Raw genomic sequence first — 57,671 nt, forward strand, 5'->3', positions numbered from 1 at the left:
GCCGAGACCAGTGCGGAGGTGAAGCGCAAGGACAAGCCCTGGTGGAAGGGCGACTTCTACCTCGACGGCATCAAATGGGTCGATTACGGCTCCGACCCCAACGCCATGCTGTCGGCGTTCGAATCCGGCGAAATCGACACCGACCACGAGACCGCGTCCGACGCCGTGTCGCAGACCGAGCAGATGGGCTTGTTGAATTCCGAGATCGCCACCGGCTCGACCATCGTTGCCCGCTTCAATGTCGGCAACGCGCCTTATGACGACGTCAAGGTGCGCCGCGCCGCCCAGCTTGCGGTCGACAATTCGGCCGTGCTGGCGCTCGGCCTCGGCGGCCGCGGGAAGCCTGCCGACAATCACCATGTCGGCCCGATGCACCCGGAATTTGCCGATATCGGCCCGGCCAAGCGCGACACGGAACAGGCCAAGAAACTACTCGCCGAGGCCGGCAAGACGGACCACGAATTCGAGCTGATCTCGGTCGACGTCGAATGGCAAAAGAGCACCGGCGATGCGATCGCCGCGCAGATGCGCGAGGCCGGCCTGAAGATCAAGCGAACCGTGCTGCCCGCCGCGACCTTCTGGAACGACTGGAGCAAATACCCCTTCTCCACCACCGAATGGCTGGGACGCCCGCTCGGCGTCCAGGTGCTGGCGCTGGCCTATAAATCGGGCGCCGCCTGGAACGAAAGCGCCTATGCCGACAAGGAATTCGACACGCTTCTCGACAAGGCGCTGGCAACGCCGGACGCCGCCCAGCGCAAGGAGATCATGGCCAGGATCGAGCAGAATCTGCGCGATGCCGGCATCATCATCCAGCCCTACTGGCGCTCGGTCTACCGCACCTATCGCAAGGGCGTGCAAGGCTGCGAACAGCACCAGTCGCTGGAGCAGCACTTCGAGAAGGTGTGGCTGGAGGGCTGATCCACGATGTGCTGCGCTGTCGTCATGTATATTTTGAATACGAGGCGATTGCGCAGCACCACCCCACGTCACTCATTTGGTACTTTGACCATATTCCGACTCTGGAACTCGCCTAACTAAATAGCTCAAGTGGAGATGTAGATATCCCGCGAGCGACCACCATACCCAACGACTTTCGAGCTAGGACACCTGCTTTCGCAGACGGTCTATCCGGATATTTCTTAATAGCCCTGCTAGCGATCGTGGGTCGCTCTACCCAGGCGCCATTTGCCAGTTCATCGATAAACCTCACGCGATGGGTAACGGAATTCACCTTCGCATCCAGCGACTGAGTGTTCGAAGTCCCTCTAATTATCTTGCCGACATCGCAGGCCAATATATCAGCCGCTATTCCAATGACGATGCCGCTACGGATACTCGATTGGAGAGTGCCAGTCGGTATATTCCCAGCTGGGTCATGGGCGCTGGAGTGACGCGCTTGGGCTAATGCCTTATAGTCGTTTTCAAGACTGAGACTTGCCGCTCCTATTTGACGAGCTATCGCATCTAATTTTCCCCAAGCGTTGTTAACGCTGAATGACGCAAACCCTTGCTTGATGTCCTCGTGTCCAACATTTGATCCACTCGGGCTAAATCCAAACGACGTATAGACTGGAGGCACTGCACCAAAAGACGCAACTAAAGACAAATTAGTCTCTACGAAACTTAATTTCGCCAAGCTTTCCTTAATGAAGTAGGCCTTATTGCTTAAACCAGAAACCGAGTCTACCGTGAAAAACTTTTTCATTTTTTCAGGAAGCGACTGATACGCTAACGCTGATCTTGCCACCTCCTTTACCAATTCCTCGAATATTGACTTTAGGTATTTCTCAAGAAGAGCAAACGCTGAAACGGCAAGCCCATGTCGAAGGATTCTTGCGCTAACGTTGTGAGGATCGGTGATGGGTAATCGGTCAAGCAGCAGGGCATCATCACTGACCTTCAGCATAACTCCAAGAGCATCAAAAAATTCCCCCCGAAAGACGCTCATCTTAGATTTCTTCCAGAAGCTCCCTCATCTTTCCCACACGATACCTTATCCTCTGTGGGGTATTCGTCCCAGTCCTGACCGCCTTGTCAAATTCTGGCTCTTGAAAAAGCTTTCGCGTTTCCGAAATAACCCTGCCAGTATGAGCGATAGCATTGTTAGCGGTGTTGCCAGTTATTTGAGACGCGGCGATCATTTGCGCATCATACATTCCGGCCAACGTCTGATCTCTCCATCCAGCTCCCTCCGGCCGCCTGAAGGCATTGTCGCCCCAGATTGCATTGCATCGTTCGATAGCATCCTGAAACTTGTGAGCAAGATCGTTGATTTCTCCCGTGTCCGCTCGTTGATTTCTACGCATAAAATCATCCATCTCTTTTACAAGACTCCCGCTAAACTGATCGAATCGATCTTGGAGAGTTAGGAAACGGAGAACGTATTCAGCATCGTCCATTTCCCGATATGCTGCGGACTTTTGATTATCTATCTTCAGCTGCTTTCGTAAGAAATAATCGCCAGATAAGGCATAGATGCGGTCATTTAACTCGCCTCGAAACGCGACATTCCTTATTTCCTGAGCGTTCAAAGCCTCCCCTCCTCGATTCAACCTCAGGAACACCTCGTATTTCAACAATGGGTCCGTTTGCTTTAGAAGTGTCACAACTCTTAGATACGGGCGCAGGCGCAAGGAGTTAGTTATTTCTGTTGGCAAGCCCTCAAACCGCACTCCGTCAGCTTCAACTAATCTTTCAAGATTTCTTAGACTAAATCTCCCAGAAATGTAGTCTGCTATCGCTCTGAGTCGCTGTTTTCCGTCAATTGCTGTGTACGTTCCGTCCAATTCTTCGGCAAGATATACGGGCGGAACTGGAACATTGAGCAAAAAGGACTCAATCAGGGCAGACTGCTTTTCGATCGACCAACGTTCCCTTCGCTGAAAACCGGGCTGAAGATCAATGGCTTGGCTTTCCACCATGTCAGCTAGTGTACCGAGAGGGAGGTCTGCTGTCTGAACCACTAGCTTCGACTGGGCTTCTCGGAAGCTTGCGGTTATGTCGTTGTGCAAAATCACTTATCCACTCCCCAGCTGACTCTCGCGAATACAGCACCATCCACCTTTATACAGCAAGGGCTATAGCGATTCTGTCCGCGAGGATCTTCTCCGACGTTATGCCGCCAGTGGCTATCAAGGCCGTATTGCCCTTAGATGTATGACCATCGGATAGAAAAGCCAAACCCGCCATGTTCTGGAGAACACATGGACCATTTCGACCTCGGCACCTATCGCCGCCCCATCTCCACCGCTTCGGCCGAGACGCAGCGCTGGTTCGATATCGGGCTGAACTGGTGCTACGGCTTCAACCATGAGGAAGGCATAAAATGCTTCGAGAAGGCGCTGGAGACCGACCCTGATTGCGCCTTCGTGCATTGGGGCATCGCCTATGCCGCCGGGCCTTTTTACAACCTCACCTGGAAGGAACATGGCAAGGACGAAGCGAACCGCGCCGCCAAACGCTGCTTCGATCATGTCCAGCTCGCGCGGGCTGTTTCTGCGAGCGCCAGCCCCGTCGAGCAGCGGCTGATCGATGCGCTGGCCGCCCGCTTCCAGCAGCCGCATGGCGTGCCCGCGGAATTCGAACAGTGGGATAACGCCTACGCTGCCGCGATGCGGCAGGTTTATCGCGACTTTCCCGACGACCATGACGTGATGGCGCTTACCGTCGAGGCGCTGATGATGCGCACGGTGCGGCGGCTGTGGGATTTGAAGACCGGCAAGCCGGCGCCGAATTCGGATGTGCTGGAAGCGCTGGGGGTCTGCGAGCGCTCGATCCGGCTGTCGGACGAAGCAGGTACTGCGCCGCATCCGGCGATTCTGCACCTGCACATCCATCTGCTGGAAATGTCGACGCAGCCGGAACGCGGCATACGCTCGGCCGACCTGCTCGGTACCATGTGCCCCGATGCTGGCCACATGAACCACATGCCCGGGCATATCCATGTGCTGTGCGGCGACTACGAGAAGGCGAAGCTTGCCAGCGAAAAGGCGGTGCGGGCCAACGACCTCTATCTCGCCTATGCCGGTGAGACGACCTACTATTTGCTCGGCTGCTGCCACGACCTGCATCTGATGATGTTCACCTGCATGTTCCTTGGCCAGTACCAGCCGGCGCTGTGGGCGGCCGACAAGGTGCGCAGCCTGGTCACGCGCGACGTGGTCGCCATCCAGGACCGGCCGAAGCTCACCCAGACGGTGGAGGGCTATCACGCCATGCGCGCGCACGTGCAGGTGCGCTTCGGCCGCTGGCAGGAGATCATCGACGAGCCAATGGTGGCGGAGCCGGAACTCTACGTGCTGACCGCCGCCATGCAGCACTACGCCAAGGGCGTCGCGCACGCTACGCTCAAGCAGTTTTCGGCCGCCGAGCGCGAGCGCGAAAATTTTCGCCGGCATATCGAAGCCATCCCACCCGAGCGGCGCTTCCTCAGCAATCCGACGCGGGCCTCGCTGGCCGTCGGCGCTGCCCTGCTCGACGGCGAGCTCGCCTATCATCAGGGCCGGCACGATGAGGCCTACGCTCATCTGCGCCACGCGGTCGAGCTCGACGACAATCTGTCCTACACCGAGCCATGGGCCTGGATGCACCCCCCGCGCCATGCGCTGGCGGCTCTGCTGCTCGATCAGGGCCACACTGAAGAGGCCGAGCAGGTCTATCGCGACGATCTCGGCTTGAGCGGCAGGGTGCAACGCTGCGCCCAGCACCCCGACAATGTCTGGGCGCTGCACGGGCTGGTGGAATGCCTGAAACGGCGCGGCGAGAGCGTGGAGATGCCGGGGCTGCAGGCGAAGCTTGCCGGAGCGCTGACCAAGGCGGATGTGACGATCACCTCGTCATGCCTGTGCCGAACGAGCGTGCAATCGGAGCATAGCTACTGCCACTGAATCCGTGCGGCTCGACCGCTGCATGGCCGTCAGGAGAAAATCTCCGCCAGCTCGTCGACGCTGGTGCCTTCCTTGACCTGGCGCAGCTCGATGTAGGTGACGGCGATCGCCACCGAAATTACCGCCGAAACGATTGTCGACAGCAGGCTGCTTCCGATGGCGGCGGCAATGAGTCCGGTCGTGCTGATACCGCCGCTCACAATTGCAGCCTGAAACAGCAAGGTGAAAACCGCTTGTAGCCCTATCGCAACAATGCCGAGGACGAGAAACAGCGCGAATATCCGCCAGCGGCTTCCCTTCGTCAGCGCCCTGCTTCGCGAAATCGAGGCGAAGACGCCAGGCCTTTCCTGAACCGCGACGGGCACGGCCACCGATATGCTGATCAACCACATGGCTATGGGGATAAGCGACAGAAGTGCAATCACGCCGCCGACGATGGGGATGGCCATGGTGATGACCGTTAATATCATCGCCACCAGAAACATTGCCACGATGATCACAAGACCAATTCCGAGCGTGGGGAGGAAGCTGCGCAGGGCTATCTGAATGCAATCGCCAATCGACGGGCGCTTGCCGTTCAAATCTTCGATTGTCGCTCGTACCAGCGCCGCCTGCGCCAGAAAGGCCAAGATCAGGAGCACCAGGCCGGCAATCATCGAAACGGCACCATAGCCCGCCATAGCCGATTGCTCGAAGCTCGCCCCAGGTACTGCTATCTTTGCAATCTGTCTAAAGCTCCAGATGTTGTACAGCAGCGCAGGCAGCGTCGAAAAAAGGCCGACGATGGCGGCAAGTGGGACGAAGCTTCGTCCGATTACCGAAAACGTATTGCTGAAAGCCCTGCCGATGCTGAACCGTTCCGGCCGCTCGCTCGCGATTGACGTCATGTTACATTCCCCCCGACTAATGGATACCCGAAATCAGAAAGTATAAATCACCGATATTGATACTTGCGGTTGCCGCCGCTTGCAATTGCCTTGGCGTATTGTCAGTGTCGGCCCGCGAACCGCAGGTTGCAGGGGGGGCGAAAAGGTGACTGCTGCACAGCCGGACGCTGCGCAAGCCGAATGGCTGGCCAAACTGCACAAGCAGTTGCTGTCGGACGATTCGATCCAGTTCGACCTGCCGGCCTACAGACCACCCGAGACCCCCGAGTGGCTAAGACCGCTGGGCGAGTTCCTGAAATCGCTCGGCCCTTACACGATCTATCTGTTCTGGGGGGCCGTGATCACAGGTGCCGCAATCATTCTGCTGCTGATTTTGCTTGAGGTGAAAGGCGTCGCCTGGCGCCTGCCCTGGTGGCGCAAAAAGAGCGTGACCGAGGCGGAAGCGACATGGCACCCCGACGTTGGCGCCGCGCAGGTCCTGCTGTCGGAAGCCGATGCGCTCGCCGCCCGGGGCAATTACGACGAGGCGGTGCATCTCCTGCTGCGCCGCAGCGTTGCCGACATTGCCGGCCGCCTGCCCGACTTCCTGCGCCCGTCGCTGACCGCGCGCGATATCGCGGGAGCGGCGTCGCTGCCAACACGGGCGCGTGGCGCCTTTACCCATATCGCGCGCATCGTCGAGGCGGCGTTGTTCGCGCGCCGGCCGGTCGGGCCCGAGGGCTGGCAGGAGGCGCGCAGCGCCTATGAGCGATTCGTCTTCAGGGATGCCTGGACGTGAGTGACGCGACAGCCGAGATCGCCCAGCAGGAGCCGTTCAGCCGCAGGACGCTGTTCTGGGGCATTTTCGCCAGCCTGCTCGCGGCCGCGGGCTTCTTCCTGTTGTCCACCTATGCGCCCGACTTTCGCCAGCCGAGCGTCGGTGGCGCAACCCCGCTGTCGAAGAGCGGCATCGGCTATGCCGGCTTGGCGGAATGGCTGGAGCTGACCGGCGAAGCGCCCGACATGGCGCGGTCCGACAGCGATCTTCAGATCGACACGAACCTCCTGATCGTCACCATTTCGCCCGACAGCGACCCGGATGCGCTTGCCAACATCATCAAGCTTCGCAAGGGCCTGGATACGCTGTTCGTGCTGCCCAAATGGGCGACCTTGCCGCTGGCCTTGCACGAAGGCTGGGAGATGAAGATCCAGCGGCTGCCGGATGTGGTGGTCAACGACTGGCTCGGCCGCATCGCCAAGGCCAAGCTCGGCGAAGGTGAGACCACGGTCAAGCAACTCGACGTCTCAGGGCAAATGGTCAGCGTTCCCGGCCAGTTGCAATGGGTGGCCGACGAACACCCGCTGATTGCCGCCGGCAACGGCAAGGCCGTGCTGACCGAGGTCGAAGACGAGCGGTTCTACATTCTGACGGACCCCGATCTCATCAATAACGCTGGCTTGAAAGATCCCGACAAGGCGGCGGCGGCGCTCAAGCTGATCGAGCTCCTCCAGCCCGAAGAGGGTGCCGTCATGTTCGACCTGACGCTGCATGGCGTCGGGCGAAAATACGATCTCGCCAAGCTTCTGGTCGAGCCGCCCTTCCTGGCGCTGACGCTGACCATCCTGGCGGCGGCGGCACTTGCCTTCCTGCATGGCCTTGGCCGGTTCGGGCCGCCACGGGCCGATCAGCGCGCCATCGCCTTCGGCAAGCGCGCGCTGGTCGATACCACGGCGATGCTGTTGCGCCGCGCCGGCCGGCTGGAGGAACTGGGCGACCGCTATGGAGCACTGGCACGCGTGCGCGCCGGCGCGCTGCTCGGCGCGCCGCACGGTTTGCAGGGCGAAGCGCTCGACCGCTGGCTCGATTCCCGCGACAAGGACGAAGCCGGCGGTTTCACGACCCGCCTGCAAGCTGCGAACGCGGCAAAGACCCTGACACAAATGCATGATGCAGCCGAAAAGCTGCACGACTGGACGGCAAGGAGGCTCGGTGAACGTCGATGATGTGAAGGCCCTGGCGACACAGATCAGGGAAGAGGTGGCCAAGGCCATCACCGGGCAACACGATACGGTCGATCTGATGCTCACGGCATTGTTCGCCGGCGGGCATATATTGCTCGAAGGACCGCCGGGCACGGCCAAGACGATGACGGCGCGCTGCTTTGCCCAGGCGCTGGGCGTCGCCTATGGCCGCATCCAGTTCACACCCGACCTGATGCCCGGCGATATCGTCGGTTCCAACATCTACAATTTCCAGACCGGGCAATTCACGCTGACGCGCGGCCCGATCTTCTGCGACCTTTTGCTCGCCGACGAGATCAACCGCACGCCGCCCAAGACCCAGGCTGCCCTTTTGGAGGCGATGCAGGAGCATGCCGTCACCTTCGACGGCACCACTCATGCGCTCGGCCCGAACTTCATGGTGGTGGCGACGCAGAACCCTATCGAACACCAGGGCGTCTATCCCCTGCCCGAAGCCCAGCTCGACCGTTTCCTGTTCAAGCACCGGGTGAGCTACCCCGGCGCGCAAGAGGAAAAGGCGATCATCATCCACCATGGCGGCGGCACCGCCTCGCACGATATCAAGCAATACGGCATCACCGCCCAGGCCGACCGCAAGACGCTGGAAAAGGCGTTGGCGACCGTCGGCGAGGTCACGCTTGTCGACGACGTCGTGGACTATATCGCAAGGCTGGTGCGGGCCACGCGCGAAAGCCCCGACCTCGAGGTCGGCGCCAGCCCGCGCGCGGGCGCCATGCTGGCGAGAGCTGCACGGGCTCGGGCAGCGCTCGACGGGCGTGCCTATGTCATCCCCGACGACGTCAAGGCGCTTGCCGTGCCGGCGCTGCGCCATCGCGTTATCCTGTCGCCGGCGGCGCAGATCGACGGCCGCCTGGTCGAGCAGATCGTCACCGACCTTGTCGACCAGACGGAAGCGCCACGTTGATCTATCCGAGCGGCCGGGCAGTCTGGGGAGGTGCGGCAGGTGCAATACCGGCCTTCCTGATCGCGCTCGCACTGCCGTCGCTGTGGTATCTCGGCCTGTTGTGGATTTGCGTGCTGCTTGCTTTCCTGGCCGTGGACGCCGCCGCCGGACGCGGACGGGCTTCGCTGGATGCCAGCATCCATGCCCCGCCACAGGTCAGCGTCGGCGGCCAGTTCACCGTCCATGTCACCGCCGGGCTCAGCGGACGGCCGCGCGCCGTGCAGGCTCGTCTTGGCCATGACGAGCGGCTGGAACCGGTGGGCGGCACCGGCGGCGCATCGACCGCCGAGGCCGGCAGCGCATCGCTCGATCTCAGATTTCAGGCGCTGCGGCGCGGCATTGCCAGGTTCGATCGCCTGTGGGTGCGCTGGCGCGGGCCGTTCGGGCTGGTCTGGAACCAGGTGGTGCTGCCGATGGACGGCAAGGTGGCGGTGCTGCCCAACGTCAGCAGCGCCCGCGACGAGGCGATCACGCTTCTGCAGCGCCAGGCGCTGCCCGACGGACATGCGCAGCGCCGCGCCGGCCAGGGCCGCGAATTCGAGGCGCTCAAGGACTACCAGCCCGGCATGGGCCGGCGCATGATCGACTGGAAGCGCAGCGCCCGCCACGGCAGGCTTCTGGCGCGCGAATTCCGTATCGAGGAGAACAACAACATCGTGCTGGCCATCGATAGCGGCCGGCTGATGTGCGAGCCCGTCGACGGCGTGCCGAAGGTCGACCGCGCCGTCACCGCAGCCTTGCTGTCGGCGTTCATTGCGCTGAAGGGCGGCGACATGGTCTCCCTGTTCGGCTTCGATGCGCGGCCGCGCGTCTCCAGCGGCGCCGTGCGCGGCTCCGCCAGCTTCGCCATGATCCAGAAGCGGGCGGCGGAGATCGACTATTCCACCGAAGAGACCAATTTCACCCTGGCGCTGACGACCCTTGCAGCAAAGCTCGACCGGCGTTCGCTGGTGATCATCTTCACCGACTTCGTCGATCCGATCAGCGCCGAACTGATGCTGCGCACCGTCGGCCGGCTCACCGAACGGCATCTGGTGCTGTTCATGATGATGAAGGATGTCGAACTGGAGACACTGGCCGACATGCCGCCGGACGCACCGGAGGATGTGGCGCGCTCGGTTGTCGCCGGCGGGCTGCTGCGCGAAAGGCAGGTCGTCATCGGCAGGCTCAGGCTGCTCGGCGCGCATGTCATCGAAGCCGACCATCAGAGGCTCGGGCCGGCACTGGTCGAGCGCTATCTCGAACTCAAGCGAGAGGATCTGTTGTGAACGCGCTGGTCGGCAAGGATGCGGTGCGGCAGTCGCTGGCGAGCTTCCGTTCGGAGCGCGAGGCCGACTGGAAGGCGTTCGAGGCGCTGCTTGCCCGGGTCGAGAAACGTGCGCCACGCACGCTATCGGAAGACGAACTGCTGTCGCTGCCATTGCTCTACCGCTCGGCGCTGTCCTCGCTTTCGGTGGCGCGGGCGACCTCGCTCGACAATGCGCTGGTCAGCTATCTCGAAGCGCTTTGCCTGCGCGGCTACTTCTACCTCTATGGCGCACGTCGCGGCTTGCGGCAGCGCATCGGCGACTTCTTCCTGCATGACTGGCCGCATGCCATTCGCGATTTGTGGCGCGAGACCTTGCTGTCGGTCGTCCTGACCTTTGTCGGCGCCGGCGCCGGCTACTGGCTGGTGGCCAAAGACAAGGGCTGGTTCGACGCCATCATTCCGCCGAGCCTGGCCGGGGGGCGCAACCCGGATGCCTCGGCCGAAGTGCTGCGGCAGGTGCTTTATGACGGCACCGAGAATAATTTCCTGTCGGGCTTCGCCGCCTATCTGTTCACGCACAATGTCCAGGTGGCGATCCTGGCCTTCGCGCTGGGCTTTGCCTTCGCGGTGCCGAGCGTGCTCTTGATCCTGATGAATGGCTGCCTGCTTGGCGCGATGTTCCAGATCTACGTCGCCAAGGGGCTCGGCCTGGAGCTGGGCGGATGGCTGTCCATCCATGGCACCACCGAGATGTTCGCGATCGCCTTGGCGGGCGCCGCCGGCATGCGCATCGGCACACGCATCGCGTTCCCCGGCGAACTGACGCGGATGACGGCCGCTGCCGATGCCGGGCGCGTGGCCGCAACCACGATGGTCGGCGTGACGATCATGCTTTTGTTTGCCGGCCTGCTCGAAGGCATCGGCAGGCAGGTGATCACCAGCGACGTGACACGCTATGCCATTGGCGGCGTCATGCTGACGCTGTGGCTTTGCTATTTCTATGTGTTCAGGGTGGTGCGGCATGGCGACCGCTAGGCGCGCTGCCGTCTCGACGATACGGCCGCTGATCACGCCGGAAGGGGTCGATCTCCGGATCAAGCTCGCCGATGCCGGCACCCGCGCCGCCGCCTTCCTGCTCGACTTTGTCATCATCATCGTCACGGCGATCGTGATCTCAATCATTGCACTGTTCGGGCTGGCCGGCCTCAAAGGCGAAGGCGCGCAGCCGCTGTTCATCGTCTGGATCATCCTGATCTTCTTCCTGCGCAACGCCTATTTCATCGTCTTCGAAGCCGGCCGCCGCGCCGCCACGCCCGGCAAGCGGATGCTCGGCATCCGGGTGGCGTCGCGCAGCGGCGCCGGCCTGTCGATCGATCAGGTCATTGCCCGCAACCTGATGCGCGAGATCGAGATCTTCCTGCCGCTGTCGATCATCCTCGGCCGCAGCGAGATGGGGCTCGCCGACACGCTGACGACGATCTTCGGACTGGTGTGGACGCTGCTGTTTGCGCTCTTCCCGCTGTTCAACCGCGACCGCATGCGCATCGGCGACCTTTTGGCCGGAACGTGGGTTGTCGAGGCGCCGAAACTGGCGCTGGTCGAAGACCTGTCGCAACGCCAGGACACCACCACCCGCGCATTCCGCTTCACCCAGGCGCAGCTCGATGCCTATGGCATCGCCGAACTGCACAAGCTGGAAGAGGTGCTGCGCCGCGACGACTATTTCGCGCTGAAAGCCGTGGCCGAAACGATCGGGCGCAAGATCGGCATGACGATCGAGCCGGTCGATTCCAGGGCCTTCCTCACCGCCTATTATGGCGAGCTGCGGGCACAGCTTGAGCGCAAGCTTTTGCTGGGGACGCGTAAGGCGGATAAGTACCAGCGGTAGATCGGAGTTCGGGATGCCGGCTCAAGTTAGCGAAGCGGAAAAAGCCAGAATAGAACGCGCCATTCAGGCGGCAGTCTCCGGATCCTGGAAGGAATTTGCAGAACTCACCGACGAACCGTTTCCAACGATGCATCGATGAGGGAGCAATTCGGAGATACTTCTTCCCGACTTCAGCAAGCCGACGGAAATTGGGAAATGACCTCAGGCATAGGTATCGTGCCTGACGGCAGCGCGCGCCTGATCACAGTCTTGATCAAGGCGCCGCCCACCGTGGATATTGTCCTGACGCTGCACAGCACGAGCGATCGGGATGACAGCACGATCAGCATCTGGACGTTCTTTCAGCAGGTGAATTGGGGCGATTAGGCATCGCCTACCCCACCCACTTCTCATAGTCGGACACCAAAAGGTGCACCGGCGCGACATCCTCGTCGATGTTGGAGAAGCGGCCGATCGGTTCGCGGAAGACGTTGTCGGTGAGATCGTCATTGACGGTCGATACTTCGCCGATCAGCACATCCTTGCCCTCGGCCCAGAAGGCGTGCCAGACGCCGGGCAGCAACGTGACGCTCTGGCCCGGGTCGAGCTTCAGGAGCCCGCCTGCCGGCAGCCTGTGGATGGTGCCGTCGACCGGCACCGTCACTTCGGCCTTCGGATCGATGCCGCCGTCGCGATCATGCATGAACAGTTCCAGCACGAGCTTGCCGCCGCCGCGGTTGATGATGTCCTCGGCCTTGATGTTGTGGCGGTGCATCGGCGACAGCTGATCCTTGCGCGAGATCATGATCTTCTCGGCATAGAGCATGCCCATGCCCTTCTTCATGTCGGCATAGACGCCATTGCGCACCGTGAACAGGAATAGGCCGAGTTCGTCGAATTTCTCCTGGCCGTAATCGGTGATGTCCCAGCCGAGCCGCGAGGTGAACACGGCCGCGGAGTCGGCCTTGTGCGCCTTCATCTCCTCCGGTGACCAATAGGCGAAAGGCGGCATGATGTAGCCGAACGAGCGGATGAAGGCGTCGGCATCGCGGATGATGTCGTTGACGGTGGAGCGTTTCATGGTCGTGATCCCTTCGCGTCGCATTCCCTGGAATTGCCTAAAGCGCATAGCCGAACAGCGCCGCGGTGTCGACGCAAACTGCATGCTGGCCTCATGACATCCGGCCCGATCGAGGCCATAAGTCCAGGCTAAATTCCCAAGGTAACAATCCCATGCACAGCATAGACGACCTCGATACGCCGGCGATCCTGATCGATGCGGCCCGCGCCGAAGCCAACATCACACGAGCGCAGGCGCATGCCGACCGCCACGGGCTAAAACTCAGGCCGCACATCAAGACGCACAAGCTGCCCTATTGGGCGAAGAAACAGGTGGCGGCAGGTGCGGTCGGCATCAGCTGCCAGAAGATCGGCGAGGCGGAAGTGATGGCCGATGCCGGGCTCTCCGACATCTTCCTGCCCTACAACATCCTTGGCCGCGCCAAGCTGGAGCGCCTCAAGGCGCTGCATGGTCGTGTGACGCTGTCAGTGACGGCCGACAGCCGCGAAACGCTGGAGGGGCTCGCCGCTACTTTCATCGATGCCGGGCGGCCCCTGCCCGTGCTGGTCGAATGCGACACCGGCATGGGCCGCTGCGGTGTGCAGAGCGCCGCCGAGGCGTTGGCCTTGGCGAAAATCATCGACCAGGCCAAGGGGCTCACCTTCGGCGGACTGATGACCTACCCCGCGGCAGGCCGCGCCGCCGAGGCCGAATCCTGGCTGGCCGGCGCCAAGCAGGCCCTTGCGGCGTCGGATCTCGCCTGTGAACGCATCTCCAGCGGCGGCACGCCGGATATGTGGCGCTCCGGCGAGGACAGCGTGGTCACCGAATACCGCCCCGGCACCTACATCTATCTCGACCGCTACCAGGTCGCCAAAGGCGTCGGCACGCTCGACGATTGTGCGCTGACGGTGCTCGCCACCGTGGTCAGCCATCCGACGCCGGCCCGCGCCATCCTGGACAGCGGCAGCAAGGCGCTGTCCAGCGACACGCTGGGGCTCGCCGATTTTGGCGAGCTGCTCGGCATGCCCGGCGCCCGCGTCACCAGCTTGAGCGAGGAACATGGCACGGTCACGCTTGGAAATGGTGCGAAGCTTCGCATTGGCGAGCGCGTGCGCGTGGTGCCTGATCATTGCTGCGTCGTGACCAACCTGTTCGACCAGGTGCATCTGATCGACGGTGACAAGGTGCTGGAAACGCTGAAGGTGGAAGCGCGTGGGCGGATGGGGTGAGGCTTTTCGTTTTGGAGGCTCGCCCTATTTCGACATTGACGAATTGTAATTTATAACTTACTAGTCACCATGGCAATCCTGAAGCAGACAGCCACCTTTCGGAGGTGGCACCAAAAGCTGAAAGACGGAAGAGCCAAGGCGGCAATTGCCGTTCGGCTGCAACGTTTGATTGTAGAAATCCCGGCGACGTGGCCCCAGTGGGTGAAGGCATCAGTGAATTGCGCATTCACTATGGGCCCGGCTATCGCGTTTATTTCACAAGCGCGGTGAAACGGTCATCCTGCTCCTGTGCGGCGGGGATAAAAGTTCACAAGAAACCGACATACGGACAGCAAAGCGCCTGGCCGTAGAATGGAGTGACGACAATAGTTGAAAAAATCTATGATTTCGATCCCGCCGAAATGCTCGATTCCGATACGGCAATCGAGGCGTTTCTGGCAGAGGCAATGGAAACCGGAGACGCCAAATTCGTCGCGTCCGCCCTCGGTGTCGTTGCCCGCGCCAAGGGGATGAGCAACATTGCCAGAAAGACCGGCTTGGCTCGCGAGCATCTTTATACCTCGCTCAGCGAAAACGGTAATCCTACGCTGGAAACCACACTGGCGGTCATGAAAGCATTCGGCTTTCATTTGGCCCCAAAGCACGGTGCAACTCAGGTCTAATCTACGCCAGCGCGCGTCGAGCGCGAGGTTGTTCGGGCCAACTGAAATCAGGACGGATAAACCGGACCCAGCGCCGCCTTCAGCGGATCCAGCGCGTCGCCATACAGCTTCCAGCGCTCGACCGAGGATGAATAGATCGGCTGGCGCACCTGCCAGCGGCTCGGCGTCCGGACCGTGCGCTCGGTTTCGTTGAAACGCAAGCAGGCATCGTCCCACTCGATGCCGAGGAATCCGATCAATCCGCGGGCGCGATTTTCGAAATCGGCGACCGTTTCTTCGTAGGGCATGTCGTGGATATCCAGCGGGATGACCTTGGCCCAATGGCGCATCAGGCGGTCATACTGCCGGTAATACTGCCCAAGCTTGGTCAGATCGGCATTATAGCCGTGCGCCTCGGAAAAATTATGCATGAAACAGGACGCGCAATTGTCCATCGGGTCACGCCGGCAATGGATGATGCGGGCATTCGGCAAGATCAGGCTGATGAAGGCCAGCAGCTCGAAATTATGCGGCATCTTGTCGACGACAAGCCGCACCGTGTTGTTGCGCTTTTTGAGATCGTCGAGATATTTCGATCCAAGCTCCTTGGCCTTGGCCGCAGTGAGCGCCGCCATGGCCTTGGTGAAAATGGCTGGGTCGAGCTTGTCGAACCCAAGTTCGCCGGCAAGTGAACGAATGGTCGACAACTCCCCGGCGCCATGGATATCGCCATGACTGGCGCATATCTGCTCGGTCAGCGTCGTTCCCGACCGTGGCATGCCGACGATGAAGACCGGGCGTCTGGATGGATTTCCCAAATTGGCTCGCGCCTCGAAGAAGCCGGCGTCGAAAGTGTCGATGAAGCTGTCGTAAAGCTGGGTGTGCCGGTCGATGTCGAAATCATTGCCGGAAATCGCCTTGGCCCTCGCGAAATGGCGGATTGCCGAGCGATACTCGCGCTGATCGTTGAGCATCTTGCCGGCGGCATGGTGCAGCACCACCCGCTCGCGATCGGTGGTCGTCGGCAATTCCAGACGAGCCCGTATTAGAGGCAGCGTCGGATCATCCTTGACCGCCCGGCGCGCAAGCGCCATTCCAGCCAGCGCCTCGACATGGCCCGGGTCGATGGCAAGGGCCTTGCTGAAGCATTCGACCGCCTCGGCCGGCCGGCCAATGTCGGTGAGCAAATCGCCCATACCGGCAAGTGCCATCACCGACTGGCCGTCGATAGCCAGCGCCTGGCGATAGAACCCTTCGGCAATGTCGCCCTCGAGCTGGCTGCGGTAGGAGCGGCCGAGATTGCACAGCGCTTCGATGAGCCCTCCGTCGAGCTCGATCGCCTTTCTCAGATGTCTGCGCGCCTTGTCGACGTTGCCGGTGACATTGTAGGCATTGCCGAGATTGTTGCGGAAGATGGCGTTGTCCGGTTCGAGCTTGACCGCCCTTTCCATATAGGCAATGGCGGCGTCATGATGCTCGGCCTCGATGGCGAGCGTGCCCATCAGGTTCAGCGCCATGGCATTTTTGGGCTGCGTGCGAAGCACCGTCTGGTAGCAGAACTCGGCCTCGCGAAAACGCTTGCGCCGTTGCAGGTCGATGCCGCGCTGCAATGTCTTTTCCGCCGGCTCACCGGCGGTCGGCAGCGAGGCTGGGATCATTGCCGGCAGGCCCAGGGGTTGCCGGCGTGGCAAGAGCGGCATCCGTCAAATCCCCGCGGCCTGCGACGAACCAATCAGAACTTCAGGGTTACGCCAAGCTGGAGATTGTGGGAGTACAATTTGGCGTTCTCGTATGTGCCGCCGCCATCATTGTCGTCTAGATCCACGCTTGTCACGGCCTTAAAGCGGTAACCGAAATCGAGGTCGACATTCTGCGTTACCGCGTAGGTAACACCGGCGCCCACTTGGCCGGCGAAACCCCAGCCGCCAGGCCCGTATCCAAAGGCGTGGCCATCAAAGTGAGTATCGGCGGTAACATAGGCCGCGCCGACACCGCCGCCGACATAGAGTTTGGCATCACCAAAATGCGCAACATCGGCCCAGACGTTGGCGAGAAGATAGGTGGCCGACAGATTGCCGGAAGCCGGATAGTTGCCGACGCCCGTGTAGCTGTATTCGCTTGCCTTGTAGCGCGCGTAGGACAGTTCGCCTTCGACACGAAACACATCGTTGATGCGCCGACCGACAGCGCCGCCGATTACGAACCCGGTATCAAGATCGACTGAATAGCCAGTACCATTGTAGTCCGTTTTCACATGGTTCGGGAAACTGGCGCCGCCGAAGAGCGTGACGTACCAGAGATCCTCCGCCCTCGGAACGTCGACAATCGCGTCGGCGGCGTAGGCCGAACTCCAACCAAGCGCCAATGCAAATGTCGAGACGCCAGCCAACAAGCGCAGTTTCATCGCCGATTCCCTCGCTACAACTAGTGACTGGTATCACTCTTGCTTCGCGGCCGAGCTGTCAAGAAAGCAAACGAGATCAAGGAGCCAAGCGAAGTCGGGAACAATCTTTTGAGAATTCTTGTTGCTGCACCGCAACATAGCAGCACATGCTAATGTTTGGCGGCAGGCGTATGGCTTCGATTTTGAAAATCGCGCTAGTCGGCCTGCCGTGCCGCCACCCTGCGCATGGCGATCACCCGCCGGCGGCGGATTTCGGTGCGCATCGCCGTCAAATGCAGCGCGAAGAACAGCACGGTGAAGCCGAGCGCCATCACCAGCAGTGGCCATAGCAGGCTGGGATCGATCGTCGGTCCGCCGAGCCGGAACACCGAGGCCGGCTGGTGCAGCGTGTTCCACCAGTCGACCGAGAATTTGATGATCGGGATGTTGATGAAGCCGACGAGCGTGATGATGGCGGCGGCCCAGGCGGCGCGGCTGGCGTCATCCAGCGCACGCGTCAGCGCGATGATGCCGAGATACATCAGGAACAGGATGAAGACCGAGGTCAGGCGGGCGTCCCAGACCCACCAGGTGCCCCACATCGGCTTGCCCCAGATCGAGCCGGTGACCAGCGCAAGCGCGGTGAAGGTGGCGCCGATCGGGGCTGCCGACTTCAGCGCGACATCGGCCAAGGGATGGCGCCAGACCAGCGTGCCGAGCGCGGCAACGGCCATCACCGTGTAGCACATCATGGCGAGCCAGGCGAAAGGCACGTGTATATACATGATGCGCACCGTGATGCCCTGCTGGAAATCCTCAGGCGCGGCAAAGCTCATATAGAGACCGATGGCGAGCAGGATCGCGGCGATCGACGCCAGCCACGGCACCAGCCTATCGGCCAGCCCGACAAAGCGCGTCGGGTTGGCGAGGTCGGTCCAGCCGGCGAGGCGTGAGGAGGTATCGCTCATAAGGTCTAGATAGACCGGCGGCGCGTTCGGGGCAATCGAGGGAGTGTCGCAGTCTTATTTACCCTCCCCCTCGTGGGGAGGGTCGCTGCGAAGCAGCGGGGTGGGGGTGGTGGGGCACTACCCCCACCCGGACCCTACGGGTCCGACCTCCCCACAAGGGGGAGGTAAAAAAGCTTACGCCGCTTCGATATTCACGGTGCGGCTGAGGCGGCGGACTTCCTCGTCGTTGAGCAGGCCGCCGGCGCGCAGCAGGCTGGCGAAACGGCCATTGCGCAGCGACAGTTCGGCGAAGCCGCCCATCTCGACCACCTTGCCCTTGTCCATGAACACGACCAGGTCGGCGTCGCGGACGGTGGTCAGGCGGTGGGCGATGATGAAGGTGGTCCGGTTGCGCCTCAGTTCGTCGATGGCTTCCTTGACGCGGTCCTCGGTCTCGACATCGAGCGCGCTCGTTGCCTCGTCGAGCACCAGGATCGGTGCGTCCTTGAGCACGGCGCGGGCAATGGCGATGCGCTGACGCTCGCCGCCTGAAAGCTGGCCGCCGCGCTCGCCAACGACGGTGTCATAGCCGGCGCTCTTGGCAAGGATGAAATCCTGCGCGGCAGCCGCATTGGCGGCGGCGTGAACCTCGTCATAAGTCGCCTCGGCACGACCGACGCGGATGTTGTCCTCGATCGAGCGGTTGAGCAGGCCGGCATCCTGGAAGACGGTGGCGATCGAATGACGCAGCGACTTGCGGGTCACCGTGCGGGTGTCGATGCCGTCGATCAGGATACGGCCATGAGACGGCGAGAAGACGCGCTGCAAGAGGTTGATCAGCGTCGTCTTGCCGGCGCCGGTCGGGCCGACGATGGCAACCGTCTGCCCGGCCTGGACTTCGAAGGAGACGTCGTCGACGCCCTGCCTCGAATTGGCAAACTCGAAGCCGACATTCTCGAAGCGGACGTGGCCGGTGACGTTGGTGAGGTCGCGCAAGCCGTCCGGCTCGGCGGAGTCGGCGGCCGAATCCTCGAGGTGATAGAAGTCCTCGAGCTTGGCGCGGGCTTCCGAAATCTGATTGGCGAAAGCCGACATCTGGTCGAGGCGGGCAATCAGCAGCGTGGCAAAGCCGGTGAAAGCGATGACGTCGCCGATCTTGAGCTGGCCATGGGTGACCAGATAGGCGCCGATCAAAAGCACAATCATCATCGATATGGTCGACGACAGGCGGTGCAACGCATTGGCCATCGCCCACCAGTCGAGCACCGGGTTCTGCGCGTCGAGCAGGTTCTTGACATAGCGGCGCAGCGTATCGGCCTCGTGGCCGAGACGGTTGTAGCTCTGCAGCACGGCGACATTGCTGACCGAGTCGGTCACATGCGCGAAGACCTGATGGTAGTGACGCTCGACCGCGGCCTGGCCCGCCTTGGTGCGCTTCATCACAAGCCGGCCGATGCCGACATAGAGAACGCCCAGCGCCATTAGCACCAGCGACATGCGAAGATCCATGCTTATCGCGGTCGGAATCAGCAGAGCCAGCGCAACCGCCGTCGACAGATGCTGGCGCATGAATTCAAGCCACAGACTGAACAGCGTCTCGACGGCGCGCAGCAGCGTGTGCAGCGCGTTGGAGGTGCCGCGCTGGTGGTGCCAGGCGAGCGGCATGGTGATCACGCGCTCGAACGACTGGCACAGCACCTCGCTGCGCCGCTTGTGGGCAAAACGGTCGGCGCCGCGCGCCACCAGCACGAAGGCGACGATGTTAAAGGCGCCGAGACCGGCCCACAGCGCCAGGGTCGAAAACACCGAACCCTTATCGGAGATGGCGTCGATCACCCGGCCGAACATGATCGGCTCGAGGATGGCGATAATGGCGAGCGCGACATTCGCACCGCAGATAAACGCAACGCGCTTCCTGTCGGCTGCGAGATAACCCAGCGCTCTCCAGTAGATTTGCAGAAGTGACACTTCAGCTACTCCGCCCAAAACATTATTGTGCACCGCACCATTTCTTGACACGTACCGGTTAACGGGTCGCAAAACAATGCCCGTCTACCTCTTCCGTTCCCATTCTGCGAACAAAAGATGACGACGTTGCGAAATCTGCCGTGATCACCTAACGGTTTGAGATAAAAGGTGAAATGTCAGTCTTGCGGCAAAATCATGGCAGCATCTGGCGCTGCCACATTTTTAGTCACTGCACGCTTGGCCCGCCGGTATCCGGGAAGGCACGCCGTACTGCGCCACGAGCATGCCCAAGTAGAAAACGCGCGCCTCGAAAGGCGCGCGTCAACAATCTGAAGCCCTTGATTTTACGCGGGTATCTTGACGACCACCTCGGTCTTGTCGCCGGCCTTCGGCTGAAAACCGGAAGACTTTGTCTTGGTTCCATTGACTTCGAGCGAGATGGATTTGGCCTTTTTGTCGCGGATGACGCGAACCTTGACCTCCGCCCCCAGCATCTTCAGCGTTGCAGAATAGCCGTCCCAATGGCTGGGCAGTTTCGGCCGGAACGTGATCTGCTTGCCCCGCCGCTCAATGCCCAGAATGCCTTCGACCGCAGCACGGTAGAGCCATCCCGCTGAGCCCGTATACCAGGTCCAGCCGCCGCGACCGCCCTTGTCCTCACCGGAATAGATGTCGGCGGCGACGACGTACGGCTCGACGCGATAATGCTCGGCCGATGCATCGTCGAGCGCATGGTTGACCGGGTTCAGCATCGAGAAGCAGCGATAGGCATCGTCGGTGCGGCCCATTTCGGCGAGCGCGATCACGAACCAGGTCGCCGCATGGGTGTACTGGCCGCCGTTCTCGCGCACGCCCGGCGGATAACTCTTGATGTAACCAGGGTCCTTTCTCGTGTTCTGGAAGGCCGGGGTAAACAGTTTGACGATCTTGAGCTTGTCGTCGACCAGCAGGTTCGTCGCCTGCTGCATCGCCGTGGTCGAGCGCGCGGGGTCGCCCTCGCCGGAGAGCACGCTCCACGACTGCGCGATGGAGTCGATCTTGCACTCGTCCGAATTGTGCGAGCCAAGCGGCGTGCCGTCATCGTAGCTGCCGCGGCGATACCACTGGCCGTCCCAGGCGGTGCTTTCCAGCGCCCGCTTCAGCACATCGGCGTGTTTTGTCCAGGCCTGCGCCCGCTTGGTGTCGCCCTGCCCCTTGGCCACGGTGGTAAAGTCGCCCAGCGTCTTCAAAAGGAACCAGCCGAGCCAGACACTCTCCCCCTTGCCGGCTTCGCCGACGCGGTTCATGCCGTCGTTCCAGTCGCCGCCGAGGATCAGCGGCAGCCCGGCCGGGCTGCTGCGCTTGACCGCAAGGTCGAGCGCGCGCGCGCAATGGTCGTAGAGCGAAGCGTTCGTCTTGGAGATTTCCGGCGTGAAGAAGGCGTCGTGCTCGCCCTCGCCCAGCACCTGCCCGTCGATGAAAGGCAGCTGCTCCTTCAGGATCCCTGTATCGCCGGTCACCTCGATGTAGCGATTGGTGGCATGCGCCAGCCAGACCACATCGTCGGAGATCATGGTGCGCACGCCGGCGTCGGTGCGCGGCAACCACCAATGCTGGACATCGCCTTCGGGGAACTGCCGGCGCGCCGCATTGAGGATCTGGTCGCGCGCCAGTTTCGGATCATGCGCAAGCAGGGCCAGCGTGTCCTGCAGCTGGTCGCGGAAGCCGAAGGCGCCGCTTGCCTGATAAAAGGCCGAGCGGGCGCGGATGCGGCAGGCCAGGCTCTGATAGGGCAGCCAGTGATTGACCATGGCGTCGAGCGCCTTGTCGGGCGTCTCGACCTGGATGGTGTCGAGGAAGCCGCGCCAGACGCGTTCATTGTCGGCCAGCCGCTGGTCGAAATCCTTGCCCGAATGGGTCTGCACCAACGCGCTCGCCTCGGCTGATGTGGCGGCGTCGCCAAGCAGCCAGACCAGCGTGACGTCGCCGCCGGCGGGGATGTCGACATCGCTGGCGACAGCTGCGCACGGATCGTCGCCGGCCTCGACGCGGCCCGACAGGCCGGCTCCGCTGACGACGGCGTGCGGGAAGGCGCTGGTGCCATGCCTGCCGATGAACTCGCCGCGATCGGCTGTCACCGAATGCACCGGACCAGTGGCGGCCAGGAAGGCCACCCGGTCGCCGAAATCGAGACCGTAGGGGTTTTGCGCCAGAAGCGCGCCAGTCGCTGGATCCCTGGACGGGATGATGGTCGCAGCCGTGCTCGAGCGATGGCTGCCGAGGACCCATTCGGCATAGGCATAGACGCGCAGCCGCGCCGGCGCCGAGCCTGAGTTCTGGATGCGCAGCCGCGTGATCTTCACTGGATCGACGGGATCGACGACGTGCGTCAGATCCATCGACAGCGGGCCGCGTTTGGACCGGAAGGTGGAGAAGCCCTGGCCGTGCCATGTCTCATAGGTCATCGAGGGATCGCGGACCACGGCAGCCAGCGGCGAGAATGCCTTGCCGCTGGCCTGATCGTAGATGTAGATGCCCTCGCCCGGCCGGTTGGTGACCGGATCATTCGACCATGGCGTCAGCTGGTAATCGCGGCTGTTGCGGCTCCAGGTGAAGGCAGCGCCTTCGGCCGAGACATGGAATCCGAACGAGGCGTTCGAGACGACGTTGATCCAGGGCTGCGGCGTCGAGCGCCGCCCGGCAAGGCGGGTGACGTAGTGGCGGCCGTCGCCCTCGAAACCGCCAAAGCCGTTCCATTGGCTGAGGCCGCTGCCGTCGGCGCTGCTGTCGGACGCGGCATGGTATGCAGGCGCCGCCGGCACCGGCAGAGACGGCTCGCGCAGCGACGCGGGGGCCACCGGCTGCAGGGCATCGCGTGCTTGCAAGGCTGCCGCCTCGGCGCGTTCGATCTGGTCGAAGATGGTGCCGTTGCGCGTGTGCAGAACCACGCGGGCAACCGCCAGCAGCGTCTTGTACGTCGCCTCGTCCATCAGGTCGCGGCGCACGGCGAAGATGTGCTGGCGCGGCCCGAGTTCCTTGCCGCGCAGGCGGCTGTTTTCGCACAGCGTCTCCACCGCGCGCTGCAGGTCCTGGACATAGGACGATGCCTGCTCGTTGACGACCACGAAGTCGATCATCATGCCGCGGGCGCGCATATACTCCTGGAAGCGCAGCGCCTGGGCGACAATTTCGAGGTCGGCCACGTCGCCGATGCGGACCAGGAAGATCGGGAAATCGCCCGAAATGCTGGTCGGCCACAGGCTGGACTGCTTGCCCAGCCCCGAAGCGATGGATTCGCCGGGCAGGCGCAGGAACGGATCGGGATAGATCAGGAAACGCGCCAGCTTCTGCACATTGGCGGCGTCGGTCAGGCTGAGACCAAGATGGCGGGTCTGCACCTGCGAACGCGTCCAGGCAAGCATCGCCTGGCGGGCAAAACTTTCGGGATGGTCGAGCCTGGCGATGGCCTCGTCAAGTTCGGCGCGGTTGGCGCCGACGGCGGTCCAGAAGGTCAGCGATATCTTCTTGTTGGCCGGCACCCGCAGCTGGCGGCGCAGGGCCGCTACCGGATCAAGGGTGAAGCCGTGGTGACCGCCAAGCTTGGCGCCGGGATCGAAGGCCGCCGCTTCCGCGATGGTACGGCCACGGCCGATGAAGGCACGGCGGTCGGTTTCGGCCTCGGCATCGCGCGCCGACCCGGACGGATCGGTGACGAAATGCACCATGGTGACGTCAGGCTCGTTCTTCTCGCGCTTGCGCCTGGTGGCAAAGATGGCGCCGTTGTTGGCAGCGATCTCGGTCTCGATAAACATTTTCGAGAACGCAGGATGGGCATTGTCGGAGGCTTCGTTACCCAGCACCAGCTCGGCAAAGGAGGTCACCTCGATATGCCGGTCAGTGGCGCCGTCATTGTAGAGCGTGACGCGCCGTCCCTCGCCATTGCCTTCCGAGATGACGATGCATTCGACCTCCGAACGCAGCGAGCCCACTGTTTTGACGAAGCTCGCCTTGTCGTCGGAAAACAGCGTTTGCACTCTCTCGCAGGTCGCCTGCTTCGGCTCTGCGGTGGCCGACCACCAGTCGCCGCTGCCGGCGTCGCGCAGGAAGATGTAGGAGCCGAGCCGGTCTTCGGTCGGATCGGGCTGCCAACGGGTGACGGCGAGTTCGCCCCAGCGGCTGTAACCGGAACCGGTGGCCGAGACCATGACGGAGTAGCGGCCATTGGACATGACGCTGGTGGCGCGCAACGCCCTCAGCGGGTCGAGGACGATGCGCGAATCCGGGCTCTCGACCTCGGTCTCGTCCTTCGAGCGCTCGTCGGCTTCGGTCCTGACCGTGGCGGTCGGGATGTCGCGCGGCGCCCTCTCCTGCAGCAGGAGTTCGGCAGACTCGATCACCGGATCGCTGTGGAAGCGGTCGCGCAGCCGGCCCTCGAAGATGGCGTCGGCAACGGCGGCGATCGACATGCCGGAGTGATGCGCCATGTAGTTCAGGACAACAGCGTGGTCGGTGCCTTCCGGCACGCGCTGCGGCGTGAAGTCGACGGCGTCGTAAAAGCCATGCCGGCCGAGAGCGCCGATGGAGCGCAGCCTGGCCAGATTCTGGACGGATTCGCGCGGTGTGAACTGCGCCGCGAGGATCGTGGCGTAAGGCGCGATCACCGTGTTCTGGCCAAGGCCGCGCTTGAGACCAAGTCCGGGCACGCCGAAATTGGTATACTGGTAGGTCAGTTCGCGGTCGCGGGCATTGTAGGCCGCTTCCGAAATGCCCCAGGGCACGTTCTTCGAACGCGCGTACTGCATCTGGCGCTTGATGATCAGCTTGCTGGTCTGGTTGAGGATCGACCCCTGCGGCTCCTTCATTACCAAAGGCGGCATCAGATACTCGAACATCGAGCCCGACCAGGACATCAGCGCACCCTGGAAGCCGATCTCGACAATCGGCCTTCCAAGCCGGAACCAATGCTCCGTGGGCAGGTCACCCTTGGCGATGGCGAACAGGCTGGTCAGCCGCGCCTCGGAGGCGAGCAGATCGTAGCAGCTCTCGTCCAGCTGGTGCTCCTCGACCCGGTAGCCGATCGACAGCAGTTTGCGCTCCTGACGCATCAGGAAAGAGAAATCCATCTCGAAGGCATAGCGGCGGCAGCGTTCGCGCAGCGCCAGCAGCTTGGCGCGCAAGGCTTCGACGGCGTTTTCGTCGCTGTGCGAGTCATGCACATGCGCCTCGCAGGTCGCTTCCAGCCGTGCCGCCCAGTCGGCGATAATGTCGCTCCGCTGCGATCCGGCCTCGGTGTGGATGGCGGTGGCGAGCTTGCGGATCTCGCCGGCAAGCACGGCCAGGTTGATCGTGCGGATCGAGGCCATCTCCGGCTGCGCCTTGATGGTCATGACGGCGCGCCGCATGCCGTCGAGGCGGTCGGCCAGACGCTGGCGCAACGGCCGCAGTTGCCGGCGGTCGTCAGGCAATTCCTCGAGGCTCTCGTCGAGGATGCTCACCGTGTCGAGGACGCCTTCGAAATCGCCCTGCAGGTGAACGGACGGGGCTTCCGCCCATTCGGCGCAGGCAGCCGCCACCGCGACCAGATGTCCGGCGAGATTGCCGCTGTCGACGGCCGAGATGTAAAGCGGATAGAGCGGCTTGAGCGTCGTGGTGTCGTACCAGTTGAAGAGGTGGCCGCGGTTGCGCGGCATGCTCTCGATGGTCGTCATCGTGGCGTCGATGCGGGTGATGGCATCGGAGAGCGCAATCCAGCCGAAATCGCGTGCCGACACCACCGACAGCAGGTAGACGCCGATATTGGTCGGCGACGTCCGCGGCGCCACAACGGGCGCCGGGCTTTCCTGGAAATTGTCGGGCGGCAGATTGTGGTGCTCGGCCGTGACGAAGGTTTCGAAATAATGCCAGGTGCGGCGCGCCACGGTGCGTAGCGCGTGGATGTCGGCCTGCGATATGCGCAGGCGGTCCTCGGTCTCGGCCGAGCGGCTGATCCAGCAGGCAACCGCCGGCGAACCGATCCAGAACAGAGCGAAGAAGAAGGCGACGAAGGCACCGGTGGAATCGGCCAGCACGGGGATGGCGAGACCGACGACGCCGATGATCACGGCGCCATACATCATGCTGTAATAGGAGCCGAGATCGTTGTCGCCGCCCTTGTGCGCCTGCGATGCGGTGCGCCATTCCAGCAGGTTCTGGCGGCTGACGAACAGGCGGTAGAGCGTGCGCACGATGGCGTCGCCCATCATCCAGGCATTGTGCGCCATCAACAGCACTTTCAGCGCCACAAGGGCCGTGCCGAAGACGGTGTCGTGGGCCAGCGCGGAGAAATGGCCGCGCGGCGTCTGGTCGCCGCTCTTGGGCAGGATGGCGTTGACGACATCGAAGGTCGGCGCCATGAACAGCGACAGGATCAGCAGCGCCTGCCACTGCGCGGCCTGCGTGAAGGGCAGCAGCGTCCAGCCGGCAATCGCCGCCATCACCCAGAAGATCGGGGTCAGCGAGCGGCGCAGATTGTCGACCATCTTCCAGCGCGACAGCGCCGGCACGCCGGAACGCGGCGAGAAGATGAAGCGCAGCAGCTGCCAGTCGCCGCGCGCCCAGCGGTGGTGGCGCGAGGCGTCGACCGAGTAGCGGGTAGGATAGTCCTCGACCAGTTCGACATCGGTGACAAGTGCTGCGCGCGCCAACGCACCTTCGAGCAGATCGTGGCTGAGGACGGTGTTTTCCTCGATGCGGCCCTGCAGCGCCGCCTCGAAAGCGTCGACGTGATAAAGGCCCTTGCCGGTGAAAGAGCCGTCGCTGAAGACGTCCTGGTAGAGATCCGAGACGGCAAAGACGTAAGGATCGAGACCGCTGTTGGACGAAAAGACGCGCTGGAAGAAAGAAGCGTCGTCGCCGCTGGTGAGCGAGGCTGTGATGCGCGGCTGCAGAATGGTGTAGCCGGCGGTAACGACGCGCTTTGTCGCGTCGAAATGCGGGCGGTTGAGCGGATGGGCGAGCTTGCCGACCAGTGACGACACAGCGTCGCGCGTGGTGCGCGTGTCGGCGTCGAGCGTCATGACATAGACGACCTTTTCCGGCAGCGGCACGTCGAGCGGCAGGAAGGTGGTGTCGCTATCGCCGCGCAAGAGAAGGTTCAGCTCATGCAGCTTGCCGCGCTTGCGCTCCCAGCCCATCCAGGCGCCCTGCGCCTGGTTGTAGAGCCGGCGGCGATGCAGGATATAGAAACGCGGCGCGCCTTCCGAGGGATAACGGGCATTGAGCCTGGCGATCTCGTCGCGCGCATATTGCAGGATCTCGATGTCGGCGGCGTCGATCTCGGTCTTGGAATCCGGCCAGTCGGACAGCAGCGCGAAATGGATTTCTTCGGCCGTGTTGGCGAGGTGATGCACCTCGATGTTGCGGATGTTTTCCTCGACATCATCGCGCGAGCCGATCAGCGACGGCACCACGACCAAGGTGCGTGATGCCGCCGGAATGCCGTGCTTGTAGTCATAGCCGACGAGCCGCGTCGGCTTCAGGAACAGTGAAACAACGGTGTTGAAGAAGGCGAGCGCGCCTTCGCTGGCAGGCACCGCAAACAGCGCCAGCATCAGCGTGATGGATTCCACCGACAGGCCAAGATGGGCAAGCGCATTGCCGGAGACAACCAGCAGTAGCACCGTAAGCAGGAAGACCGGCACAACGATGCCGAGCCAGCCCGTGGCGGTGAAGGCTCGCTTGAAGGTCACATGGAAGGGCGGCCGGTAGCCGATCGCCTCTTCCAGATCCGGCCGGCGCGGGCCGACCAGGAAGAAGCCGACATCGGTATGCATGGCCGGATCGGCTGATGCATCCGGCACGCCGGAGGCATCGGTGACGCCGGGGACATGGCTGGCCAGCTCGATGGCCTTTTCGGCGACACGGAATTCGGACAGGTCGGAGCGGCGCGCCAGTTGCTCGATCGACGTGCGGTACTGGTCGCGCGAAAAGAAATCGAGCGCGGCGAAATCGGTGCGCTCGCGCAAGAGCGTGTCGATGCGGCTGACGCCCTCGAACCACACCGTCCAGTCGACGTCGTTGATGAGGCGCAGGCCGCGGATGATGTTGCCGGTGGTGACATTGCCGCTGGACAGCGTGCGATGCTCGGAAATGATGATTTCCTCGGCGTCGGAGCCGGTTTTCTCGAGCTCGACCTCCAGCCATTCCAGCGCCCTGCCGGCATTCTGCGAGCCGTCGCGCAGGCGGTAGAGCAACTGGGTGGCGAAGGTGGTGTCCTGCGCATGCGCGCCGTAGCCCGACAGGATCTTCCGGCGGTCTGCATTGTCGTCGGTCGCCAGCACGCGGTCGGCGACCTCGTTGGCGATATGGCGCATCTGCCTGGTGCGGTCGACGCGCACGGCGATGCGGCGCAGATTCTCGATTAAAACGAAGCGCAGCAGCGACGGCAGCGCCCACAATTCGCCGATCTTGAGCGGCTCGACCGACTGAAAACCCTCGACGATGGATTTGAACATGGTCGCCGAAACCGAACTGTCGGAATGGGCAACATAGCTCCAGGCCAAGGCCAGCGCGCGCGGCACCGCGGCGCGATCGGCAACTTCCAGGGTCGGCAACTGCCGGTAGAAACGGCGCGGCAAGTCGCGCTTCACCTGAAAAATGGTCTCCTCGACGAGATAATTGTTGTCGAGCAGCCATTGCGCGGCAGGCGTGATGGTTTCGCCCTTGGCCTGGGCGGCATTGGTCGAGCGGTAGACTTCGAGGATTTTCTTGGCGCTGTCGCGGATGCGGGCCTGGAAATCGAACGGCGTCAGGCCGAACAGGTCCTTGATGTCGCCGTTGGCGAGGCTTTCGCCCAGCGCGCGCAGCCGCTCTTCGGGCAGGAAATTGGAGCGTATCGGCTCTTCGGTGATGACCGGGAAGCCGGCGCTGGACTTTTCGATTTGGGCAGGATTTGTCTGGATATTCATTGAAAATTCCGCATGGGGGACGCGATGCGGCGCCACCGCCACGGCAATGTCCCTAAAACCGATTCAAATGCAATTGGTTGCATGATTACACTGGCCGAAAGTTTTGCTTCGCACCACGCCAGAGGCGTTATCCCTTCGACATTTTAAGTGGGGCTTTCGACAACTCAAGGACGAGCACCCCTGCCCTCCCGTCCGCCTTGGAACGACGGAAGGATTCGGGCTTTTTCGTGATCCAGACAACAGCTTACGCCAGATTTCTCCGGCGTGCGATCATGTTTGGCAACAGGCGTTAATCGTTGTGCTGGCGGTGCGGCTGGCCCAGCCTGGCTATCCGGATGACGAACACGGTCGTCGGCCGTACCGGTTCAACCCGTAGTTTCGCCTGCCGACCGAGCAACAGCGTGTCGAGGGGTCCAAGACGAGACGATGTCGGGCCGCTGAGGCCGACCTCGCCGTCGAACGGCAGGATCAGGGTCATAGCGCTGGTCGGCCGGATATCGGTCGGAACCGAGAACACCAGGCGCTCGACCGTGTGCGTGGCCCGCGCGCGGCGGGTCATGACGTTGAGGTCGGTGATCGGACCGGAGATCAGCGCGGCCGTGGTCGGCACATCGGCCGGGAAGGACAGCGGGGCGGAAGCCGCCGTCACTTCGGCCGGCGGACGGCCGGCAATATCAAGCACGATACCCTCGCCTTCCAGCACGGCAAGCGTGCGGTCGACGCCGGCAAAGCCCGAGAACGGGCCGCTGCCCTCGACTCGCGCCATCGAAACGCGCCAGTCGAAATCGTCCAGCCCGGCGCCGTCCGGCGAGACGGCGATCTCGGTGGTCGTGCCGCCGCCATTCTTCCACGGCATGACGCGGTAGTCGGCGGCCCGTAGGATGCGCATCATTTAAGCCAATCAGCCTAAAATACCGGGCAGATTGAGCTGGTGCTCCTTCGCGCACTCGATGGCGATGTCGTAGCCGGCATCGGCGTGGCGCATGACGCCTGTCGCCGGATCGTTCCACAACACGCGCTGCAGGCGCCTTGCGGCGTCCGGCGTGCCGTCGGCGACGATGACCATGCCGGCATGCTGCGAGAAGCCCATGCCGACGCCACCGCCATGATGCAGCGACACCCAGGTTGCGCCCGACGCGGTGTTGAGCAACGCATTGAGCAGCGGCCAGTCGGAGACGGCGTCGGAGCCGTCCTTCATCGCTTCCGTCTCGCGGTTGGGCGAAGCCACCGAGCCGGAATCGAGGTGGTCGCGGCCGATGACGACGGGCGCCTTGAGTTCGCCCCTGGCCACCATCTCGTTGAAGGCGAGCCCCAGCCTGTGGCGGTCGCCGAGGCCGACCCAGCAGATGCGCGCCGGCAGGCCCTGGAAGGCGATGCGCTCACGTGCCATGTCCAGCCAGTTGTGCAGATGGGTGTTGCCGGGGGTGAGTTCGCGCACCTTGGCGTCCGTCTTGTAGATATCCTCGGGATCGCCCGAAAGAGCAGCCCAGCGGAACGGGCCGATGCCACGGCAGAACAGCGGCCTTATGTAGGCCGGCACGAAACCCGGGAAAGCAAAGGCGTTCTCGAAGCCTTCGTCCTTGGCGACCTGGCGGATGTTGTTGCCATAGTCGAGCGTCGGCACGCCGGCATTCCAGAACGCGACCATCGCCTCGACATGCTGGCGCATTGAGGCGCGGGCGGCCTTCTCGACAGCCTTGGGATCGGAGACGCGCTTCTCGCGCCACTCAGCCATCGTCCAGCCCTTGGGCAGATAGCCGTTGATCGGGTCATGCGCCGAGGTCTGGTCGGTGACCATGTCGGGGCGGATGCCCCGCTTGAACATTTCCGGCACGATGTCGGCCGAATTGCCGAGCAGGCCGACCGACTTCGCCTCGCCGGCCTTGGTCCAGCGCTCGATCATTTCCATCGCTTCGTCGAGCGTCTCGGCCTTCTCGTCGACATAGCGGGTGCGCAGCCGGAAATCGATCGAGTCCGGATTGCATTCGATGGCGAGGCAGCAGGCGCCGGCCATGACGGCGGCAAGCGGCTGGGCGCCGCCCATGCCGCCGAGGCCGCCGGTCAGGATCCATTTGCCCGTAAGGTTGCCATTGTAGTGCTGGCGGCCGGCCTCGACGAAGGTCTCGTAGGTGCCCTGCACGATGCCTTGCGTGCCGATATAGATCCAGGAGCCGGCCGTCATCTGGCCGTACATCATCAGGCCTTTTTTATCGAGCTCGTTGAATTTGTCCCAGGTCGCCCAATGCGGCACGATGTTGGAGTTGGCGATCAGCACGCGCGGCGCATCGGTGTGCGTCCGGAAGACGCCGACCGGTTTGCCGGACTGGACCAGCAGCGTCTCGTCTTCATTGAGGGTCTTCAACGAGGCGACGATGCTGTCGAAATCGTTCCAGGTGCGCGCGGCCCGGCCGATGCCGCCATAGACGACGAGCTCATTGGGGTTTTCGGCGACATCGGGATCGAGGTTGTTCATCAGCATGCGCAGCGGCGCTTCGGTCGTCCAGTATTTGGCGTTGAGCTTGTCGCCGCGGGGCGCGCGCACTTCGCGGATGTTGTGGCGAGGATTGTTCATCATTGTCCCTTTGGAGTAAGGCGGCGTCTCAGCGCCCGGCCCAGTCAATGGCGGATTGGAGGATTTTCGTCAGTGTGGCGCGCATCGGCGCGGCGAACTCGGCATCATAAGGCACCGGCCAATTGTCCGGTTCGCCCTTGCCCTCGGGCTCGCGCAAATAGCCGCGATCGGCAAGTTCCATCTGCAGCGCATGGTAGCCGCCTTGCGGATTGCCGAAATAGCGGGTGATCCAGCCGCCCTTGAAACGACCGTTGATGACATTGCTTTCACCGCTCTCGGCCATGATCTGACCAACCAGCGCCTGCAGCGTAGGATCCGCGGTCTGGCCGTCATTGGTGCCGAGATTGAATACCGGCAGCGTGCCGTAGAACAGGCGCGGCAGCACCGACCGGATCGAGTGGCAATCGTAAATGACGACCTTCTCATGCAGGCCGCGCAGCCTGACGGCCTGGGCCGCCAGCATTTCATGGTAAGGCACGAAATACGCTATGCGGCGCTGGTCTATCTCCGACGGCGTCGGTTCCGCGCCGGGCAGATACAGCGGATCGCCGTCGAAGGTCTCGGTCGGGCATAGCGTCGTTGTCGTCTGCCCGGGATAGAGCGAGGCGCCGGAAGGATCGCGGTTGACGTCGATAACGGTGCGCGAGATCGACGTATGCACAATCGTCGCGCCAAGGCCGGCGGCGAAATCGTAGAGATTGTCGATCCACCAGTCGCAATCGCGGCGGCCGAGCCAGGGCGAGACCAGCCGATTGTCCATGCCGGCGAGATCGATACCCGTGTGCGGGATCGACACCAACAGGGGTGCCGTGCCTTCGGTCACTGTCAGCCAGTCGGTCATGTCAGACTCCCGAGATCGAAGGCAATGTCACCGCGCTCGCAGCCTTGATGGCTGCGCCGCTGCGCACCATGGCGATGGCTTTTTCCATGTCAGGGTGGAAATGCCGGTCATTGTCGAGATGCGGCACTTCTGCGCGGACCAGCTTGCGAACCGCTTCCAGAGCTGCACTCGACGCCAGCGGCGCATGGAAATCGCAGCCTTGCGCGGCGGCCAAGAGTTCGATGCCGATGACGGCCGTGGCGTTTTCGATCATGCCGATCAGCCGGCGAGCGCCGTGTGCGGCCATCGATACATGGTCTTCCTGGTTGGCCGAGGTCGGGATGGAATCGACACTTGCCGGATAGGCCTTCTGCTTGTTCTCAGAGACGAGCGCCGCCGCCGTCACCTGCGGGATCATGAAGCCGGAGTTCAGGCCGGGCTTCGGCGTCAGGAAGGCCGGCATGCCGGACAGCGCGGGGTCTACCAGCATGGCGATGCGGCGCTCCGACAGCGAGCCGATCTCGCAGACGGCAAGCGCGATCATGTCGGCAGCGAAAGCCACCGGCTCGGCGTGGAAATTGCCGCCTGAAAGCGCAGTATCGTCCTCGGCGAAGATCAGCGGATTGTCGGTGACGCCATTGGCCTCGGTGCCGAGCGTATCGGCAGCCTGGCGCAGCACGCTGAGTGCAGCACCCATCACCTGCGGCTGGCATCGCAGGCAGTACGGATCCTGCACGCGCTCATCGCCGACGCGGTGCGATTCACGGATGGCGCTGCCGGACATCAGATTGCGCAGCGCTGCCGCCGTCTCGATCTGGCCCGGGTGTTTTCTGAGGAGATGGATGCGCGGATCGAAGGGTGCATCCGAGCCCTTGGCAGCGTCGGTCGACAGCGCCCCGGCGACCAGCGCCGACTGATATAGCACTTCGGCCTCGAACAGAGCGGCCAGCGCGTAGGCGGTGGAAAACTGCGTGCCGTTGAGCAGCGCCAGACCTTCCTTGGCGCCAAGCGTCACCGGCTCCAGGCCGTGCGAGACGAAAGCGACCTTGGCCGGGAAGCGGCCATGCGGTGTAAAGCATTCGCCGACGCCGATCATCACCGCCGTCATGTGCGACAGCGGCGCGAGATCTCCGGAGGCGCCGACCGAGCCCTGCGCCGGCACGACGGGGATGACGTCGTTGGCCAGCATCGCTTCCAGCAACTCGATCGTTTGCGGCCGCACGCCCGACGCGCCCTGCGCAAGGCTGGCGAGTTTTAGCGCCATCATCAGCCGGACAATCGAAACCGACATCGGCTCGCCGACACCGGCGGCATGCGACAAAACGATGTTGCGTTGCAGGGTTTCCAGATCGGCGGCCGGAATGCGGACGCTGGCCAGTTTGCCGAAGCCGGTGTTGATGCCATAGACCGGCTCACCCTTGGCGACGATACGGGCGACAGCCTCGGCGCTGGCCTTGATCTTCGGACGGCAGGCAGCGTCGAGCTTCGGCACGGCGCCACGATAGATGGTGCGCCAGTCGGCCAGCGACGCATTGCCGGGCTTCAGGGTAAGTTCGGTCATTGTCCTCTCCAGATGCGGGCATGGAGCGGGTTGAAGCCCATGCGGTAGACGAGTTCGGCCGGACGCTCGACGTCCCAGATCGCCAGGTCGGCGGATTTTCCTGCCTCCAGCGTGCCGGTCTGGCCGAGCAATCCCAGCGCGCGGGCAGCCTCGCGAGTGGTGCCGGCCAGGCATTCCTCGACGGTCAGGCCGAAAAGCGTCGCGGCCATGTTCATGGTCAGCAACAGCGAGGTCAGCGGCGACGTCCCGGGATTGTTGTCGGTGGCGACCGCCATCTTGACGCCGTGCTGGCGGAACAGGCCGACCGGCGGCTTCCTGGTTTCGCGGATGAAATAGTAGGCGCCGGGCAGGATGGTCGCCACGGTGCCGGCCTTGGCCATGGCTGCGGCGCCGGCCTCGTCGGTGTATTCGAGATGGTCGGCCGACAGCGCGCCATAGCCGGCGGCGAGTTCGGCGCCATGCAAATTGGACAGCTGGTCGGCATGGAGTTTTACGGGCAGGCCAAGCGCCTTGGCCTTGTCGAAGACGCGGGCGATTTGCTCGGGCGAAAAGGCAATGCCTTCGCAGAAACCGTCGACGGCGTCCGCCAGGCCTTCGGCGGCGATGGAGGGCAGGATCGTGTTGGCAACGAGATCGACAAAAGCGTCCTTGTCGCCTTTTGCTTCCGGCGGCAGCGCATGCGCGCCGAGGAAGGTGGTGCGGACCGTGACCGGGCGTTGCTTGTCCAGCTGCCGCGCGGCGCGAAGCGACTTCTGTTCATTTTCGAGATCGAGCCCGTAACCCGACTTTACCTCTACCGTGGTGACGCCCTCGGCCATCAACGCGTCAAGGCGCGGGAGCGTCTGCGCAACCAGTTCGTCTTCGCTCGCGGCACGCAGGGATTTGACCGAGGAGACGATGCCGCCGCCGGCACGGGCGACTTCCTCATAGCTGGCGCCGGCCAGCCGCATCTCGAACTCGTTGGCACGGTTGCCGGCATGGATGAGATGGGTGTGGCAGTCGATCAGGCCGGGCGTAATCCAGCGGCCTTCGCAATCGGTAGTCTCGCTGCCCTGAGCCAACGCTGACGGCATCTCGGCTTCCGGACCGGCATAGACGATGACGCCGTCACGGGCGATGATCGCGCCCTTGTCGACAATGCCCAGTCCGGCAACGCCTTCGGCCATGGTCGCCAGGCGCGCATTACGCCAAAGCTGAAGGCCCCCTGCCCGGCTTTTGTCTTGTGCCGCCATCATCTTTTTCCGTTGCTTGGATGGCGATTATGTATATACATATTGAAACGCGCTGCAAGTGCATTGTTGATTGAATGCGGAGAAAAACGTGACGGCGATCTTTGCGGAACAGGCGCTGCTGCCCAATGGCTGGCACGACAAGGTGCGGATTTCGTTGAACGATAGTCGCATCACGGCAGTCGAGCCGGGCTCTTCGCAGCAAGCCGACGACGAACGCCACGCCATTGTGGTCCCCGGCATGCCGAACCTGCACAGCCACGCCTTCCAGCGCGGCATGGCCGGGCTTGCCGAACTGCGCGGTCCCTCCGCCGACAGCTTCTGGAGCTGGCGCGAGGTGATGTACCGCTTCGCGCTGTCGATGACGCCGGACCAGGTCGAGGCGGTCGCCGCACAGCTTTACGTCGAGATGCTGGAGGCCGGCTTCTCGCGCGTCGGCGAGTTTCATTATCTCCACCACGATCGCGACGGAACACCCTATTCCAACCTGGCCGAGATGGCGGAGCGGATCGCCGCCGCTGCCAACGAAACAGGGATCAGCCTGACGCTGCTGCCGGTATTTTATGCCCATTCCTCCTTCGGCGGCGCTGCGCCCAACGAAGGCCAGCGGCGATTCATCAACGATGTGAATCGGTTCGAACGCTTGCTTGAGAAAAGCCGCGAATCGGTTCGTGCGTTGAATCAGGCTGTCGTCGGCGTCGCCCCGCACAGCCTGCGCGCCGCGACGCCGGAGGAACTCAGCGCTGTTGCCGCCATTGCGCCGGACGGACCGATCCACATCCACGTCGCCGAGCAGGTGAAGGAGGCCGAGGATTGCCTGGCGTGGTCGGGTGCGCGACCGGTCGAATGGCTGCTCGCCAATGCCGGGATCGACAAGCGTTGGTGCCTGATCCACGCCACCCACATGACCGAGGCTGAGACAACCGGCATGGCCAGAAGCGGCGCCATTGCCGGGCTTTGCCCGATCACCGAGGCCAATCTCGGCGACGGCACCTTTTCAGCACCTCTGTTCATCGAACATGGCGGCCGCTTCGGCGTCGGCTCGGATTCCAACGTGCTGATCGGCCTGCCGGATGAATTGCGCCAGCTCGAATATTCGCAGCGCCTCGCACACCGCGCCCGCAATGTGCTGGCGGTGGCCGGCGGCTCGACCGGGCGGGCTCTGTTCGACGCCGCCCTCGATGGCGGCAGCACCGCACTCGGCGCCGGCCCGTCGCGGATCGCCGCCGGCGCCGCGGCTGATTTCGTCTCCCTCGACGAAAACCATCCTTCGCTGGCCGGAAAAAGTGGCGATGCGATCCTCGACGCCTGGATCTTTGCCAATGGCGGCAAGGTCGATTGCGTCTGGGTGCATGGGAAAAAGCAGGTCAGCGGCGGCCGGCATTCCAGGCGCGAGCCGATTGCAGAGCGCTTTCGCCAGGTGATGACGGCGCTTTCGGCATGAGCATGATTGAGACAGCGGCGTCGGAAGGCGGCGGCTCGCTGCACCAGCGCATCCTGTCCGACATCAGCGAGAAAATAATGTCCGGCGCCTGGGCGCCGGGCCACCGCATCCCGTTCGAGCACGAGCTGACGGCCGAATACAATTGCTCGCGCATGACGGTGAACAAGGCGCTGTCGCAGCTGGCCAAGGCCGGGCTGATAGAGCGCCGCCGCCGTTCGGGCAGCTTTGTCCGCCAGCCGCAGTCGCAGGCCGCGGTGCTGGAAATCCACGACATCAGGATCGAGGTTGAGTCGCTTGGCCTGGCTTATCGTTACGAGCGCTTGGCGCGGCAGAAAAGGCGCAGCAGCGCCGAGGATCGCGCCTTGCTGGAACTGGACGCAGCCGGACAGGTGCTGGCGCTTGAATGCCGGCATTTTGCCTGCAAGCGGCCGTTCGCGCACGAACAGCGGCTGATCAATCTCGCCGCCGTCGCGGAAGCCGCCGAGGAGGAGTTTCTCGACATCGCCCCCGGCCCTTGGCTGATCGGCCGCGTGCCATGGAGCGAGGCAGAGCACCGTATCCGCGCGGTCGCGGCCGACAGACATATTGCCGAAGCGCTCGACATCGCAACCGGCGCGCCCTGCCTGGTGGTCGAGCGCCGAACCTGGAGCGCCGAGCACCCGGTGACGCAGGTGAGGTTCACCTACGCCGCGGAGAGCCACACGCTGGTGGCGCGGTTCAGGCCTTCGCAGGGGTAGCTCCTTTACCCTCCCCCTTGTGGGGAGGGTCGCTGCGAAGCAGCGGGGTGGGGGTCGGCGCCACCCCCCGCGCCGGCGCGCCCCCCGGGCGCCAGCCCCCCACCCGGACCTTCGGTCCGACCTCCCCACAAGGGGGAGGTAGAAGGCTGCGCTCTAAATCGCCGCCGTAACGATAATCTCGACGGTGTATTCCGGCCCTGCAAGCTTGGCCTCACCCGTGGCGCGGGCGGGCGTGTTGCCTTGCGGGACCCACTTGTCCCATTCCTTGTTCATCTCGGCGAAGGTGCCCATATCGGCCAGCCAGATGATCGCCTGCAGGATCTTGGTCTTGTCGGTGCCGGCCTTGGCCAGCAGTTCGTCGATAGATGCGAGGATCGACCTGGTCTGTTCGCCAACGCTGGCGCCGGGCGTTCCGACCTGGCCGGCGAGATAGACGGTGTTGCCGTGGATGACGATCTGGCTCATGCGCGGGCCAACATCGATGCGACGAATGCTCATTGGATGGTTCCTTCGTTTGTCGGTGCGCCTGTTTAGAGTCGCTGCCGCCTCCGGGCAAGGCCAACAGCGCGAAACCTCTTGAGCCTGGGTTGGATCTTAGACCGCAAATGTCTATCTGCGCCGAGGGATTTCTTTCCGGCGCGGATTGCCGACCTCGTGTGAGAGTGGCAAGACTTTGCGCCAAACCAGATTGGAGGATGAGAGCCATGGAATATCGCGAAATCAGCGAGGACTATTCGGTCTCGGGCCAGATCCAGCCCGAAGATGCCGCCGCCATCAAGGAAGCCGGTTTCAAGAGCGTGATCTGCAACCGGCCGGATGACGAGCAGCCCGACCAGCCTTCGGCCGACAGCGTCAAGGCGGCGGTCGAAGCCGCGGGGCTGGCCTTCCGCTACATCCCGGTAATCAGCGGCCAGATCACGGCCGAGAATGTCGAGGACCAGGCCGAAGCGCTCCACGCGCTCGAAGGCCCGGTGTTTGCCTATTGCCGCTCCGGCGCGCGGTGTACCAATCTCTACGGGCTGATTCAGCAGTCCAAGGGGTGAGCATCCTGAGGCGCTGGCGATCCCTCACACCCCCCTCTGTCCTGCCGGACATCTCCCCCGCAAGGGGGGAGATCGGATGTCGCCTTCGCTTTTCGCCAATCGCCGACGTTGCAGGATGAGCGCTGTCGACAAAGCTGCTGATCTCCCTCCTTGCGGGGGAGATGGCCGGCAGGCCAGGGGGGTGCTGTCCCGCCGACGTATCAACTGAAACTCTCTCAAACTAGATCGGCAGCGCCCCGGTCTCCTTCAGCGTCTCCAGCACGATCGCCGTCTTTACATGCTGCACGGAGTCGTGCGGCAACAGCACGCCGTTGACGAATTCCGACAGCGATTTCAGATCGGGGGTCACCACTTTCAAGATGTAGTCCATCTCACCGGTCAGCGCGTGCGCCTCCTGCACTTCCGGCAGCCGCGCCAGCAATTCGCCGAAGCGCCGCGCATTGTCGCGGTTGTGGGTGGCGAGCGTCACCGAGATGACGTTGACCAGCGAGAATCCAAGCTTGTCGCGGTCGAGCACCGCGCGATAGCCCGTGATGAAGCCGTCCTCCTCCAGCCGTTGGCGGCGGCGCGAGCATTGCGATGCCGACAGGTTCACGCGCTCCGAGAGATCGTTGTTGGTGAGCCGCGCGTCGCCCTGCAAGAGAGCCATTATCTTGCGGTCAAATTGATCGATGCGCGCTTCATTCATCGATTCATCTCCAATCATGCATGAATTGCGCACGAGATGATCATTTCAAGCGTTTGAATGCAAGCACCGTGCGGTTGCTTCGCACTATCATGCGTCATCTCGTGGTCCGATGCGGCCACCATCCGTTTGGAGGAATGCCATGGGTCCCTTTCCGCACGACGCCCCGCCCGCCAAGATCAGCAAGGAAAACCCCGCCGGCACCGACGGTTTCGAGTTCGTCGAGTTCGCCCATGCGGAGCCGCAGAAGCTCGCCGAGCTGTTCACCCGCATGGGCTATGTCGCGGTGGCCAAGCACCGCACGAAGGACATCACCATCTGGCGCCAGGGCGACATCAACTATGTCGTCAATGCCGAGCCCGGCTCGCATGCGATGAAATTCGTCGACAAGCACGGCCCCTGCGCCGCCTCGATGGCCTGGCGCGTGGTCGATGCAAAGCATGCGTTCGAGCATGCGGTATCGAAAGGCGCCACGCCCTACGACGGCAACGACAAGGCGCTCGACGTGCCGGCCATTGTCGGCATTGGCGGCTCACTGCTCTATTTCATCGAAGCCTATGGCAAGAAGGGCTCGGCCTATGATGCCGAGTTCGAGTGGCTGGGCGAACGCGACCCGCGGCCCCAAGGCGTCGGCTTCTATTTCCTCGACCACCTCACCCACAATGTCTATCGCGGCCAGATGGACAAATGGTGGGACTTTTATCGCGAATTGTTCGGCTTCAAGCAGATCCATTTCTTCGACATCGACGGCAAGATCACCGGCCTCGTCAGCCGCGCCATCACCTCGCCCTGCGGCAAGATCCGTATCCCGCTGAACGAGTCCAAGGACGACACCAGCCAGATCGCCGAGTATCTGAAGAAGTACAATGGCGAAGGCATCCAGCATATCGCTGTCGGCACCGACGAGATCTACGCCGCCACCGACAAGCTTGCCGACAATGGGCTGAAGTTCATGCCCGGTCCGCCGGAGACCTACTACGACATGTCGTACAACAGGGTGAACGGGCATGACGAGCCGATCGAGCGGATGAAGAAGCACGGCATCCTGATCGACGGCGAAGGCGTGGTCGACGGCGGCATGACCAAGATCCTGCTGCAGATATTCTCCAAAACCGTGATCGGCCCGATCTTCTTCGAATTCATCCAGAGGAAGGGCGACGAAGGTTTTGGCGAAGGCAATTTCCGCGCGCTGTTCGAGTCGATCGAGCAGGACCAGATCAAGCGCGGCGTGATCAAGGTCGACGGGAAAGCGGCCTGAAACCCCGTTTGCGGCTCGATCGGCTTTGATCTAAATTTCGATCACAAGGGTCAAGCCGTGAACGTCTCCATAACCGAAGCAAAGGCCAAACTATCGGAACTCGTCGGCCGCGCGGAGGCCGGCGAGGAGATAGTCATCACTCATCACGGCAAGATCGCGGCGCGGCTCGTGCCACCAGTTCGAGAAGACTTGTTGTCGCGCATAGGTGCCCTGAAGGGCAAGATTTGGATTTCTGACGATTTCGACAAACTCGGCCCTGAATGGAACGAGTACACCAGATAAAGGTCAGAGGCCCAGCCGCACGACCTCTTCCCTCCTCACCTTCAAATCATAATCGAGCAAGAACTCGTCCAGTTGCGGCGGCGCGACTGACGTGCCGGAGAGCATCGCGTGCACCTGGCCGCGATGGTGGATGTCGTGCAGGAAGACATGGGCGAGAATGTCGCCGATTTTTTCGGGGATCATGCCATCCTCGCGCCGGTCGGTGATGACCTGACGGTCGAGATCCGCCTCCGACAGCTTCTCGCAAAAGGCGATCAGGCGTCGATCTGCTGCGACCTGGGCGGCAAACAGCGCCTGCGGCACATCGAACGGCACGTAGTCGTCATAGGCGGCCGCACCGACGCCGCCTTCTTCGAGAAAATCGAGATAGAGATGATCGACCGCAAGGATGTGGTTGAGCGTTGCCTTGATCGACGGGAAGAAGTTGGTGCGTTCGGCTTCGAATTCGCCGGGGTTTAGCTGCAGCACGGCGCGATAGAGCCGGTCGTTCGACCAGAGATTGTTGCCGGCCATGCGGCTGAAGTGGGTGAGAATATCCATGTTATGCGCTTGGCCAACCGACCAAGTCCACCAACTTCAGAATGACGAGTATGGCAGTTATCCCCAGAAGACGAGCGTTCATACCGCGGCGCAGTTCTTGCGTTCCTGCATCGCTTGCGACTTCCCGGTTCAAAGCGACGTACACAAGCCTCGGCAGGCGCGCCTCGCTGCTGAAATTACGCAGCCTTTCAGACCGATCCTCGACCTGCCGGCAGAGCCGAATTGCGGAAATCAAAAGCCAGCCGGTTGCGACGCTGCAAAGCCCAAGAAACCAAAGATAAGAAGCGGTATAGGCCATCTGCCATTCACGCTCCCGTCGATCGCATCAGATACAAGCCTGCCGCCATCACCGCGAGGCCGGCGACAACGATCAGCAAAAGGCGGTTCATGCGCCGCCGCATCGCCTGCGTCTCCTCGTCCCGCGCCACATTGGTGTTGGTGATGGTGTGGAACATCATCGCCTTGCGCGGGTAGCCGCTGCGGTTGGTCAGATCGGGCGAGCGCGCCTCGATGCGGTAGCTCAGCCGGATCGCCTGGATGAAGACCACCAGAATGGCCAACGCCCAGACGCCGGCCAGCAGGTAGAACGCCTCGCCCGTCATTGCATTGCCCCCTCTTATGCCTGGGACTTCTCGACCTTCTGCTCGATGGCGCCGAAGATCGAGTTTCCGCTTTTATTCTTCATCTCGATACGCACCGTATCGCCAAAGCGCAGGAACGGCGTCTTGGGCTCGCCAGACTCGATGGTCTCGATCATGCGCAGTTCAGCGATGCAGGAATAGCCGGCGCCGCCGGCCGCCACCGGTTTGCCCGGCCCGCCATCCAGCTTGTTGGAGACGGTGCCGGAGCCGATGATGGTGCCGGCAACCAGCGGCCGTGTCTTTGCGGCATGGGCAATCAGCGCCGGGAAGTCGAAGGTCATGTCGACGCCGGCATTGGCACGGCCGAACGGCTTGCCGTTGACGTCGGCGAGCAGAGGCAGGTTGACCTTGCCGCCATCCCAGGCGTCGCCGAGTTCGTCCGGCGTCACCGCCACCGGCGAAAAAGCCGAGGACGGCTTCGACTGGAAGAAGCCAAACCCCTTGGCGAGTTCGGAGCCGGTCAACGCGCGCAGCGTCACATCGTTGACCAGCATGACCAGCCGGATGGCGGCCCGCGCCTGGTCGAGGCTGGCGCCCATCGGCACGTCGTCGACGATGACGGCGACTTCCGCCTCCATGTCGATGCCGAAGGCTTCGTCCGCCGCGCGGATCGGATCGCGCGGCGCGATAAAGGAATCCGAGCCGCCCTGGTAGATCAGCGGATCGGTCCAGAAGCTTGCCGGCATCTCGGCGCCGCGAGCTTTGCGCACCAGCTCGACATGGTTCACATAGGCTGAACCATCGGCCCATTGATAGGCGCGCGGCAGCGGCGATTGGGCGTCATGCTCATGGAAGCGTGCCGACGGCACCGCATTGTTCTCCAGCGATTCGGCGATCGTCGCCAGGTGCGGCGAAATCCGCTGCCAGTCGTCGAGTGCGGCCTGCAGCGTGCGCGCCAGGAACGAGGCGTCGGTGAAGCGCGTCAGGTCGCGCGAGACGACGACAAGCTTTCCGTCGCGCGTCCCGTCCCTCAATGTGGCAAGCTTCATGCGGTTTCCTCTCCTAATGCGGCTTTGGCGCCGTCTAAGTTCACAACAAGGCCGTCGCGGGCAATCGTCAAGTCACCCGCCCACGATTTCCTGACGGCGGCCTCCCAGTCGGCCTCGCCGATCTCGGCATCGTCGGCCGGAATGAGGTGGTTGAGCACCAGCCTCTTCACCCCGGCATCGCTTGCGATGCGGCCTGCCTGCTCGGCAAATGAGTGGCTGGCAAGCAGATGCTCTTTCAGCCGCGCGCCATTGCCGGTCCTGGCGACCAGCCGCTCGATGCCTTCTTCCAGCATGGCCTCATGGACGAGAATGTCGGCATTTCGGGCAAAGCCTGCGAGCGGCGGAAAGAAGGCTGTGTCGGCCGAGAACACGACGCTATTCGCACCATGCTCGAAGCGCAGCGCGAAACAGTCGGTCACCGGCGGATGGTCGACGCGCAGTGCCGAGACCTTCAGGCCGCGCTGCGCAAAAATCTCGCCCTCGCCGAATTCCACGATCGAAACCATTTCGCGAATGTCCGGCCTGCCCTCATCGACGATGCGAATTTCGATGTCGAACTCCATCGCCTGGCAGAAACGGCGCCAGTATTGGCCGGTGCCGGGCGGTCCGAACAGCGTCACCGGGCTGGCGAGCCCGGCGGTCCAGGCGGTGTGGAGCAACGGGCCCAGTTCCAGCACATGGTCGGAATGCAGATGGGTGATGAAGACCAGGTCGAGCGCCTTCAGGCTGACGGCGGAATCGACCAGGCCGCGCGTGACGCCGAGCCCGCAATCGACGACGACGGTTCGCCCGCCCAGTTCCAGCAGCGACGAACTCGGCCACGGCCCGCCCGGCCGCAGCGCCGGGCCGCCCTTGGAGCCGAGAAGCACCAGCCGGTCGTTCATCGGGCTGATCTCAAGACCAGTCGCCCTCCGGCGTGCCGTTGAAACGCTTCTTCAGATCGGTCCAGCAATCGATGTAATTGTCCTGCCTCGTTTCAAGCTCGGCGCCGTAGCGGGTGAGCATTTGCGGGAATCGGGTCTCGAACATGAAGGCCATGGTTTTGTCGAGCTTGACCGGTTTCAGCTCGGAGCGCGAGGCCTTTTCGAAGCCAGGCGCGTCTGGGCCGTGGGCCAGCATCAGATTGTGCAGGCTGATGCCGCCCGGGACAAAACCTTCCTCCTTGGCGTCATACTGGCCGCGGATCAGGCCCATGAACTCGCTCATGATGTTGCGGTGGTACCAGGGCGGCCGGAACGTATCCTCCGCCACCAGCCAGCGCGGCGGAAAGATGACGAAGTCGATGTTGGCAGTGCCTTCCTCGCCGCTCGGCGCCGTCAGCACCGTGAAAATCGACGGATCGGGATGGTCGAACAGGATGGCGCCAACCGGAGAAAACGTCGCCAGATCATATTTGTAGGGCGCATAATTGCCGTGCCAGGCGACGACGTCGAGCGGCGAATGGCCAATTTCGGTGACATGGAAATTGCCGCACCATTTCACCGTCAGCCTGCACGGCGTCTCCTTCTCCTCGAACCAGGCGCAGGGCGTCTTGAAATCGCGAGGATTGGCGAGGCAGTTGGCGCCGATCGGGCCGCGATCGGGTAGCGTCAGCTTGGCGCCGTAATTCTCGCAGACATAGCCGCGCACTTCCTTGTCGGCGAGCTCGACCTTGAACACCAGACCGCGCGGCAGCACGGCGATCTCACCGGGTCGCAGCTCGATGACGCCCATCTCGGTGACGAAGCGCAAGGCGCCGACCTGGGGGACGACCAGCAACTCGCCGTCGGCATTGAAGAAATGATCGTCGACCATCGATCGGTTGGCGACATAGACATGCGCGGCCATGCCGCTTTGGCCCAGCACATCTCCGGCGGTGGTGATGGTGCGCATGCCGGCGATGAAGTCGGTCGGCTCACTCGGCATCGGCACCGGGTTCCAGCGATACTGCCCGAGCGCCAGTTCGTGGTCGCCGACATTGGGTGCTGTCTTCCACAAGGGATAGCTCGCTGCCTTGAAGCGGCCGGTGTGTTTTACGCTCGGCCGGATGCGGTAGAGCCAGGAACGCTCATTGGTGCCGCGCGGCGCGGTGAAGGGCGAGCCCGATAGCTGTTCGGCATAGAGCCCGTAAGCCGGCCGTTGCGGCGAGTTCCGCCCCTGCGGCAGCGAGCCGGGCAGCGTCTCGGTTTCGAAGTCGTTGCCGAAGCCCGGCATGTAGGAAAAGGTCATCCGATCCTCCCTGATCCCGGCCCCGCGAAGCGCTGCTTGCCGGCGATGTTGACCAAACTGGTTTCATTTGTAACCATCGAAAATGTAACTATCAACGGGCGAATGCCGCATCCATGGTGCAGATGGAAATCCTCGAACTCGAAACCTTCCTGCCCTATCGGCTCTACCGGCTGGCCGACGCCGTCAGCCGCGAATTTTCAAAAATCTACCGCGACCGCCACGGCCTGACGCGGCCGGAATGGCGCACGCTGTCAGGGCTCGGACAGCGCGGCACCATGACGGCGACAGCGCTTGGCGAACAGTCGGCCATGCACAAGACCAAGGTGTCGCGCGCCGTGGCCGAGCTCGAGCGGCGACGCTGGCTGGTACGCACAACCGACGAGAATGATCGACGTGTGGAGCATCTGGCGCTGACGAAGGCGGGGCTGGCGGCCTATGGCGAAATGGTACCGCTGGCGAAGGCGTTTGAACGGGAGTTGCTGGAGAGGCTGAGCACGGAGGAGCGGACAGCGATTGTGAGCGGCGTGGCGGCGCTGGAGGGAGCGTTGGGTGAATAAAGAATCTGCTCCGCCGTGATCCTTCACACCCCCTCTGTCCTGCCGGACATCTCCCCCGCAAGCGGGGAGATCAGATGTCGCGAAGGCTTTCGCCAATCTCCAATGTTGCAGAGGTTGGCGAGGCGTCAAAGCTGCCAATCTCCCTCCTTGCAGGGGAGATGGCCGGCAGGCCAGAGGGGGGTGCCTCGCGCCGACATTTCCAGCGGATAGCGCTCAGCCGCACCCTCACCAATCCATCACCACCTTACCCGAACTGCCGCTCCTCATCGCATCAAACCCCACCTGAAAATCATCAATCCCGATGCGGTGCGTGATCAGACCCGATACATCCAGCGGCCCCTGCACCAAGGCGATCATCTTGTACCAAGTCTCGAACATCTCGCGGCCGTAGATGCCCTTCAAGTGCAGCATCTTGAAGATGACCTTGTTCCAGTCGATCTCGAAGCCGGTCGGCGCGATGCCCAGAATGGCGATCTTGCCGCCATTGTTCATGGTGTCGATCATGTCGCGAAAGGCGGGCGCCGCACCCGACATTTCGAGGCCGACGTCAAAACCTTCGGTCATGCCGAGCGCCGGCATGACATCCCTAAGCTTTTCCTTCGAGGCGTCGACGACATGCTGAACGCCGAGCTTTTTGGCCAGCGCCAGCCGCACCGGGATGATGTCGGTGATGACGACTTTTCGCGCACCCACGCATTGGGCAACGAGCGCGCCCATGATGCCGATCGGTCCGGCTCCGGTGACCAGCACGTCTTCGCCGACGAGATCGAAGGACAGGGCGGTGTGGACGGCATTGCCGAGCGGATCGAAGATCGCGGCGATTTCGTCGGGCACATCGTCGGGGATCGGCACGACATTGTGCTGCGGGATCGCCAGATATTCGCCGAAGGCGCCGGGACGGTTGACGCCGACGCCGAGCGTGTTGCGGCAGAGGTGCCCTCGCCCGGCGCGGCAATTGCGGCAATGGCCGCAGACGATATGGCCTTCGCCCGAAACACGCTGGCCGACCTTGTATTCGGTGACCGCCGAGCCGAAATCGGCAACGGTGCCGACGAATTCATGGCCGGTCACCATCGGCACCGGCACGGTCTTTTGTGCCCACTGATCCCAATTGTAGATATGCACGTCGGTGCCGCAGATCGCGGTCTTCTTGACCTTGATCAGCACATCGTTGGGGCCGATCTCCGGCACCGGCACCTCTTCCATCCAGATACCCGGCTCGGCCTTGGCCTTCACCAGCGCCTTCATCATGTTCGACATGCTACAACTCCTTACCCTCCCCCTTGTGGGGAGGGTTGCCCGAAGGGCCGGGTGGGGGTCAAAAAACTGGCGGAGGTCGTGACCCTGCAGACCCCCACCCCGCCTCCCGCCCGCTTGCTTCGCAAGCGGTCGAAAGTCGACCCTCCCGACATGGGGGAGGGTAAAACTCTCAGCCAATGACGCCCAGTTCCTTGCCGACTGCGGCGAATGCCGCCACGGCGCGGTCGATGTCGGCGGCGGAATGCGCCGCCGACATCTGCGTGCGGATGCGCGCCTGGCCTTTCGGCACCACCGGGAACGAAAAACCGATGACATAGATGCCGCGCTTCAGCATGCGCGCCGCCATTTCCTGCGCCAGGCTGGCATCGCCCAGCATCACCGGGATGATCGGGTGATCGGCGCCGGCCAATGTGAAGCCGAGCTTGCCCATCTCGGACCTGAACCGCGCCGCATTGGCATAGAGGCGCTCGCGTAGCGCATCGCCATTTCGGATCAGCTCGAAAACCTTGATCGAGGCGCCGGCGATCGCCGGCATCAGCGTGTTGGAGAAGAGATAGGGCCGCGAGCGCTGGCGCAGCCAGTCGACCACCTGGCTTTTGCCCGAGGTATAGCCGCCCGACGCGCCGCCCAGCGCCTTGCCGAGCGTGCCGGTGATGATGTCCACCCTGCCCTCGACGCCGCAATGCTCGGCCGAGCCGCGGCCGTTTTTGCCGACGAAGCCGACGGCATGGCTGTCGTCGACCATGACCATGGCGTCGTATTTTTCCGCGAGGTCGCAGACGCCTTTAAGATTGGCGATGATGCCATCCATGGAGAACACGCCGTCGGTGGCGATCAGGCGGAAGCGGCAGTCTTTCGCCTCCTTCAGCCGGGCTTCGAGATCGGCCATGTCGTTGTTGGCGTAGCGGAAACGCTTGGCCTTCGACAGCCGCACGCCGTCGATGATCGAAGCATGGTTCAGCGCATCGGAAATGATCGCATCCTCCTCGCCGAGCAGTGTCTCGAACAGGCCGCCATTGGCGTCGAAGCAGGAGCCGTAGAGGATGGTGTCGTCCATGCCGAGGAATGATGAAATCGTTGATTCAAGCTGCTTGTGCTCTTCCTGCGTGCCGCAGATGAAGCGCACCGAGGCCATGCCGTAGCCGTAGCGGTCCAGCGCGCCTTTGGCTGCATCGCGCAATTCTGAGCTGTCGGCCAGGCCGAGATAGTTGTTGGCGCAGAAATTCAGCACCTTGTCGCCGCCGACTTCGATCTCAGCCGACTGGGTCGAGGTGATCACCCGCTCGGATTTGTAGAGCCCGGCGGATTTCAGCCCTTGCAGTTCGTTGTCGATATGGGAGAGGAATGCCGCGCTCATGGATCAGGTCCTGTTGAGATTGGCGCGACTGTCGCGCTACGCGCACTAAAAATCCACCGCAAAAGCGACCGCTTCGGTGGCGCGGCTGCCTCAACCCTGGCGCGATCCGATCGCATGGCCAGCATGCTGGAGTAGCAGGCACGCGAATACGGCCATGCCGCGAAAGAACATGATAACCATCTCAGCAGCTTTCGTTTACTGCGGAAGCAGCAGTTCCGCCGGCTTCCAAACCTGTTAACCCTTTCAAGGCAATGGTGTTCTTGCCACGAATCGGTGGCAGAAATCCGTCGACCGAGGGTCACCTAGAATATGTCGCAGCAGCCGGCGCAAACCGTCTCGGGCAAACTCATCCTGCTGATCAAGAGCGGCTACTGGCTGGCGCTGCTGATCATCGCCGCCATGGTGATGGCCTCCTTCATCCTGCTGCAGCAGATGATGGCGGCGCAACAGCACAACCATACTCTGCTCGACATCGTCAGCACCCAGAAGGCGCTGTCGCAGCGCATTGTCTTTTTGACCAGCGCAACCGGCTCCGCCGCGCGTGACAAGCAGCCGGCCCTGGTTGCCGCGCTGAAACAGGCGACCGCCGAGTTCGAGACGAACTACGACCTGCTGCTCAAACAGACGGGAGCCGACCCACTGTCGCCAGCATTGTCCGATCCAAAGTCGATCGAGAGCGTCCTTTACGGCAAGCCGTTCCACCTCGACTATTTCTCGGTCGGGCTGGTCGCCAATGGCGAAAGGCTGATCTCGTCCTTCGAATCCCAGCTCTCCGGCAATGCCGCCTACAAGGGCGGCGGCGAGCGCGTCAATCTCGATGCTTCCGTCGCCAATGCGACGCTGTCGGGTTATGCCGCGCTCGGCCAACGCATCGCCGCATTCGCAGACGAGCGGTCGGAAAAGCTCCTCGATCTCCATCGCACCTTGTTCTACGCCACCATCGGCGTCATCGTCCTGGTGGCGCTTTTCATCTTCCGGCCGATGTCGAAGGCGATCCTGCGCAAGACGCACGAGCTTGTCGATGCCCGCAACTCGATGGCCTTCATCGCCGTACATGACGGGCTGACCGGTCTGCACAACCGCACCTTCCTGACCGACCACTTCGAAACGCTGATCAAGGGCGCGCATCGCCGGCGCGAGAGGCTGGCGGTCATCCAGCTCGACCTCGACCGGTTCAAGCAGATCAACGACACACTCGGCCACGCCGCCGGCGACTATGTGCTGGTCGTCACCGCGCAGCGCATGCGCGATTCCTGCCGTGCGTCGGATCTCTGCGCGCGCCTTGGCGGCGACGAATTCGTGATGATCCTCAATGGCGCCGGCGGCCCCGAGGACATCAACATGCTGGCCCGGCGCATCCTGGAGGAGATCAACGAGCCGATTACCTTCCAGGGCACGACCATCCTTCCAGGGGCCAGCGCCGGCATTGCCGTCTATCCCATCGACGCCGACAATGCCGAGGATCTGCTCGTCCACGCCGACCTCGCGCTCTATTCCGCCAAAAAGCTCGGCGGCGGCAGCTTCTCGTTCTTCTCCGAGGAACTCAGGCGCGAGCTAGACTACCGCAAGCAGCTCGAGCACGACATCAAGGTCGCGATCTCGGAGAACGCCTTCCAAGTCTATTTCCAGCCGCAGGTGTCGCTGAGCAACGGCGCCATCAGCGGCATCGAGGCGCTGGTGCGCTGGAAGCATGCCGAGCGCGGCATGATTGCGCCGGGCGAGTTCATTCCGGTCGCCGAAAAATGCGGCTTCATGCCCGAGATCGGCCGCATCGTCTTTACCAAGGCGATCGAGCAAGCAGCCGAATGGGATCGCGCCGGCATCGCTTTCGGCCGGCTTGCCGTCAACGTGTCCGGCACCGAGCTGCGCGAACCCGACTTCGACCGCTTCCTGTTCGCGACGCTGGAAAAGGCCGGCCTTGCTCCGCAGAAGCTGTCGCTGGAAATCGTCGAATCCGTCATTCTCGACGACGAGAAGACGGGCATCGCGGCGAAGCTGCGCCACATCCGCGCTGCCGGCGTCCATCTTGAGCTCGACGATTTCGGCACCGGCTATGCCTCGCTCAGCCACGTCAATCCCAACGAGATCGACCGGCTGAAGATCGACCGCCGCTTCGTCCAGAACATCAACGAGAATGGCGACAACACCAAGATCGTGCGCGCCATCACCGAGCTGGCGCGCGGTCTCGGCATTTCGATCGTCGCCGAGGGCGCGGAAACCGAAGCCGAGCTCGATTCGCTGATGGCGATCGGCTGCGATCAGGTGCAGGGCTATTCCATCGCCTTCCCGATGCCGCAGGACAAAGCGCGCGAATGGCTGCTGGCGCGCAGCCCGAAGAAAGCCAAGCTGAAGGTGCTTCAGGGCAATTTAGCCTAGACTATTGCCCACTGGTGCCGGTCATTTGGCCGGCGCGACATTCGCCCGCAATGCCGCCAGCACCTCGGCGAACTCCGCCAGCCTGTCGTCCGGCAATCCCGCGCGCAGCCGCTTGTCGAAGATGAGAGCCGCCGCCCGCAGCTTCAGGAACATCGTTTCGCCCGCCTGCGTCAGCTCGACCAGATGAACCCGGCGGTTGTCCGGATCGCGGCGGCGCGTCAGCAAGCCTTGCGCCTCCATGGCGTTGAGATGGTGGGTGAGCGTGGCGCCCTGGATGCCGATCATGCCGGCAAGTTCGCGCTGGTTGGCAAGCTCGCTCGACTTGACCGAAAGCAAGGTCAGCCACACCGGCAGCGTGCCGCCGGCCTCGACCAAAGCGGCGTCAAAGGCCTGCGCCACCAGCTTGGAGGTGCGCGCGAGATTCATGCCGATTGGCGGACGGTCAAAGGGAGTCATGCGCCGACAGTAGAACAAGGCGCCGAGCGATGGAACGCGGCATTATACATTGACATCGAACCATTTGATACCTAACTATCATGCGTGTCGATCTACCGAGTTCGTATTATCCCGCATTCGACAGGGATCCGAGGACGGGCGGCGGGCAAGGAGGAAGCGGTCATGCAATATGTCTACATCGTCGTTATCGGCCTTCACGTCATGGCCGGTGTGTTCTGGGCCGGCACCACCATCACGCTTGCCCGCGACCCCGAGATCAGGGCGGAGCGCTTTATTGGACCGCAAATGGGCTCGGCCGGTATGGTGTTCTTGACCGGCGCCCTGCTCTGGTATTTCTTTCACGGCGCCTATTTCGGCTCGATGGAAATGGTGCTGGCGCTGGGCATCCTGGCCGCCTTCGCCGCTGCAGGCGTTCTCAGCGTCGTCGTCCGCAAGACCAGCCGGCAGCTTGCCGGCGCGGACGCCGCAACGGAAGCGGCGCTGCGCAGCCAAATGGCACGCGGCGAGCGCATCGCCGCCTGGCTGCTGGTACTCACCGTGCTTTGCATGGCGACCGCAAGGATGATTTGAGCCCTGCCGCGCGTTGCCGCCCGGTTTAAGCATTCCGCATCGTGCGTCGCCCGGCTCTCGGCTGGTGGCGTACGCGGCGCGCAGTTCGGACGGATGTGCAAGGTGGCTCTCCGCACAGAGGTTTGGCTGCGCGCCACCCATCACTTTGATCGATCGAGATGCGCCCGCCGGAAGGGTGAGATCGAGCTTTGGAACAAGCCGTAGGCCGGCTTGTAGGCTCAAACCCGCAAGCCGAACCTGATGCCATCATAGATGGCGGCGTGGATGTTGCGCGAGGCGACCGCATCGCCGATGCGCAACAGCACGAAGCCCCCTTCGGGGTTGCGTGAAGGAAAAATATCGCCGCCGCCGACCAGCCGCTCGTAATCGACCGCGCCACCATTCTTCGACAGCGGTTTCAGCTGGAGATAGAGATCGTCGAGCGGCGCCGTGCCGTGCTCGACCACCACCTGGTCGACCCGCCTTTCGCCACGCCAGCCATCGGCAAAGTCGGAGGCGAGTTCGGCGACCAGTTGGTTGCCCTCGCGCCGTACCGAGCGCAGCCTGGTGTTGATGGTGATGGTGACGCCCTTCTCCTGGAAGGCGCGCATATAGGGCACGTGGTTCATGCCGCCCATTTCGGGGGCGAAGAAGCGCTCCGGCGAAACCAGCTCCAGTTTTGACCCTGCATTGGCGATCAGCTCCGCCGCGCCCATGCCCTGGTGGCCACCATTGTCGTCGAAGAGCAGCACGTTCTCCGCCGGCTTGATGCTGCCGGCCATGATGTCCCAACTCGACGTGACGAGATTGTCGCCTGATGTCAGCGGCGGGTTCTGTGGCAGGCCGCCGGTGGCGATCACCACCACGTCGGGCGAAAGCGCCAGCACATCGTCCTGCTCGGCCCATGTGTCGTAGCGGATCTGGACGCCGAGCCGGTCGAGTTCCGCCAGCCGCCAGTCGATGATGCCGATCAGCTCCTTGCGGCGCGGGTTCTGCGTCGCCAGCCGAATCTGGCCGCCGGCCTGACCGGAGGCTTCGAGCACCGTGACATGGTGGCCGCGTTCGGCCATGACGCGCGCCGCCTCCAGCCCGCCGGCGCCAGCGCCAACGACGACGACTTTCCGCCTGGGCCCTTCGGTCATGACGATGATATGCGGAATCTCGGCCTCGCGGCCGGTCGCGGCATTGTGGACGCACAGCGCCTCGCCGCCTTCATAGATACGATCGAGGCAATAGGTGGCGCCGACGCAAGGCCGGATCTCGTGCTCGCGACCTTCCATGACCTTCTTGATGATGTGCGGGTCGGCGATATGGGCGCGGGTCATGCCGACCATATCGAGCTTGCCGGTCGCGATGGCGTGGCGCGCCGTGGCGACATCGGAAATCCGCGCCGCATGGAAGGTCGGGAATTTTGTTGCCGCCCTCACCTCGCCGGCGAAATCGAGATGCGGCGAAGAGCGCATGCCGGTCACCGGGATAACCTTGGTGAGCGCCGCGTCGCTTTCGATCGAGCCGCGGATGATGTTCAGGAAATCGACCTTGCCAGAATTGGCGAGCCGTCTCGCGATCTCGACGCCCTCGGCCTTCGACAGGCCTTTGTCAAAGTCCTCATCGGCGACCATGCGGATGCCGACGATGAACTTCTCACCGACGGCCGCTCGCACGGCATCCAGCACCATGTCGGTGAAGCGCAGCCGGTTGTCGAGCGAACCGCCGAACTCATCGTCGCGATGGTTGGTGGCCGGCGACCAGAAGCCGTCCATCAGATGGCCGTAGGATTCGAACTCGATGCCGTCGAGGCCGGCCGCCTGGCAGCGCTGCGCAGCGGACGCATAGTCGGCGACGATGCGCTCGATGTCCCAGTCCTCGATGGTTTTGGGGAACGCGCGGTGCGCCGGCTCACGCACCGGCGAAGCCGACAGCACCGGCAGCCAGTCGGCCTTGTTCCAGCCGGTGCGGCGACCAAGATGGGTGATCTGGATCATCACCTTGCAGTCATACTCGTGGCAGGCGCCCGCCAGTTCGGCCAGCCACGGCACGATGCGGTCGTCATAGACATGCAGATTGCCGAACGCGGCCGGGCTGTCGCGCGAGACGATGGCCGAGCCCGCCGTCATGGTCAGCGCCATGCCGCCCTTGGCCTTTTCGGCGTGGTAGAGCCGGTAGCGCTGTTTCGGCATGCCGTCCTCGGAATAGGCCGGCTCGTGGCTGGTCGACATCACCCTGTTCTTCAGCGTCAGGTGTTTGAGCTGGTAAGGCTGGAGAAGCGGGTCGTTGCTGGTCATCATCTTCCTGCCATTCCAATTTGTGTCGGAGCAGCGCGTGCTGCTCCAGTTCTTGTCTTAAGCATCGAATTTATTCGAAAATCGCTGCACACTTTTCGGTCCGGTGCTAATGAGCGCGGAAAATCCCCAGGAAAACCGCGATGATCGATACCAAAACCCTCACCCAGCTCGGCGCCCACGTCGAGACGCCACAGAGCCCGGAGACCGCGGTCCTGGAGACCGTGCCGTTCCAGCGCGGCGACGGACCGCCGGCGATCGTGCGCTTCACCTGCCCGGAATTCACCTCGCTCTGCCCGGTAACCGGACAGCCGGATTTCGCTCATATCGTCATCGACTACGCACCCGATGCCACGCTCGTGGAATCGAAGTCGCTCAAACTGTTCATGACCTCGTTTCGCAACCATGGCGCTTTCCATGAAGACTGCACGGTGATGATCGGCCGCCGCATTGTGGCGGCAACGAAGCCGCTGTGGTTGCGCATAGGCGGTTATTGGTATCCGCGCGGCGGCATTCCGATCGATGTCTTCTGGCAGACTGGCGCTCCGCCCGAAGGCGCCTGGTTGCCCGACACCGGCGTTGCCCCCTATCGCGGAAGGGGCTGAAGCTATTTTGCGGAACTTTAGCGGGACAGCGCCCCCCTCTGTCCTGCCGGACATCTCCCGCACACGGGGGAGATTGGCCGCCACATAGGCTTTAGCTAATCTCAAATGATGCGGAGCGGGCGAGACGCTGGAACTGCTGATCTCCCCCCGTGTGGGGGAGATGTCCGGCAGGACAGATGGGGGCGCGAAGGATCGCAGGCGCTGACCCTCAATCAACATTATTCGCACTGATACTGGCTGAGCGCCCATTCACCGGTCACCGAAAGCAGATCGGATATCTTCCAGTCGCCGTCGACTTTCCTGAATTTCCATTCAAGGCGATGCGGGTTGCCGGCGACGACGAAGGCGACAATGACCTTGGCCTGGTCGCCATTGATCGCTTCGAGTGTCTTCAGGCTCTTATCGATCTCGGTCTTGTCATAGTCGGCATTGTCGAGCGCCATGTTGGGGTCGAGACATTCTCCCTGCCCGGATGTGCGCAACGCGTCGCTCTTGTCGAGAACGGTTTTTGCCGGGTCGATGAAGTGGCTGCGCTGCGCCGGATCGATCTCCAGTCCCACCTGATCGTAAAATGGCCGCACCACCGCCGTCGGGGATCCCGGCAGAATGGGTGCGGCCGGTGGGGCGTCGGCCGGCGGCCACCCAACCGGCGGTGTCGCCGGTTCCACCGCTGTCCCGGGTGGATTTGCGGGCGGTGCTGCGCCGGCCGGTGCCGCCACGGCCGGCGCATTGGCTGGCGGCGGGCCCAACAGGCCTTGTGCTGCGGCTGCGCTCATACCCACCGCCAGCACGCAAATGGGCGACAGCGCCAGGGCAAGACGGCGGAGCACGGGATCACTCCGGCGCTTTGTCGGGCATGCATTCCAGCGCGCTCAGCGTCCAGCTGCTGGTCTTGGAGGTGATGTCGGCAACCTTCCATTTGCCGTCGATTTTCTTCAGCGACCACAGCATTTCGCGTTTGGAATCATCGCCTTCCGCAAAAAGGCTGAAGGTGGCGGTGACTTCGGCCGTATCGCCATTGACGGTCTCGGCCAGCTTCAATGTCTTGGCAATCGACTTCTGGTCGAAATCCTGGGCGTCGAGGCCGGGATCGAAGTCGAGGCAGGCGACTTCGTCGGGCTTGTTCTTCGTTGCCTGGTCGTTGAGATCGAACAGCTTGGTCACCGGCTCGGTGAAGCGGTCGCGGTACTTTGCGTCTCCCTCGAATTTCACTTCAGGCACATAAAAGAACTTGACGGCGTTGGAAGCCGGCCCGGCCAGCACCGTCGCTGGCAAGGCAATCGAAAAGACAGCGGCAAGCACTATCGGTTTCATGCAGGATCTCCGGACGTTTGGCGGCAAGGTGCAATACCAGACATCCTGCATATCGGCTTTTTTGCGGCTCATGAAGCCCCGGCTTACACCCTCTCAGCCATCCAGCCAGACGTTCTGCAGGTCCATCTCGAAGGTCTGGTGGACGCCGTAGTTTTTCACCTTCTTGTTCATGTGGCTGTAGAGCTTCTGCCAGAAGGGTTGAATGATGACGCCGGAATCCTGCAGGATCTGCTCGACATCCTTCATTACCTCACGCCGTTTCTCCACGTCGATCAGCGCCAGCGCCTGCTTCAGCTTGGCGTCGAAGTCCGGGTTGGAATAGGCCGATTCATTCCAGGCTTCGCCGGTGCGATAACCAAGCGCCAGCACCTGGACGCCGAGCGGGCGCATGTACCAGATGGTCATCGAATAGGGATATTTCGTCCAGTCGTTCCAGAAGGTCGAGCCCGGCAGCACCGTGCGCTTGACCTTGATGCCGGCGTCGCGCAGCTGGCCGGCAATCGCGTCGCCGGTGTTCTTCTGCCAGTCGTCCTCGACGGTAATCAGCTCGTGCTCGAAATCGGCCTGCCCTGCGTCCGCCATCAGTTTCTTGGCGCCGGCCGCGTCGCGCGTCTTCTTGGGCAGCGCGAAATATTCCGGATGGATCGGGCTGACATGGTGGTTTTCGCCCACCGTCCCTCGCCCGGCATAACCGAGTTCCAGCACCGCATTGTTGTCGACCGCCATCTGCAGCGCGTTGCGCACCCGCTGGTCGTCATAGGGCTTGTGGGTAACGTTGGTGCGGGCAACCAGCGTGGTTGCCGTCGCAACCTCGGACTTCTCCAGCCCCATCTTGTCCAGGATGTCGATGAAGTCGGCCGGCGTCTCGAAATTGAGGTCGATCTCGCCGGATTCGAAGGCGTTGATCGAAGCGTTGAAATCCGTGCCGTAGTCGATAAACTCTACGCTGTCGAGCGGCGCTTCGCCGCCCCACCACTTGCCGTTTTCACGACGCTTGACCACCGCCTTCTGGCCGACATCGTAGGAGACCAGTTCGAACGGGCCCGTGCCGATCGGCTTCTTGACCGGATCAGCGCCTTCGGCGTCGAAATTGCGGTGGACGACGAGCGCGGGATAATCGGTAAGGTTCGGGATCAGCGAAATGTCGGGCGCGCTGAGCGTCAGCTTGACCGTGTTGTCGTCGACCTTGGCGATGGCGCCTTCCCTGGCCTTGCCCGACTTTTCATCGATCAGCCCGCCGACGCGCGCGGCCATGGAATTGCCGGCGACATTCTTCTCGCACCAGCGGGTAACATTAAAGACCACGTCATCGGCGTTGAAGGCATCGCCATTGTTCCAGGTGATGCCCTTGCGCACATGCAACGTGTATTCAGTGGCGTCGTCATTGATGTCCCAGCTTTCGAGCAGCACTGGCTCGAAGGTGAATTCCCTGGTGTAGCGGACCAGCGGCTCCAGCCAGCAGCGCGAGATGTTGGCGAGTTCCACCCAGTCATAGGTGCGCGGATCTTTTTGGGCCTTGACCGACATCGATATGTGCAGCGTGCCGCCCTTCTTCGGCTCCTCGGCAAAAGCCTGTCCCGGCGCGGCAAGGCCGATCATGCCGTAGGCCAGCGCCGTCGATGCGCCGAACGCACTCGCCAATGCAAGAAACTCGCGCCGGTCCATACGGCCAGCACGCGTCTCTTGCGCCATCGCCTCGATGGCCGTTGGCACGCGATCGCCATTGCTTTTGAAAAGTGTCATGTCTTTCTCCCTTGCGGTTCCCATCGGGTCTTCGCCCGTTATCAACTCATTCGTCGTTCTCTTAGCTAACGCTGTCGGGCAGCCTCTCCTCGCGCTGCGCGATAAAGTCCCTGAGGCCCTCGGCAATGCCCTCATCGAGTTTCGGCTCTTC

At 62.7% G+C, this 57,671-nt stretch carries 50 protein-coding genes and 1 pseudogene (1 of these 51 running past the window's edge); 21 read left to right on the forward strand and 30 right to left on the reverse strand.

Annotated features, from left to right (window positions below; all coding sequences use genetic code 11):
• A partial coding sequence (locus NKI35_RS24705) for an ABC transporter substrate-binding protein (protein WP_352654919.1) occupies positions 1 to 921 on the forward strand: 921 nt, incomplete at its 5' end.
• 112 nt (positions 922 to 1,033) lie between these two features.
• On the opposite strand, the gene NKI35_RS24710 is transcribed toward NKI35_RS24705, so the two are convergent.
• Together NKI35_RS24710 and NKI35_RS24715 are read right to left on the reverse strand one after the other, a co-directional pair.
• A complete protein-coding gene (locus NKI35_RS24710) occupies positions 1,034 to 1,951 on the reverse strand; it encodes a HEPN domain-containing protein (RefSeq protein ID WP_352741681.1) in 918 nt (305 codons plus the stop codon).
• A 1-nt stretch (position 1,952) separates the two neighbouring features.
• On the reverse strand, positions 1,953 to 3,020 hold the full coding sequence (locus NKI35_RS24715) for a DUF262 domain-containing protein (protein ID WP_198024374.1): 1,068 nt from the start codon (positions 3,018 to 3,020) through the stop codon (positions 1,953 to 1,955).
• A 186-nt stretch (positions 3,021 to 3,206) separates the two neighbouring features.
• Between NKI35_RS24715 and NKI35_RS24720 the strand changes: the two genes are divergently transcribed.
• The gene (locus NKI35_RS24720; RefSeq protein WP_023724878.1) at positions 3,207 to 4,889 is read left to right on the forward strand and encodes a tetratricopeptide repeat protein; all 1,683 of its coding nucleotides are present in this window, start codon (positions 3,207 to 3,209) and stop codon (positions 4,887 to 4,889) included.
• 29 nt (positions 4,890 to 4,918) lie between these two features.
• Here the strand turns inward: NKI35_RS24720 and NKI35_RS24725 are convergent, their stop codons facing one another.
• Positions 4,919 to 5,776 carry a hypothetical protein gene (locus NKI35_RS24725; protein WP_352741682.1) on the reverse strand — a complete coding sequence of 286 codons (858 nt, stop codon included), beginning with the start codon at positions 5,774 to 5,776 and terminating at the stop codon, positions 4,919 to 4,921.
• 145 nt (positions 5,777 to 5,921) lie between these two features.
• Here NKI35_RS24725 and NKI35_RS24730 point away from each other — a divergent pair, with 145 nt between their 5' ends.
• The 7 genes from NKI35_RS24730 (at position 5,922) to NKI35_RS24760 (ending at position 12,244) form a co-directional block, all read left to right on the forward strand.
• The gene (locus tag NKI35_RS24730) at positions 5,922 to 6,554 is read left to right on the forward strand and encodes a DUF4129 domain-containing protein (RefSeq protein ID WP_352741683.1); all 633 of its coding nucleotides are present in this window, start codon (positions 5,922 to 5,924) and stop codon (positions 6,552 to 6,554) included.
• A complete protein-coding gene (locus tag NKI35_RS24735; protein ID WP_352741684.1) occupies positions 6,551 to 7,759 on the forward strand; it encodes a DUF4350 domain-containing protein in 1,209 nt (402 codons plus the stop codon). The genes NKI35_RS24730 and NKI35_RS24735 overlap by 4 nt, the downstream gene beginning before the upstream one ends.
• On the forward strand, positions 7,746 to 8,702 hold the full coding sequence (locus NKI35_RS24740) for an AAA family ATPase (protein WP_023705787.1): 957 nt from the start codon (positions 7,746 to 7,748) through the stop codon (positions 8,700 to 8,702). The genes NKI35_RS24735 and NKI35_RS24740 overlap by 14 nt, the downstream gene beginning before the upstream one ends.
• Positions 8,699 to 10,009 (forward strand): DUF58 domain-containing protein, encoded by a 1,311-nt coding sequence (locus NKI35_RS24745; RefSeq protein ID WP_352741685.1) that lies wholly within the window; start codon positions 8,699 to 8,701, stop codon positions 10,007 to 10,009. Before NKI35_RS24740 ends, NKI35_RS24745 begins: the two co-directional genes overlap by 4 nt.
• The gene (locus NKI35_RS24750; protein ID WP_352741686.1) at positions 10,006 to 11,025 is read left to right on the forward strand and encodes a stage II sporulation protein M; all 1,020 of its coding nucleotides are present in this window, start codon (positions 10,006 to 10,008) and stop codon (positions 11,023 to 11,025) included. The genes NKI35_RS24745 and NKI35_RS24750 overlap by 4 nt, the downstream gene beginning before the upstream one ends.
• Positions 11,012 to 11,878, forward strand: a complete 867-nt coding sequence (locus NKI35_RS24755) for an RDD family protein (RefSeq protein WP_352741687.1) — start codon at positions 11,012 to 11,014, stop codon at positions 11,876 to 11,878. The genes NKI35_RS24750 and NKI35_RS24755 overlap by 14 nt, the downstream gene beginning before the upstream one ends.
• Before the next feature lie 135 nt (positions 11,879 to 12,013).
• A complete protein-coding gene (locus tag NKI35_RS24760; RefSeq protein WP_352741688.1) occupies positions 12,014 to 12,244 on the forward strand; it encodes a hypothetical protein in 231 nt (76 codons plus the stop codon).
• Between the two features lie 7 nt (positions 12,245 to 12,251).
• Here the strand turns inward: NKI35_RS24760 and NKI35_RS24765 are convergent, their stop codons facing one another.
• Complete coding sequence (locus NKI35_RS24765) at positions 12,252 to 12,938, reverse strand: D-lyxose/D-mannose family sugar isomerase (protein ID WP_352741689.1); 687 nt, start codon at positions 12,936 to 12,938, stop codon at positions 12,252 to 12,254.
• Positions 12,939 to 13,090: 152 nt separating this feature from the next.
• On the opposite strand from NKI35_RS24765, the gene NKI35_RS24770 reads away from it, so the two are divergent.
• The 3 genes and pseudogenes from NKI35_RS24770 (at position 13,091) to NKI35_RS24780 (ending at position 14,811) form a co-directional block, all read left to right on the forward strand.
• Entirely contained in the window at positions 13,091 to 14,149 is a 1,059-nt protein-coding gene (locus NKI35_RS24770) for a D-TA family PLP-dependent enzyme (RefSeq protein WP_352741690.1), read from the forward strand.
• A gap of 69 nt (positions 14,150 to 14,218) precedes the next feature.
• Positions 14,219 to 14,522, forward strand: a pseudogene (locus NKI35_RS24775) (type II toxin-antitoxin system RelE/ParE family toxin).
• Positions 14,515 to 14,811, forward strand: a complete 297-nt coding sequence (locus tag NKI35_RS24780; RefSeq protein ID WP_023742737.1) for an addiction module antidote protein — start codon at positions 14,515 to 14,517, stop codon at positions 14,809 to 14,811. Before NKI35_RS24775 ends, NKI35_RS24780 begins: the two are co-directional and overlap by 8 nt.
• Before the next feature lie 47 nt (positions 14,812 to 14,858).
• Here NKI35_RS24780 and NKI35_RS24785 read toward each other — a convergent pair whose 3' ends face one another.
• From NKI35_RS24785 to hutI, 10 genes are all read right to left on the reverse strand, one after another.
• Complete coding sequence (locus NKI35_RS24785) at positions 14,859 to 16,490, reverse strand: tetratricopeptide repeat-containing sulfotransferase family protein (protein ID WP_352741691.1); 1,632 nt, start codon at positions 16,488 to 16,490, stop codon at positions 14,859 to 14,861.
• 32 nt (positions 16,491 to 16,522) lie between these two features.
• Entirely contained in the window at positions 16,523 to 17,194 is a 672-nt protein-coding gene (locus tag NKI35_RS24790; protein WP_023742739.1) for an outer membrane protein, read from the reverse strand.
• Between the two features lie 194 nt (positions 17,195 to 17,388).
• Positions 17,389 to 18,141 (reverse strand): heme ABC transporter permease, encoded by a 753-nt coding sequence (locus tag NKI35_RS24795; protein WP_023682911.1) that lies wholly within the window; start codon positions 18,139 to 18,141, stop codon positions 17,389 to 17,391.
• Between the two features lie 174 nt (positions 18,142 to 18,315).
• Positions 18,316 to 20,088 (reverse strand): glucan ABC transporter ATP-binding protein/ permease, encoded by a 1,773-nt coding sequence (locus tag NKI35_RS24800; protein ID WP_352741692.1) that lies wholly within the window; start codon positions 20,086 to 20,088, stop codon positions 18,316 to 18,318.
• 344 nt (positions 20,089 to 20,432) lie between these two features.
• Positions 20,433 to 29,012, reverse strand: a complete 8,580-nt coding sequence (locus NKI35_RS24805; RefSeq protein WP_352741693.1) for a glycoside hydrolase family 94 protein — start codon at positions 29,010 to 29,012, stop codon at positions 20,433 to 20,435.
• 289 nt (positions 29,013 to 29,301) lie between these two features.
• The gene (locus tag NKI35_RS24810) at positions 29,302 to 29,901 is read right to left on the reverse strand and encodes a HutD/Ves family protein (protein ID WP_352741714.1); all 600 of its coding nucleotides are present in this window, start codon (positions 29,899 to 29,901) and stop codon (positions 29,302 to 29,304) included.
• Between the two features lie 12 nt (positions 29,902 to 29,913).
• A complete protein-coding gene (gene hutU / locus NKI35_RS24815; protein WP_502896825.1) occupies positions 29,914 to 31,584 on the reverse strand; it encodes a urocanate hydratase in 1,671 nt (556 codons plus the stop codon).
• 28 nt (positions 31,585 to 31,612) lie between these two features.
• On the reverse strand, positions 31,613 to 32,425 hold the full coding sequence (hutG, locus tag NKI35_RS24820) for an N-formylglutamate deformylase (RefSeq protein WP_352741695.1): 813 nt from the start codon (positions 32,423 to 32,425) through the stop codon (positions 31,613 to 31,615).
• Position 32,426: 1 nt separating this feature from the next.
• Positions 32,427 to 33,965: a histidine ammonia-lyase gene (gene hutH, locus NKI35_RS24825; protein ID WP_352741696.1), complete on the reverse strand. Its 1,539-nt coding sequence runs from the start codon at positions 33,963 to 33,965 to the stop codon at positions 32,427 to 32,429.
• Complete coding sequence (gene hutI, locus NKI35_RS24830; protein WP_352741697.1) at positions 33,962 to 35,197, reverse strand: imidazolonepropionase; 1,236 nt, start codon at positions 35,195 to 35,197, stop codon at positions 33,962 to 33,964. The genes hutH and hutI overlap by 4 nt, the downstream gene beginning before the upstream one ends.
• Positions 35,198 to 35,285: 88 nt before the next feature.
• Between hutI and NKI35_RS24835 the strand changes: the two genes are divergently transcribed.
• Positions 35,286 to 36,638, forward strand: a complete 1,353-nt coding sequence (locus NKI35_RS24835; protein WP_352741698.1) for a formimidoylglutamate deiminase — start codon at positions 35,286 to 35,288, stop codon at positions 36,636 to 36,638.
• Positions 36,635 to 37,375 (forward strand): histidine utilization transcriptional repressor HutC, encoded by a 741-nt coding sequence (gene hutC / locus NKI35_RS24840; protein ID WP_352741699.1) that lies wholly within the window; start codon positions 36,635 to 36,637, stop codon positions 37,373 to 37,375. Before NKI35_RS24835 ends, hutC begins: the two co-directional genes overlap by 4 nt.
• Positions 37,376 to 37,528: 153 nt before the next feature.
• Here hutC and NKI35_RS24845 read toward each other — a convergent pair whose 3' ends face one another.
• Positions 37,529 to 37,873 carry a RidA family protein gene (locus NKI35_RS24845; protein WP_023672906.1) on the reverse strand — a complete coding sequence of 115 codons (345 nt, stop codon included), beginning with the start codon at positions 37,871 to 37,873 and terminating at the stop codon, positions 37,529 to 37,531.
• Between the two features lie 206 nt (positions 37,874 to 38,079).
• Between NKI35_RS24845 and NKI35_RS24850 the strand changes: the two genes are divergently transcribed.
• Positions 38,080 to 38,418: a protein tyrosine phosphatase family protein gene (locus NKI35_RS24850; RefSeq protein WP_352741700.1), complete on the forward strand. Its 339-nt coding sequence runs from the start codon at positions 38,080 to 38,082 to the stop codon at positions 38,416 to 38,418.
• A gap of 220 nt (positions 38,419 to 38,638) precedes the next feature.
• Here the strand turns inward: NKI35_RS24850 and NKI35_RS24855 are convergent, their stop codons facing one another.
• Positions 38,639 to 39,106 (reverse strand): Lrp/AsnC family transcriptional regulator, encoded by a 468-nt coding sequence (locus tag NKI35_RS24855; RefSeq protein WP_023672908.1) that lies wholly within the window; start codon positions 39,104 to 39,106, stop codon positions 38,639 to 38,641.
• Positions 39,107 to 39,245: 139 nt separating this feature from the next.
• Here NKI35_RS24855 and hppD point away from each other — a divergent pair, with 139 nt between their 5' ends.
• The gene (gene hppD, locus NKI35_RS24860; RefSeq protein ID WP_023672909.1) at positions 39,246 to 40,361 is read left to right on the forward strand and encodes a 4-hydroxyphenylpyruvate dioxygenase; all 1,116 of its coding nucleotides are present in this window, start codon (positions 39,246 to 39,248) and stop codon (positions 40,359 to 40,361) included.
• A gap of 57 nt (positions 40,362 to 40,418) precedes the next feature.
• A complete protein-coding gene (locus NKI35_RS24865; RefSeq protein WP_023672910.1) occupies positions 40,419 to 40,643 on the forward strand; it encodes a type II toxin-antitoxin system Phd/YefM family antitoxin in 225 nt (74 codons plus the stop codon).
• Between the two features lie 3 nt (positions 40,644 to 40,646).
• Here NKI35_RS24865 and NKI35_RS24870 read toward each other — a convergent pair whose 3' ends face one another.
• The 6 genes from NKI35_RS24870 to hmgA are packed head-to-tail and all read right to left on the reverse strand — an operon-like array spanning position 40,647 to position 45,021.
• Positions 40,647 to 41,183, reverse strand: a complete 537-nt coding sequence (locus tag NKI35_RS24870; protein WP_352741701.1) for a DinB family protein — start codon at positions 41,181 to 41,183, stop codon at positions 40,647 to 40,649.
• Position 41,184: 1 nt separating this feature from the next.
• Positions 41,185 to 41,481 carry a hypothetical protein gene (locus NKI35_RS24875; RefSeq protein ID WP_352545927.1) on the reverse strand — a complete coding sequence of 99 codons (297 nt, stop codon included), beginning with the start codon at positions 41,479 to 41,481 and terminating at the stop codon, positions 41,185 to 41,187.
• Between the two features lie 7 nt (positions 41,482 to 41,488).
• A complete protein-coding gene (locus NKI35_RS24880; RefSeq protein WP_352545926.1) occupies positions 41,489 to 41,785 on the reverse strand; it encodes a hypothetical protein in 297 nt (98 codons plus the stop codon).
• 14 nt (positions 41,786 to 41,799) lie between these two features.
• Positions 41,800 to 42,813 (reverse strand): fumarylacetoacetate hydrolase family protein, encoded by a 1,014-nt coding sequence (locus NKI35_RS24885; RefSeq protein ID WP_352545925.1) that lies wholly within the window; start codon positions 42,811 to 42,813, stop codon positions 41,800 to 41,802.
• A complete protein-coding gene (locus NKI35_RS24890) occupies positions 42,810 to 43,697 on the reverse strand; it encodes an MBL fold metallo-hydrolase (RefSeq protein ID WP_352741702.1) in 888 nt (295 codons plus the stop codon). The genes NKI35_RS24885 and NKI35_RS24890 overlap by 4 nt, the downstream gene beginning before the upstream one ends.
• 10 nt (positions 43,698 to 43,707) lie before the next feature.
• Entirely contained in the window at positions 43,708 to 45,021 is a 1,314-nt protein-coding gene (hmgA, locus tag NKI35_RS24895) for a homogentisate 1,2-dioxygenase (protein ID WP_352741703.1), read from the reverse strand.
• 122 nt (positions 45,022 to 45,143) lie between these two features.
• On the opposite strand from hmgA, the gene NKI35_RS24900 reads away from it, so the two are divergent.
• Entirely contained in the window at positions 45,144 to 45,578 is a 435-nt protein-coding gene (locus NKI35_RS24900; protein WP_352741715.1) for a MarR family winged helix-turn-helix transcriptional regulator, read from the forward strand.
• Between the two features lie 225 nt (positions 45,579 to 45,803).
• On the opposite strand, the gene tdh is transcribed toward NKI35_RS24900, so the two are convergent.
• Positions 45,804 to 46,838: an L-threonine 3-dehydrogenase gene (tdh, locus tag NKI35_RS24905; protein WP_352741704.1), complete on the reverse strand. Its 1,035-nt coding sequence runs from the start codon at positions 46,836 to 46,838 to the stop codon at positions 45,804 to 45,806.
• A 169-nt stretch (positions 46,839 to 47,007) separates the two neighbouring features.
• Positions 47,008 to 48,195: a glycine C-acetyltransferase gene (locus tag NKI35_RS24910; RefSeq protein WP_352741705.1), complete on the reverse strand. Its 1,188-nt coding sequence runs from the start codon at positions 48,193 to 48,195 to the stop codon at positions 47,008 to 47,010.
• A gap of 309 nt (positions 48,196 to 48,504) precedes the next feature.
• On the opposite strand from NKI35_RS24910, the gene NKI35_RS24915 reads away from it, so the two are divergent.
• Positions 48,505 to 50,571 carry a putative bifunctional diguanylate cyclase/phosphodiesterase gene (locus NKI35_RS24915; protein WP_023672920.1) on the forward strand — a complete coding sequence of 689 codons (2,067 nt, stop codon included), beginning with the start codon at positions 48,505 to 48,507 and terminating at the stop codon, positions 50,569 to 50,571.
• A gap of 21 nt (positions 50,572 to 50,592) precedes the next feature.
• On the opposite strand, the gene NKI35_RS24920 is transcribed toward NKI35_RS24915, so the two are convergent.
• A complete protein-coding gene (locus tag NKI35_RS24920) occupies positions 50,593 to 50,997 on the reverse strand; it encodes a MarR family winged helix-turn-helix transcriptional regulator (RefSeq protein WP_023672921.1) in 405 nt (134 codons plus the stop codon).
• A 192-nt stretch (positions 50,998 to 51,189) separates the two neighbouring features.
• Here NKI35_RS24920 and NKI35_RS24925 point away from each other — a divergent pair, with 192 nt between their 5' ends.
• On the forward strand, positions 51,190 to 51,597 hold the full coding sequence (locus tag NKI35_RS24925; RefSeq protein ID WP_352741706.1) for a hypothetical protein: 408 nt from the start codon (positions 51,190 to 51,192) through the stop codon (positions 51,595 to 51,597).
• A 218-nt stretch (positions 51,598 to 51,815) separates the two neighbouring features.
• Here NKI35_RS24925 and NKI35_RS24930 read toward each other — a convergent pair whose 3' ends face one another.
• Complete coding sequence (locus NKI35_RS24930) at positions 51,816 to 53,861, reverse strand: oxidoreductase (RefSeq protein ID WP_352741716.1); 2,046 nt, start codon at positions 53,859 to 53,861, stop codon at positions 51,816 to 51,818.
• Between the two features lie 140 nt (positions 53,862 to 54,001).
• On the opposite strand from NKI35_RS24930, the gene queF reads away from it, so the two are divergent.
• Positions 54,002 to 54,463: a preQ(1) synthase gene (gene queF, locus NKI35_RS24935; RefSeq protein WP_023682931.1), complete on the forward strand. Its 462-nt coding sequence runs from the start codon at positions 54,002 to 54,004 to the stop codon at positions 54,461 to 54,463.
• A gap of 218 nt (positions 54,464 to 54,681) precedes the next feature.
• Here queF and NKI35_RS24940 read toward each other — a convergent pair whose 3' ends face one another.
• From NKI35_RS24940 to NKI35_RS24955, 4 genes are all read right to left on the reverse strand, one after another.
• Positions 54,682 to 55,293 carry a hypothetical protein gene (locus tag NKI35_RS24940; protein WP_352741707.1) on the reverse strand — a complete coding sequence of 204 codons (612 nt, stop codon included), beginning with the start codon at positions 55,291 to 55,293 and terminating at the stop codon, positions 54,682 to 54,684.
• Between the two features lie 4 nt (positions 55,294 to 55,297).
• Positions 55,298 to 55,777 carry a DUF3828 domain-containing protein gene (locus NKI35_RS24945; protein ID WP_023694426.1) on the reverse strand — a complete coding sequence of 160 codons (480 nt, stop codon included), beginning with the start codon at positions 55,775 to 55,777 and terminating at the stop codon, positions 55,298 to 55,300.
• A 93-nt stretch (positions 55,778 to 55,870) separates the two neighbouring features.
• Positions 55,871 to 57,520, reverse strand: a complete 1,650-nt coding sequence (locus NKI35_RS24950) for an ABC transporter substrate-binding protein (protein WP_023819549.1) — start codon at positions 57,518 to 57,520, stop codon at positions 55,871 to 55,873.
• A gap of 61 nt (positions 57,521 to 57,581) precedes the next feature.
• Positions 57,582 to 57,671 carry the final stretch of a trimethylamine methyltransferase family protein gene (locus NKI35_RS24955; RefSeq protein WP_023753734.1) on the reverse strand. The gene runs 1,461 nt beyond the window's last position, so 90 of the gene's 1,551 nt are visible here — the last part of the coding sequence; its start codon lies off the right edge, out of view; its stop codon occupies positions 57,582 to 57,584.

This window comes from Mesorhizobium sp. M0676 (assembly GCF_040320535.1).
Taxonomy (GTDB): Bacteria; Pseudomonadota; Alphaproteobacteria; order Rhizobiales; family Rhizobiaceae; genus Mesorhizobium.

Bases quoted from the DNA above. Each gene is read 5' to 3' on its own strand.
- NKI35_RS24710 (WP_352741681.1), bottom strand. From the start codon at position 1,951: ATGAGCGTCTTTCGGGGGGAATTTTTTGATGCTCTTGGAGTTATGCTG.
- NKI35_RS24720 (WP_023724878.1), top strand. From the start codon at position 3,207: ATGGACCATTTCGACCTCGGCACCTATCGCCGCCCCATCTCCACCGCT.
- NKI35_RS24725 (WP_352741682.1), bottom strand. From the start codon at position 5,776: ATGACGTCAATCGCGAGCGAGCGGCCGGAACGGTTCAGCATCGGCAGG.
- NKI35_RS24755 (WP_352741687.1), top strand. From the start codon at position 11,012: ATGGCGACCGCTAGGCGCGCTGCCGTCTCGACGATACGGCCGCTGATC.
- NKI35_RS24760 (WP_352741688.1), top strand. From the start codon at position 12,014: ATGAGGGAGCAATTCGGAGATACTTCTTCCCGACTTCAGCAAGCCGAC.
- NKI35_RS24765 (WP_352741689.1), bottom strand. From the start codon at position 12,938: ATGAAACGCTCCACCGTCAACGACATCATCCGCGATGCCGACGCCTTC.
- NKI35_RS24770 (WP_352741690.1), top strand. From the start codon at position 13,091: ATGCACAGCATAGACGACCTCGATACGCCGGCGATCCTGATCGATGCG.
- NKI35_RS24785 (WP_352741691.1), bottom strand. From the start codon at position 16,490: ATGCCGCTCTTGCCACGCCGGCAACCCCTGGGCCTGCCGGCAATGATC.
- NKI35_RS24790 (WP_023742739.1), bottom strand. From the start codon at position 17,194: ATGAAACTGCGCTTGTTGGCTGGCGTCTCGACATTTGCATTGGCGCTT.
- NKI35_RS24795 (WP_023682911.1), bottom strand. From the start codon at position 18,141: ATGAGCGATACCTCCTCACGCCTCGCCGGCTGGACCGACCTCGCCAAC.
- NKI35_RS24805 (WP_352741693.1), bottom strand. From the start codon at position 29,012: ATGAATATCCAGACAAATCCTGCCCAAATCGAAAAGTCCAGCGCCGGC.
- NKI35_RS24810 (WP_352741714.1), bottom strand. From the start codon at position 29,901: ATGCGCATCCTACGGGCCGCCGACTACCGCGTCATGCCGTGGAAGAAT.
- hutU (WP_502896825.1), bottom strand. From the start codon at position 31,584: ATGAACAATCCTCGCCACAACATCCGCGAAGTGCGCGCGCCCCGCGGC.
- hutG (WP_352741695.1), bottom strand. From the start codon at position 32,425: ATGACCGACTGGCTGACAGTGACCGAAGGCACGGCACCCCTGTTGGTG.
- hutH (WP_352741696.1), bottom strand. From the start codon at position 33,965: ATGACCGAACTTACCCTGAAGCCCGGCAATGCGTCGCTGGCCGACTGG.
- hutI (WP_352741697.1), bottom strand. From the start codon at position 35,197: ATGGCGGCACAAGACAAAAGCCGGGCAGGGGGCCTTCAGCTTTGGCGT.
- hutC (WP_352741699.1), top strand. From the start codon at position 36,635: ATGAGCATGATTGAGACAGCGGCGTCGGAAGGCGGCGGCTCGCTGCAC.
- NKI35_RS24845 (WP_023672906.1), bottom strand. From the start codon at position 37,873: ATGAGCATTCGTCGCATCGATGTTGGCCCGCGCATGAGCCAGATCGTC.
- NKI35_RS24850 (WP_352741700.1), top strand. From the start codon at position 38,080: ATGGAATATCGCGAAATCAGCGAGGACTATTCGGTCTCGGGCCAGATC.
- NKI35_RS24855 (WP_023672908.1), bottom strand. From the start codon at position 39,106: ATGAATGAAGCGCGCATCGATCAATTTGACCGCAAGATAATGGCTCTC.
- hppD (WP_023672909.1), top strand. From the start codon at position 39,246: ATGGGTCCCTTTCCGCACGACGCCCCGCCCGCCAAGATCAGCAAGGAA.
- NKI35_RS24870 (WP_352741701.1), bottom strand. From the start codon at position 41,183: ATGGATATTCTCACCCACTTCAGCCGCATGGCCGGCAACAATCTCTGG.
- NKI35_RS24875 (WP_352545927.1), bottom strand. From the start codon at position 41,481: ATGGCCTATACCGCTTCTTATCTTTGGTTTCTTGGGCTTTGCAGCGTC.
- NKI35_RS24880 (WP_352545926.1), bottom strand. From the start codon at position 41,785: ATGACGGGCGAGGCGTTCTACCTGCTGGCCGGCGTCTGGGCGTTGGCC.
- NKI35_RS24885 (WP_352545925.1), bottom strand. From the start codon at position 42,813: ATGAAGCTTGCCACATTGAGGGACGGGACGCGCGACGGAAAGCTTGTC.
- NKI35_RS24890 (WP_352741702.1), bottom strand. From the start codon at position 43,697: ATGAACGACCGGCTGGTGCTTCTCGGCTCCAAGGGCGGCCCGGCGCTG.
- hmgA (WP_352741703.1), bottom strand. From the start codon at position 45,021: ATGACCTTTTCCTACATGCCGGGCTTCGGCAACGACTTCGAAACCGAG.
- NKI35_RS24900 (WP_352741715.1), top strand. From the start codon at position 45,144: ATGGAAATCCTCGAACTCGAAACCTTCCTGCCCTATCGGCTCTACCGG.
- tdh (WP_352741704.1), bottom strand. From the start codon at position 46,838: ATGTCGAACATGATGAAGGCGCTGGTGAAGGCCAAGGCCGAGCCGGGT.
- NKI35_RS24910 (WP_352741705.1), bottom strand. From the start codon at position 48,195: ATGAGCGCGGCATTCCTCTCCCATATCGACAACGAACTGCAAGGGCTG.
- NKI35_RS24915 (WP_023672920.1), top strand. From the start codon at position 48,505: ATGTCGCAGCAGCCGGCGCAAACCGTCTCGGGCAAACTCATCCTGCTG.
- NKI35_RS24920 (WP_023672921.1), bottom strand. From the start codon at position 50,997: ATGAATCTCGCGCGCACCTCCAAGCTGGTGGCGCAGGCCTTTGACGCC.
- NKI35_RS24925 (WP_352741706.1), top strand. From the start codon at position 51,190: ATGCAATATGTCTACATCGTCGTTATCGGCCTTCACGTCATGGCCGGT.
- NKI35_RS24930 (WP_352741716.1), bottom strand. From the start codon at position 53,861: ATGACCAGCAACGACCCGCTTCTCCAGCCTTACCAGCTCAAACACCTG.
- queF (WP_023682931.1), top strand. From the start codon at position 54,002: ATGATCGATACCAAAACCCTCACCCAGCTCGGCGCCCACGTCGAGACG.
- NKI35_RS24945 (WP_023694426.1), bottom strand. From the start codon at position 55,777: ATGAAACCGATAGTGCTTGCCGCTGTCTTTTCGATTGCCTTGCCAGCG.
- NKI35_RS24950 (WP_023819549.1), bottom strand. From the start codon at position 57,520: ATGACACTTTTCAAAAGCAATGGCGATCGCGTGCCAACGGCCATCGAG.